This is a genomic window from Prevotella sp. AM42-24 (genome assembly GCF_003461825.1).
Lineage (GTDB): Bacteria > Bacteroidota > Bacteroidia > Bacteroidales > Bacteroidaceae > Prevotella > Prevotella hominis.
Genome location: NZ_QTXV01000009.1, coordinates 1 through 57,671, shown reverse-complemented (window position 1 = coordinate 57,671; position 57,671 = coordinate 1). Strand labels below are relative to the sequence as shown.

Annotated in this window: 52 protein-coding genes and 6 tRNA genes; 28 read left to right on the top strand and 30 right to left on the bottom strand. The window is 45.2% G+C overall.

Annotated features, from left to right (window positions below):
- The first annotated feature begins 34 nt into the window (after positions 1–34).
- From DW917_RS05060 to DW917_RS05050, 3 genes are all read left to right on the top strand, one after another.
- On the top strand, positions 35–1,096 hold the full coding sequence (locus DW917_RS05060) for an OadG family protein (protein ID WP_118116967.1): 1,062 nt from the start codon (positions 35–37) through the stop codon (positions 1,094–1,096).
- A gap of 73 nt (positions 1,097–1,169) precedes the next feature.
- Positions 1,170–1,646 (top strand): acetyl-CoA carboxylase biotin carboxyl carrier protein subunit, encoded by a 477-nt coding sequence (locus DW917_RS05055; protein WP_118116966.1) that lies wholly within the window; start codon positions 1,170–1,172, stop codon positions 1,644–1,646.
- Positions 1,647–1,653: 7 nt separating this feature from the next.
- Positions 1,654–2,802, top strand: a complete 1,149-nt coding sequence (locus tag DW917_RS05050) for a sodium ion-translocating decarboxylase subunit beta (RefSeq protein ID WP_118116965.1) — start codon at positions 1,654–1,656, stop codon at positions 2,800–2,802.
- Between the two features lie 154 nt (positions 2,803–2,956).
- On the opposite strand, the gene DW917_RS05045 is transcribed toward DW917_RS05050, so the two are convergent.
- Positions 2,957–3,796 carry a DUF4738 domain-containing protein gene (locus DW917_RS05045; RefSeq protein WP_199545492.1) on the bottom strand — a complete coding sequence of 280 codons (840 nt, stop codon included), beginning with the start codon at positions 3,794–3,796 and terminating at the stop codon, positions 2,957–2,959.
- Positions 3,797–3,937: 141 nt separating this feature from the next.
- On the opposite strand from DW917_RS05045, the gene DW917_RS05040 reads away from it, so the two are divergent.
- The 11 genes from DW917_RS05040 (at position 3,938) to DW917_RS04990 (ending at position 14,652) form a co-directional block, all read left to right on the top strand.
- Positions 3,938–5,065, top strand: coding sequence for an SPOR domain-containing protein (locus DW917_RS05040; RefSeq protein WP_158570070.1), 1,128 nt, complete (start codon positions 3,938–3,940; stop codon positions 5,063–5,065).
- Positions 5,066–5,113: 48 nt separating this feature from the next.
- Complete coding sequence (locus tag DW917_RS05035) at positions 5,114–5,647, top strand: FHA domain-containing protein (RefSeq protein ID WP_118116964.1); 534 nt, start codon at positions 5,114–5,116, stop codon at positions 5,645–5,647.
- A gap of 332 nt (positions 5,648–5,979) precedes the next feature.
- Positions 5,980–6,588 (top strand): imidazole glycerol phosphate synthase subunit HisH, encoded by a 609-nt coding sequence (gene hisH / locus DW917_RS05030; protein ID WP_118116963.1) that lies wholly within the window; start codon positions 5,980–5,982, stop codon positions 6,586–6,588.
- 7 nt (positions 6,589–6,595) lie between these two features.
- A complete protein-coding gene (gene hisA / locus DW917_RS05025; RefSeq protein WP_118116962.1) occupies positions 6,596–7,309 on the top strand; it encodes a 1-(5-phosphoribosyl)-5-[(5-phosphoribosylamino)methylideneamino]imidazole-4-carboxamide isomerase in 714 nt (237 codons plus the stop codon).
- 31 nt (positions 7,310–7,340) lie between these two features.
- The gene (gene hisF / locus DW917_RS05020; RefSeq protein ID WP_167639534.1) at positions 7,341–8,120 is read left to right on the top strand and encodes an imidazole glycerol phosphate synthase subunit HisF; all 780 of its coding nucleotides are present in this window, start codon (positions 7,341–7,343) and stop codon (positions 8,118–8,120) included.
- Positions 8,121–8,279: 159 nt separating this feature from the next.
- Positions 8,280–8,927, top strand: coding sequence for a bifunctional phosphoribosyl-AMP cyclohydrolase/phosphoribosyl-ATP diphosphatase HisIE (gene hisIE, locus DW917_RS05015; RefSeq protein ID WP_118116961.1), 648 nt, complete (start codon positions 8,280–8,282; stop codon positions 8,925–8,927).
- A 51-nt stretch (positions 8,928–8,978) separates the two neighbouring features.
- A complete protein-coding gene (locus DW917_RS05010) occupies positions 8,979–9,695 on the top strand; it encodes a cell division ATP-binding protein FtsE (protein ID WP_118116960.1) in 717 nt (238 codons plus the stop codon).
- A gap of 94 nt (positions 9,696–9,789) precedes the next feature.
- Positions 9,790–11,109, top strand: a complete 1,320-nt coding sequence (locus DW917_RS05005; RefSeq protein ID WP_118116959.1) for an aspartate kinase — start codon at positions 9,790–9,792, stop codon at positions 11,107–11,109.
- Positions 11,110–11,248: 139 nt separating this feature from the next.
- Positions 11,249–12,406 carry a diaminopimelate decarboxylase gene (gene lysA, locus DW917_RS05000; RefSeq protein ID WP_118116958.1) on the top strand — a complete coding sequence of 386 codons (1,158 nt, stop codon included), beginning with the start codon at positions 11,249–11,251 and terminating at the stop codon, positions 12,404–12,406.
- Positions 12,407–12,444: 38 nt separating this feature from the next.
- Complete coding sequence (locus DW917_RS04995) at positions 12,445–13,653, top strand: glycosyltransferase (RefSeq protein WP_118116957.1); 1,209 nt, start codon at positions 12,445–12,447, stop codon at positions 13,651–13,653.
- 225 nt (positions 13,654–13,878) lie between these two features.
- A complete protein-coding gene (locus DW917_RS04990; protein ID WP_118116956.1) occupies positions 13,879–14,652 on the top strand; it encodes a hypothetical protein in 774 nt (257 codons plus the stop codon).
- A 270-nt stretch (positions 14,653–14,922) separates the two neighbouring features.
- Here the strand turns inward: DW917_RS04990 and DW917_RS04985 are convergent, their stop codons facing one another.
- The 3 genes from DW917_RS04985 to DW917_RS04975 form a co-directional block, all read right to left on the bottom strand.
- On the bottom strand, positions 14,923–16,311 hold the full coding sequence (locus DW917_RS04985) for a right-handed parallel beta-helix repeat-containing protein (protein ID WP_118116955.1): 1,389 nt from the start codon (positions 16,309–16,311) through the stop codon (positions 14,923–14,925).
- Positions 16,312–16,373: 62 nt separating this feature from the next.
- A complete protein-coding gene (locus DW917_RS04980; RefSeq protein WP_118116954.1) occupies positions 16,374–19,205 on the bottom strand; it encodes a TonB-dependent receptor in 2,832 nt (943 codons plus the stop codon).
- Positions 19,206–19,297: 92 nt separating this feature from the next.
- Entirely contained in the window at positions 19,298–20,371 is a 1,074-nt protein-coding gene (locus DW917_RS04975) for a metallophosphoesterase (RefSeq protein ID WP_118116953.1), read from the bottom strand.
- Positions 20,372–20,799: 428 nt separating this feature from the next.
- Here DW917_RS04975 and DW917_RS04970 point away from each other — a divergent pair, with 428 nt between their 5' ends.
- Positions 20,800–21,381: a hypothetical protein gene (locus DW917_RS04970; protein ID WP_118116952.1), complete on the top strand. Its 582-nt coding sequence runs from the start codon at positions 20,800–20,802 to the stop codon at positions 21,379–21,381.
- Between the two features lie 155 nt (positions 21,382–21,536).
- On the opposite strand, the gene DW917_RS04965 is transcribed toward DW917_RS04970, so the two are convergent.
- Entirely contained in the window at positions 21,537–23,327 is a 1,791-nt protein-coding gene (locus DW917_RS04965; protein WP_118116951.1) for a 1-deoxy-D-xylulose-5-phosphate synthase, read from the bottom strand.
- Between the two features lie 183 nt (positions 23,328–23,510).
- Positions 23,511–23,879 carry a helix-turn-helix domain-containing protein gene (locus DW917_RS04960; RefSeq protein WP_118116950.1) on the bottom strand — a complete coding sequence of 123 codons (369 nt, stop codon included), beginning with the start codon at positions 23,877–23,879 and terminating at the stop codon, positions 23,511–23,513.
- Between the two features lie 431 nt (positions 23,880–24,310).
- On the opposite strand from DW917_RS04960, the gene DW917_RS04955 reads away from it, so the two are divergent.
- Entirely contained in the window at positions 24,311–24,760 is a 450-nt protein-coding gene (locus tag DW917_RS04955) for a cupin domain-containing protein (RefSeq protein WP_118116949.1), read from the top strand.
- 3 nt (positions 24,761–24,763) lie between these two features.
- Here DW917_RS04955 and DW917_RS04950 read toward each other — a convergent pair whose 3' ends face one another.
- Positions 24,764–25,132 (bottom strand): MmcQ/YjbR family DNA-binding protein, encoded by a 369-nt coding sequence (locus tag DW917_RS04950; protein ID WP_118116948.1) that lies wholly within the window; start codon positions 25,130–25,132, stop codon positions 24,764–24,766.
- A 277-nt stretch (positions 25,133–25,409) separates the two neighbouring features.
- Here DW917_RS04950 and DW917_RS04945 point away from each other — a divergent pair, with 277 nt between their 5' ends.
- The 3 genes from DW917_RS04945 (at position 25,410) to cydB (ending at position 28,506) form a co-directional block, all read left to right on the top strand.
- Positions 25,410–25,667, top strand: coding sequence for a DUF4492 domain-containing protein (locus DW917_RS04945; RefSeq protein WP_118116947.1), 258 nt, complete (start codon positions 25,410–25,412; stop codon positions 25,665–25,667).
- Between the two features lie 80 nt (positions 25,668–25,747).
- Complete coding sequence (locus DW917_RS04940) at positions 25,748–27,283, top strand: cytochrome ubiquinol oxidase subunit I (protein WP_118116987.1); 1,536 nt, start codon at positions 25,748–25,750, stop codon at positions 27,281–27,283.
- A gap of 86 nt (positions 27,284–27,369) precedes the next feature.
- Positions 27,370–28,506, top strand: a complete 1,137-nt coding sequence (gene cydB / locus DW917_RS04935; RefSeq protein WP_118116946.1) for a cytochrome d ubiquinol oxidase subunit II — start codon at positions 27,370–27,372, stop codon at positions 28,504–28,506.
- A gap of 296 nt (positions 28,507–28,802) precedes the next feature.
- Here cydB and DW917_RS04925 read toward each other — a convergent pair whose 3' ends face one another.
- Both DW917_RS04925 and DW917_RS04920 read right to left on the bottom strand, forming a co-directional pair.
- Positions 28,803–29,639 (bottom strand): MBL fold metallo-hydrolase, encoded by an 837-nt coding sequence (locus DW917_RS04925; RefSeq protein ID WP_118116945.1) that lies wholly within the window; start codon positions 29,637–29,639, stop codon positions 28,803–28,805.
- Between the two features lie 29 nt (positions 29,640–29,668).
- Entirely contained in the window at positions 29,669–31,528 is a 1,860-nt protein-coding gene (locus DW917_RS04920; protein WP_118116944.1) for an SLC13 family permease, read from the bottom strand.
- Between the two features lie 164 nt (positions 31,529–31,692).
- On the opposite strand from DW917_RS04920, the gene DW917_RS04915 reads away from it, so the two are divergent.
- Positions 31,693–32,175, top strand: coding sequence for a low molecular weight protein-tyrosine-phosphatase (locus tag DW917_RS04915; RefSeq protein ID WP_118116943.1), 483 nt, complete (start codon positions 31,693–31,695; stop codon positions 32,173–32,175).
- A gap of 632 nt (positions 32,176–32,807) precedes the next feature.
- Here DW917_RS04915 and DW917_RS17055 read toward each other — a convergent pair.
- On the bottom strand, positions 32,808–33,014 hold the full coding sequence (locus tag DW917_RS17055) for a hypothetical protein (protein ID WP_147344117.1): 207 nt from the start codon (positions 33,012–33,014) through the stop codon (positions 32,808–32,810).
- An 892-nt stretch (positions 33,015–33,906) separates the two neighbouring features.
- Here DW917_RS17055 and DW917_RS04905 point away from each other — a divergent pair.
- The 6 genes from DW917_RS04905 to DW917_RS04880 all read left to right on the top strand — a co-directional run bounded on the left by DW917_RS04905 (position 33,907) and on the right by DW917_RS04880 (position 39,386).
- Positions 33,907–34,341 (top strand): Fur family transcriptional regulator, encoded by a 435-nt coding sequence (locus tag DW917_RS04905; protein WP_118116941.1) that lies wholly within the window; start codon positions 33,907–33,909, stop codon positions 34,339–34,341.
- Between the two features lie 490 nt (positions 34,342–34,831).
- Complete coding sequence (locus DW917_RS04900; protein WP_118116940.1) at positions 34,832–36,295, top strand: trypsin-like peptidase domain-containing protein; 1,464 nt, start codon at positions 34,832–34,834, stop codon at positions 36,293–36,295.
- Positions 36,296–36,510: 215 nt separating this feature from the next.
- On the top strand, positions 36,511–37,374 hold the full coding sequence (locus DW917_RS04895) for an RNA polymerase sigma factor RpoD/SigA (RefSeq protein WP_118116939.1): 864 nt from the start codon (positions 36,511–36,513) through the stop codon (positions 37,372–37,374).
- 72 nt (positions 37,375–37,446) lie between these two features.
- Positions 37,447–37,968 carry a hypothetical protein gene (locus DW917_RS04890; RefSeq protein WP_118116938.1) on the top strand — a complete coding sequence of 174 codons (522 nt, stop codon included), beginning with the start codon at positions 37,447–37,449 and terminating at the stop codon, positions 37,966–37,968.
- Positions 37,965–38,876 carry a hypothetical protein gene (locus DW917_RS04885; protein ID WP_370453515.1) on the top strand — a complete coding sequence of 304 codons (912 nt, stop codon included), beginning with the start codon at positions 37,965–37,967 and terminating at the stop codon, positions 38,874–38,876. Before DW917_RS04890 ends, DW917_RS04885 begins: the two co-directional genes overlap by 4 nt.
- 21 nt (positions 38,877–38,897) lie before the next feature.
- Complete coding sequence (locus DW917_RS04880; protein WP_118116937.1) at positions 38,898–39,386, top strand: S24/S26 family peptidase; 489 nt, start codon at positions 38,898–38,900, stop codon at positions 39,384–39,386.
- Between the two features lie 267 nt (positions 39,387–39,653).
- On the opposite strand, the gene DW917_RS04875 is transcribed toward DW917_RS04880, so the two are convergent.
- The 20 genes from DW917_RS04875 to nspC all read right to left on the bottom strand — a co-directional run bounded on the left by DW917_RS04875 (position 39,654) and on the right by nspC (position 55,887).
- The gene (locus DW917_RS04875; RefSeq protein ID WP_118116936.1) at positions 39,654–39,923 is read right to left on the bottom strand and encodes a PqqD family protein; all 270 of its coding nucleotides are present in this window, start codon (positions 39,921–39,923) and stop codon (positions 39,654–39,656) included.
- Positions 39,924–40,114: 191 nt separating this feature from the next.
- Complete coding sequence (locus tag DW917_RS04870) at positions 40,115–42,304, bottom strand: S9 family peptidase (RefSeq protein WP_118116935.1); 2,190 nt, start codon at positions 42,302–42,304, stop codon at positions 40,115–40,117.
- A gap of 230 nt (positions 42,305–42,534) precedes the next feature.
- Positions 42,535–43,353 carry a gliding motility protein GldB gene (locus tag DW917_RS04865; RefSeq protein WP_118116934.1) on the bottom strand — a complete coding sequence of 273 codons (819 nt, stop codon included), beginning with the start codon at positions 43,351–43,353 and terminating at the stop codon, positions 42,535–42,537.
- A 341-nt stretch (positions 43,354–43,694) separates the two neighbouring features.
- A complete protein-coding gene (locus DW917_RS04860; RefSeq protein ID WP_118116933.1) occupies positions 43,695–44,918 on the bottom strand; it encodes a DUF4861 domain-containing protein in 1,224 nt (407 codons plus the stop codon).
- A 144-nt stretch (positions 44,919–45,062) separates the two neighbouring features.
- Positions 45,063–46,088, bottom strand: coding sequence for a glycosyltransferase family 2 protein (locus DW917_RS04855; RefSeq protein WP_118116932.1), 1,026 nt, complete (start codon positions 46,086–46,088; stop codon positions 45,063–45,065).
- A 104-nt stretch (positions 46,089–46,192) separates the two neighbouring features.
- Positions 46,193–47,080: a TIGR01212 family radical SAM protein gene (locus DW917_RS04850; RefSeq protein WP_118116931.1), complete on the bottom strand. Its 888-nt coding sequence runs from the start codon at positions 47,078–47,080 to the stop codon at positions 46,193–46,195.
- A gap of 86 nt (positions 47,081–47,166) precedes the next feature.
- Positions 47,167–48,504 carry a tRNA (N(6)-L-threonylcarbamoyladenosine(37)-C(2))-methylthiotransferase MtaB gene (mtaB, locus tag DW917_RS04845; RefSeq protein ID WP_118116930.1) on the bottom strand — a complete coding sequence of 446 codons (1,338 nt, stop codon included), beginning with the start codon at positions 48,502–48,504 and terminating at the stop codon, positions 47,167–47,169.
- Positions 48,505–48,926: 422 nt separating this feature from the next.
- Positions 48,927–49,097, bottom strand: a complete 171-nt coding sequence (locus DW917_RS17510; protein WP_167639522.1) for a hypothetical protein — start codon at positions 49,095–49,097, stop codon at positions 48,927–48,929.
- Positions 49,098–49,521: 424 nt separating this feature from the next.
- The gene (locus tag DW917_RS04830; protein WP_118116928.1) at positions 49,522–50,742 is read right to left on the bottom strand and encodes an esterase-like activity of phytase family protein; all 1,221 of its coding nucleotides are present in this window, start codon (positions 50,740–50,742) and stop codon (positions 49,522–49,524) included.
- Positions 50,743–50,745: 3 nt separating this feature from the next.
- Positions 50,746–51,378, bottom strand: a complete 633-nt coding sequence (locus tag DW917_RS04825; protein ID WP_118116927.1) for a 4'-phosphopantetheinyl transferase family protein — start codon at positions 51,376–51,378, stop codon at positions 50,746–50,748.
- A 123-nt stretch (positions 51,379–51,501) separates the two neighbouring features.
- Complete coding sequence (gene gldE, locus DW917_RS04820) at positions 51,502–52,824, bottom strand: gliding motility-associated protein GldE (RefSeq protein WP_118116926.1); 1,323 nt, start codon at positions 52,822–52,824, stop codon at positions 51,502–51,504.
- Positions 52,825–52,837: 13 nt separating this feature from the next.
- On the bottom strand, positions 52,838–53,269 hold the full coding sequence (locus tag DW917_RS04815; protein WP_118116925.1) for a single-stranded DNA-binding protein: 432 nt from the start codon (positions 53,267–53,269) through the stop codon (positions 52,838–52,840).
- 21 nt (positions 53,270–53,290) lie between these two features.
- Positions 53,291–53,830, bottom strand: coding sequence for a hypothetical protein (locus tag DW917_RS04810; protein ID WP_118116924.1), 540 nt, complete (start codon positions 53,828–53,830; stop codon positions 53,291–53,293).
- 41 nt (positions 53,831–53,871) lie between these two features.
- Positions 53,872–53,944: transfer RNA gene (locus DW917_RS04805), tRNA-Gly, on the bottom strand.
- Positions 53,945–53,970: 26 nt separating this feature from the next.
- Positions 53,971–54,054, bottom strand: a tRNA-Leu gene (locus DW917_RS04800).
- A 20-nt stretch (positions 54,055–54,074) separates the two neighbouring features.
- A tRNA-Leu gene (locus DW917_RS04795) sits at positions 54,075–54,156 on the bottom strand.
- A 34-nt stretch (positions 54,157–54,190) separates the two neighbouring features.
- A tRNA-Gly gene (locus DW917_RS04790) sits at positions 54,191–54,266 on the bottom strand.
- Between the two features lie 26 nt (positions 54,267–54,292).
- Positions 54,293–54,376: transfer RNA gene (locus tag DW917_RS04785), tRNA-Leu, on the bottom strand.
- Between the two features lie 71 nt (positions 54,377–54,447).
- Positions 54,448–54,520 (bottom strand) — tRNA-Gly (locus tag DW917_RS04780).
- Between the two features lie 191 nt (positions 54,521–54,711).
- Positions 54,712–55,887 carry a carboxynorspermidine decarboxylase gene (gene nspC / locus DW917_RS04775; protein WP_118116923.1) on the bottom strand — a complete coding sequence of 392 codons (1,176 nt, stop codon included), beginning with the start codon at positions 55,885–55,887 and terminating at the stop codon, positions 54,712–54,714.
- A 108-nt stretch (positions 55,888–55,995) separates the two neighbouring features.
- Here nspC and DW917_RS04770 point away from each other — a divergent pair, with 108 nt between their 5' ends.
- Both DW917_RS04770 and DW917_RS04765 read left to right on the top strand, forming a co-directional pair.
- Positions 55,996–56,604 (top strand): thiamine-phosphate pyrophosphorylase, encoded by a 609-nt coding sequence (locus DW917_RS04770; RefSeq protein ID WP_022110724.1) that lies wholly within the window; start codon positions 55,996–55,998, stop codon positions 56,602–56,604.
- Between the two features lie 61 nt (positions 56,605–56,665).
- On the top strand, positions 56,666–57,604 hold the full coding sequence (locus tag DW917_RS04765) for a ribose-phosphate pyrophosphokinase (protein WP_118116922.1): 939 nt from the start codon (positions 56,666–56,668) through the stop codon (positions 57,602–57,604).
- Positions 57,605–57,671: the final 67 nt, after the last annotated feature.

Below are 57,671 nucleotides of genomic sequence, written 5' to 3'. Positions count from 1 at the left end.
AAACCTAAGAATAACCCTTTAACGTTAGAAGCGTATGAAAAAATTGGGACTTATATTAAGCATAGGGTTCATCACATCCTTGCCCACTTGGAGCCAAGGAGCCAAAAGCATCCGGATAACGGAGGTGATGACCAACAACCGTACAAGCATTGTGGATGAGTACGGTGCACATAAATCATGGGTGGAGCTATCCAATTCCTCGTTTACAACCTACAACATTCGCGGTATGTTCCTGACTACCGACCGGAGAGTTCTCGACAAAAAGATGTCGCCCGAAGAACGGCGAAAGCTGATGTGTCCTCTGCCGAACAACGAGCCTCGCACAACCTTGGCTGGCAAGAAAAGTGTGATCATCTACGACCGCTATATCTGGTATGAAGATTCGGAAGAAACATGCCCAGACTGTTTTCCTAAGGGAAAAGGACACTTCAGATGGTTGAGTGAAGGTACAGGACCTTTCCAACTAAAACTCGGATTAGTCCCTCTCAAGGAAATAGCAGATGCATTCCATGAAAAAAACAACTGGATCGCTCTCTACGATGGTAATGCTGTAGATCTGATAGACTCTATCAGCATTCCGTGGTTGGCAGCAGATCAATCCTATGCTCTGACCAGCGATTTCAAGACTTGGAAAATCTGCAATTTGGAAGAAACAACACCAGGTTACCTACCACAGCCAAATGGTCTGAGCAAACCCCAGATACTCAAGAAAACAGATCCATACGGCGTTGGCATCGCCGTACTTTCCATGGGCATCGTCTTCTCCTGCCTTGCCCTCCTCTTCATCTTCTTCTGGGCTTTCGGCGCTTACATGAAGCACAAACAGCGTATTGCTCGTGCTACGGAGAAACACGCCAACCTATTATATAAGACAGGAAAGAAGACTATAGAAGTGACATCAGAAATCAGTCACAAGACCAACGTGATGCTCAAGGATGGTTTGACAACCAAGGGTATTGACAAGGAAATCTATATGGCTGTCATTTCATTGGCGCTGAAAGAATACCTGGAGGATGTACATGATATTGAATCCGGTATCATCACCATCAAACCAAAACAGACAAGATGGAATGCCCCGAATTTTAATAATAAGTGAAGAGTGAAGAACGAAGAGTGAAGAACTCAATAGCTTTACTGATTCAAAATATAAATATTAAAGATTTAAAACTATGGCAAAGTATCAATATACTGTCAAGGGTGTCGATTACGAGGTCGAAATCCAAGACATCGAAGGCAATATCGCCAACGTGACCGTGAATGGAATCCCATTCGAAGTGGAAATGAAGCAACCTGTGAAAGCCGGTAAGCAGAAAGTAAAACTGAGTGAAGAACGAAGAGCAGAAGGAAGTGAAGAACGAAGAGTGAAGAGTGAAGAACCCAATAGCTCTTCTGTCTCTGCAGCAAGTACAAGTTCGGCACCAACGGCAGGAGCCGGTAAGCCTGTGGTAGCCCCTCTGCCTGGTACGATTAACGAAATCAAGGTAAAGGTAGGCGACAAGGTGAATGCTGGAGATACGGTTGTCATCCTTGAAGCCATGAAGATGCAGAACAATATCGAGGCTGAAACTTCCGGAACCATCACAAGTATCAACGTGAACAAGGGCGATGCCGTGATGGAAGGCGATACGTTAGTAACCATTAAATAGATAGCTTATGGATTTCATCATACAAAACTTTCATGAGTTCCTGACCTATACGGGCTTTGCCAACGCCACGGCAGGAAATCTCATCATGATCTTAGTGGGAACCATCTTCATCTGGCTCGCCATCAAGAAGGATTTCGAACCTTTGCTTCTCGTGCCTATCGGACTGGGCATCATCCTTGGCAACATCCCATTCCGTGCTGACGCAGGACTCGAAATCGGACTTTACGAGGACAACTCCGTACTCAATATTTTCTATCAGGGAGTAAAACAGGGATGGTATCCGCCACTCGTCTTTCTGGGTATTGGAGCTATGACAGACTTCTCGGCACTCATCAGCAATCCGAAACTGATTCTTATCGGAGCCGCCGCCCAGTTTGGTATTTTCGGAGCATACATGATAGCCTTAGCTTTAGGTTTCGAGCCTAATCAGGCTGCAGGTATTGCCATCATTGGTGGAGCCGACGGACCTACCGCCATCTTCCTCTCCAGCAAGTTGAGTCCAAACCTGATGGGAGCCATTGCGGTTTGTGCCTACTCCTACATGGCGTTAGTGCCTGTGATTCAGCCACCTTTGATGCGACTTCTTACCACCAAGAAAGAGCGTGTCATCAAGATGAAACCAGCTCGCCAAGTAAGTCAGACCGAGAAGATACTCTTCCCTATCATCGGTTTATTGCTTACCACTTTTATCGTGCCAAGCGGTTTACCACTACTCGGTATGCTTTTCTTCGGAAATCTCCTGAAAGAGAGTGGAAAGACAACAAGACTCGCCAAGACAGCTGGCAGCAGCCTGAACGACATCGTGGTGATGCTCCTCGGTCTGACAGTAGGATGTTCCACCCAGGCATCAGAATTTCTGACCCTCAACACCATCAAGATTTTCGCCCTTGGTGCCTTGGCATTCATTATAGCCTCAGCAAGCGGCATTCTCTTTGTGAAACTGATGAACCTGTTCTTGCCGAAAGACAAGAAACTGAATCCGCTGATTGGTAATGCAGGCGTGAGTGCAGTACCGATGAGCGCCCGCATCTCCAACAATCTCGGTTTGGAATACGACCGCCACAACTTCCTGCTCATGCACGCTATGGGACCAAATGTGGCAGGTGTTATCGGTTCGGCAGTAGCAGCCGGCGCCTTGCTCGGCTTCCTGAATTAAAATTCTCTTCAATAGTAATCCCTCGTCTGCCTCAAGTAGAAAGCAAACGAGGGATTACCATATTGTTTTCATAAAAGAAATCTGGCAAGATCCGATATTCAAAATTTGTATCGAATCTTGCCAGAAGCTATATCTGATAAAGAACTATTTCAGATTAAACAGAAAGAATTTCCAGTTTTCCCTGATAAGAAACCACGATTTTAACCTGATAACTCAGCGAACTGTCAGGCATGGCCAAGACAGCCAGGTAATGAATCCCCTTTTCGTCTATCCTCTCAAAGAGCAGGTCACTCAACACAGCCTGTTCCAAGAAAGATTCAGGCACCTTGTTCTCAAAATCTTTCTTTCTGAAATCATGAGAGAAAAGTTTGTTGGCACCATGGAACACGTTGAGATTGATAATATTGTCGAAATAGACATTATCCACCTGCACTCCATCATCGTTCATCGAACTCTTAAACACCTTGTAAGTAGTAGGATTCACCTGAACATACAGATGGTATCTGTTATCCCCATGCGAAACAATCGTATCACGCTTGATAAGCTGATTCTGATTGAGCGCTATTGGTTTCTCCTGCTGGAAAGACTTCAGGTAAGTTTTATCAGAAGTCTTGGTCAACTTGATCACATCACCACTTGGACTCTTGAACTCAAATAAGTGAGCCGCCTGTTTCAGGATAGGATATTTCACATCTCGGGCACCTTTCATGATCAAAGTATCGCCATAAATGCAGAAATATACGGGTTGGCTCGTCGAATCAGGATAATAAATCGTATCTCCCTTTACTCTGAAAGCCACGTCTTCATCGTCCTCATTCAGCCAGATGCCCTGCAGCAACTTCTTAGCGCGAGTATCTTCTTTGGGTGTAGAATCCGGACTGGCCTTCTTGCCACAACTGGCGACAAAAGAGAGTCCACATAGCAATGCCATCATCAAAGAATGCCTTTTGATCAGATAGAGCACCCCTTGAATATCTGTAATTTTGCAATTCATATCATCACACATTAATTATTTAGGGACAAAGATAATACTTTTCTACGATATGACAAAACATTTTCAACTATTTATATCTTCAAGTATTTTTTTTCCTTAAAATTATTGGTCAGTTTCATTTTTTTCACTAACTTTGCAGTCGTGAATGAACTAGAAAGACATATCGAAATCCTACTTCTGAGCAACGATTGCGTGATTGTCCCTGATTTTGGGGGCTTCATGGCTCACCACGTAGATGCACGTTATGATGGCAGAGACAACATGTTTTTGCCACCATTGAGAACCGTTGGCTTCAATCCACAGTTGAAGATGAACGATTCCCTTTTGGCGCAATCTTACGTAGAAGCATACGACATCAGTTACCCAGAAGCTATCGACCGCCTTGCCAACGAGGTGGCCGAAATCCGTCAGCGCCTGGAAAATGAAGGCAAGTATGAAATCAACAATATCGGTACTATATATCTCAACGAAGACGGCAATTATACTTTTGAGCCTTGCGAGGCTGGCATTCTGACCCCTAACTATTATGGTTTGGGCGGATTCGACATGCTTCCTCTCAGCGCTCAGGAAAATGAGCCTACAGTTACGCTTGAGAAGACTAACAGCACCAATATTGTAGAAAATATAGAGATAAATCAAGAAGAAAAACAGGCAGAACCTGTTGTGGCATTACAGAATGCAACAGCAAATTCTGTATTTGACGTAAATGACGATGACGAAAAGCCATCTGCAGAGTTCATTCTTATCAAGAAGAGTTGGCTCCGCAATCTGGCTGCAGCCTGCATCGCCATCATAGCTTTCTTCGCCATCTCTACTCCATTGAGAACTCCTAATGTGCAGACCAGCAAGATTGATACAGGCATGCTTACCCGTATCATGCCAAAGGAGTTAGTTACACAAAATACCCACCAAACGGAACTTGCTTCCAAGACAGAAAACAGCGAGAAGGTATTGAAAATCAACTCAGAAACGAATAAGGACGCTAACGATGAGGCCAACGAGAAGAAAATTGACCAGGCTGAGCTCAAGAGCGCCAAACCATATTATGGAATCGTTTTGGCAAGCCGCGTAACCAAGCGTAATGCTGCCAACTATGTAGAGACGCTGCAAGCCAAGGGTTTCAAGGCTGCCAAGGTGGTTATTACCGCTACGAATGTGAAGGTAGTTTATGGCTCATACGAGACTGAAGGTCAGGCCTATAAGGCTCTCCATGATCTCCGTAATAATGAAGTTTTTGCGGATGGCTGGATTACCAAAGTTACCGAGTAACAGAGAATGAGCAAAAAACAAAAGTGAGTAAAAACAAAGAAAATATACATGAAAAGAGTTCGCTGTCCTAAGTGTGACAACTACATTACTTTTGATGAGAAGAAATACGAGGCTGGTCAGAGTCTCGTATTTGTGTGTCCTAACTGCAATAAGCAATTTGGCATTCGCATGGGTGTTTCCAAACTTCGCGAGACCCGCAAGGAGGAAGTTCTTGACGAGAATGCCAACGAAAAGGGATTCGGCTCCATCGTTGTCATAGAGAATGTATTTGCCTACAAGCAGGTGATTCCTCTCCAGATGGGCGATAACATCATCGGACGCTATATGAAGAACAGCGGAATCAACTGCCCTATCGAGACGGTTGACCCAAGTGTTGACATGAACCATTGTGTCATCAATGTGAGTCGCGACAAGAAGGGACGCCTCAAGTATGTGCTCCGTGACGGTCCGAGCTACACAGGTACCTTTGTAGATAATGAAATCTTGGGAGACAAGGAACGTCGTGTTATCGAAGACGGTACATTATTTACTATTGGTGCAACTTCCATCATTCTTCGTACCGCAGATTCACAAGAAGACTAACTAAAAGAAAAAGGGAATTTGCCTGAAATCAATCCAAGCATGATTATAATTCGTATGAGATTGATTCGCATGAAATAAATTCATCAGAAACGAATCCGTCAGAATTATTTCATTTAGAATTCTTTCGTATGAAATTTAAGCGCTTGAAATGAAAAAAGGGCGCTTAAAGATAATAAAGTCGAATAAATATACCATTTTCGCTTACTATATGAAAGAAATACAGCATATTTGGCAATCTTTTTGCTAATATTTTCTTTTGATTGAAAGAAAATATGTATCTTTGCATCTGTAAATTACAAAACGTATTAAAATAACATGAATTACGTTAGGTTATGGATGTAGCAATCGTAAAATATAATGCCGGAAATATCTATTCCGTAGTCAACGCCATGAAGCGTTTGGGCATCAATCCTATTCTTACAGATGATGCTGAAATGCTTCAGAAGGCAGACCGTGTTCTTTTCCCTGGACAAGGCCAGGCTAAAGAAGCTATGGAATACCTCAAGGCACACCACCTCGACCAAGTTATCAGAGATTTAAAGCAACCAGTTCTGGGCATTTGCGTAGGACAGCAATTGTTGTGTCGCCATTCAGAAGAGGGCGATGTAGATTGCATCGGCATCTTTGATGTAGATGTTAAGAGATTCCAGCCTCAAAGACATGAAGATAAAGTGCCTGCGATGGGATGGAACGAGATTTACGACCTGAAGACGGATCTTTATAAAGGATTCGGGAAATCATCAGAGGCTTTACTCCATCCCTACTCCTATTTCGTACACAGTTATTATGTTCCGCTCTGCGAGGATACAATTGCTACAGCCGATTATATCCTCCCCTATAGTGCATCCTTACACAAGGACAACTTCTATACTTGCCAGTTCCACCCTGAGAAGAGCGGCAAGGTTGGCGAACAGATTTTGAAGAACTTCTTAGAAATATAAAAGAAATATGATAGAATTAATTCCTGCCATCGACTTGATCAACGGGCAATGCGTACGTCTTACGAAAGGCGATTACGACCAGAAGAAGGTCTATAATGATAATCCTGCTGAAGTAGCCAAACACTTCGAGAGTCTGGGCTTCAATCGACTGCATGTGGTTGACCTTGATGGTGCCAAGTCTAAGCATATCGTTAATGATGCCGTACTCAAGGCTATTACGACGAGTACTTCCCTCGTGGTTGATTTCGGTGGTGGAATCAAAACCGAGGAGGATATTGAGAAGGCATTTGCTGCTGGTGCTTCGATGGTTACCGTGGGCAGCATCGCCGTAACCAATCCGGAGCTTTTCATGCAATGGATGGAGAAATATGGTGCTGAGAAACTGATTCTGGGTGCAGACGTGAGAAACGGCAAGATTTCTATCAATGGTTGGAAGGAGGATTCCTCAGAAGACCTCCTGCCTTTCCTGAAACAATATATTGATAAGGGTGTAAAGAATGTGCTCTGCACAGAAATCAGTAAGGATGGAACGTTGCAGGGGCCTGCCATAGAACTATATAAAGAGGTAATGGCAGCCTACCCTAACCTTCATCTGATTGCTTCGGGCGGCGTAAGTTGCAACGAAGATATCAAGGCTTTGGAAGCCGCAGGAATTCCTGCCGTCGTTTTCGGCAAGGCTTTCTATGAGGGCAAAATCAAAGTTGAAGAATTGGGACTATAGAATCCTGCGGGAAAAAGCTAAAAAGAAGAATATGGTAGAACAAAGAATAAATAAAGGTTTGGCAAAGCGAATCGTCCCTTGCCTCGACGTAAAAAACGGCGAGACTGTGAAGGGCACCAATTTCGTGAACCTCCGCAGCGCTGGCGACCCGGTAGAACTGGGCAAAGCCTATAGTGATGCAGGAGCCGACGAACTGGTCTTCCTCGACATAACAGCAAGTTTCGAGGAGCGCAAAACCTTCACAGATATGGTGACTCGCGTAGCTGCCGAAATCAACATTCCATTTACCGTAGGTGGAGGAATCAACGAACTCAAAGACGTGGATCGCCTGCTTAATGCCGGCGCAGACAAGGTCAGCATCAATAGTGCTGCCATCCGCCGTCCGGAGCTCATCAACGAGATTACAAGTCACTATGGCTCACAGGTTTGCGTTTGCGCTATCGACGCCCGTCTCGATGAAGATGGTTGGCATTGCTATGTTAAAGGAGGCAGAGAACGTGTAGAATTGGGCTTGTTTGACTGGGCAAAGGAAGTTGCCGACAGAGGAGCAGGTGAAATTCTGTTTACGAGCATGGATCATGACGGAGTGAAACAGGGATTTGCCAATGAAGCGCTTGCCAGACTGGCTGATGAGGTAAGCATTCCTATCATCGCCTCGGGAGGTGCCGGCAATATGGAGCATTTCCGTGATGCCTTCACTTTGGGAAAAGCTGATGCCGCTCTCGCCGCAAGCGTATTCCACTTTGGCGAGATTGCCATTCCTGATCTCAAGAAATACCTCAGAGAAGAAGGAATTAATGTCAGAATCTAATAAGGAATTGAATCGAGAATGTCCCTGAAACGCAAGAAGGACGAATCGAGGAAGTCTCTGAATCTAACTGACGATGCTTTTCCTCTCAAAGAGAATGAAAGCAACAATACAACCATAAAAGATAAAACAACTATAATACGATAAAAATATTAAGATTATATGGAAATAGATTTCGAAAAAATGGACGGACTTGTTCCTGCCATCATTCAAGACGCAATCACCAAGAACGTTTTGATGTTGGGATTCATGAACAAGGAAGCATACGATAAAACAATAGAAACCAAAAAGGTTACTTTCTGGAGCCGTTCACGCAACTGTCTTTGGACAAAGGGTGAAACATCAGGCAACTTCCTCAACCTTGTCAGCATTCAGAACGACTGCGACAACGATACCTTATTAATTAAGGTACACCCAGACGGACCTACCTGCCACAAGGGCACAGATACCTGCTGGGCTGAGGAGAACGAGCTGAACCCTATCCTCTTCCTCTCAGAACTTCAGGACTTCATCAACAAGCGCCACGAAGAAATGCCAGAAGGAAGTTACACGACCAGTCTCTTCAACAAAGGCGTCAATAAAATGGCGCAAAAGGTTGGAGAAGAGGCAGTTGAAACCATCATCGAAGCTACAAACGGAAATGATGAGAAACTTGTATATGAGTCTTCCGACCTACTCTACCACCTCATCGTATTGCTCACCAGCAAGGGCTTACGCATAGAGGATGTAGCCAAGGAACTCCAGATGCGCCACGACCCAAACTGGGACAAGAAGCGCCGAGTAGCCAAGAGCAAGGGAGAAATGAAATAATTTCTGCCGGGGAATCATCAAACATTATGTAAATCAGAAATAGAAAAAGAGATGTTGATAGACTATCAGAAAGTGAGCATTTACCAGGCTGATAAGTGCGTGCTCAAGGAAATAAACTTCCATGTGGATGAAGGCGAGTTTACCTACCTCATCGGTAAAGTGGGTTCAGGAAAGAGTTCTCTCCTGAAAACCCTCTACTGCGAACTCGACCTCGTGGAAGGCGAAACAGAAAAGGCAGAGATTTTGGGCAGAGACCTCAAGACCATCAAGCGAAAGGAAATACCAGCCCTGCGCAAGGAACTGGGTATTATCTTCCAGGATTTCCAGTTGCTCCACGACCGTACCGTACGCAAGAACTTCGAGTTTGTACTGAAGGCTACCGGATGGAAAGACAAGAAGGCAAGAAACAAGCGAATCGAAGAAGTGCTCAACGAAGTGGGCATGATCGAGAAGATAGACAAGTTGCCACATGAACTTTCGGGTGGAGAACAGCAGCGTATCGCCATCGCAAGAGCCCTGCTCAACAATCCGAAGATCATCATCGCAGATGAGCCTACGGGTAATCTCGACCCAGAAACAGCCAGCAACATCGTGAGCCTGCTGAAGGAAATCACCCAGCAAGGCACGGCTGTAGTCATGACCACCCACAACATCCCGATGCTCGACAAATTCCCGGGAATCGTTTACCGCTGCAAGGATGGTGAACTGCGCGATGTGACAAAGGAATACAATCGCATCGACCTCACGGAAGACGGAGAGGAAAATTAAGTGAAGAACGAAAAGTGAAGAGTGAAGTATTCTACACCCTCATTAAACTTTAAACAATAAAATAAAAATTTAAACATTCAAATAATTTACGACTATGAAGGTAATGAAATTCGGAGGTACTTCCGTAGGCTCACCAGAGCGCATGAAGGGAGTAGCCTCATTGGTTACAGAATCAGGTGAACCAACTTTCATCGTATTGTCTGCGATGAGTGGTACAACAAACTCTCTCGTTGAGATCTCTGACTATCTCTACAAGAAGAACCCAGAGGGCGCCAACGAGGTAATCAACAACTTGGAGAAGAAATACATGCAGCACGTGGAAGATCTCTACTCTACCGAAGAGATGAAGAAAACTACACGCGAATTCCTGCAGGGCGAGTTCAATTATCTCCGCTCTTTCACTAAGGATCTCTTTACTTCTTTCGAGGAGAAAAGCATCGTGGCTCAGGGTGAAATCATGAGCACAAACATGGTTGTAAACTACTTGAAGGAACAGGGCGTAAAGGCTGTATTGCTCAGCGCATTAGATTTTATGCGTACTGATAAGAATGCAGAGCCAGACCCACAATATATCAAGGAGAAGTTGAATGCCATCATGGAGCAGAATGAGGGTTATCAGATTTATATCACCCAAGGCTTTATCTGCCGCAACGCATACGGCGAGGTTGATAATCTCCAGCGTGGTGGTAGCGACTACACAGCTTCTCTCATTGGTGCCGCTCTCCCAGCAGAGGAGATTCAGATCTGGACAGATATCGATGGTATGCACAACAACGACCCTCGTGTCGTAGAGCACACAGAGGCTGTACGCCAGTTGAACTTCGAGGAGGCAGCTGAGTTGGCTTACTTCGGAGCCAAGATTCTCCACCCTACCTGTGTTCAGCCAGCCAAGTATGCAGGTATTCCAGTTCGCCTGAAGAACACCATGGATCCTAAGGCAGACGGTACCATCATCGACAACGTAATCGTACGTGGCAAGATCAAGGCTGTGGCAGCAAAGGACAATATTACAGCCATCAAGATTAAGAGTAGCCGCATGCTCCTCGCTACAGGTTTCCTGCGCAAGGTATTCGAGATTTTCGAGAGCTACCAGACTCCAATCGACATGATTGCTACTTCTGAGGTAGGTGTAAGCATGAGTATTGACAACGACGCTCACATCAACGACATCGTCAACGAGTTGAAGAAGTATGGTACAGTAACCGTAGATTCAGACATGTGCATCATCTGCGTAGTAGGCGACCTCGACTGGAGCAACGTAGGCTTCGAGACCCTCGCTACCGATGCGATGAAGAACATCCCTGTACGCATGATTTCTTACGGCGGCAGCAACTACAACATCTCATTCCTCATCAGAGAGAAGGATAAGAAGCAGGCTTTGCAGAACTTGAGTAATGTTCTGTTTGAGAAATAATAAGTGAAGAATGAAGAGTGAAGAGTGAAGAATTCTCATGTAATGCTTCCTGTCCACTCTTCGTTGGATATTCTGACTTAACCATCAGTTGGATTTTCTAATTTGACTATAATAAGATATTAATTTAAGACAAAGCGAAATGAAAGGTACATTTCCGATAGATAAGTTTCAGGAGATACAGACTCCGTTCTACTATTACGACACAGACCTGTTGCGCCGTACCCTCAAGACTATCAACGAGGAGGCAGGCAAGCACCCAGGTTTCGAAGTACATTATGCTGTGAAAGCTAATGCCAACCCTAAGGTGCTCAACGTCATCTGCCAGGCTGGATTAGGTGCCGACTGTGTGAGCGGAGGAGAGATTCAGGCAGCCATCAACGCAGGCTTCCCTGCCAACAAGATTGTTTATGCTGGCGTAGGTAAGAGTGATTGGGAAATCAACCTCGGACTGGAGAAAGGAATTTTCTGCTTTAATGTAGAAAGCATTCCGGAACTTGAGGTAATCAACGAACTTGCCGAGAAGCAGAATAAGATTGCACAGGTTTGCTTCCGCATCAATCCTGACGTTGGCGCCCATACACATGCCAACATTACCACGGGCTTGGCTGAAAACAAATTTGGTATTGCCATGCGCGATATGGAAGGAGTCATCGAAGAGGCTGCAAAGTTGAAGAACATCCAGTTCTTAGGATTGCACTTCCATATTGGTAGTCAGATACTTGACATGGGTGACTTCGAGGCGCTCTGCAACCGTATCAACGAATTGCAGAACCAGTTGGAAGCTCATCATATTGTAGTAAAGAACATCAATGTGGGTGGTGGTCTTGGTATAGACTACAATCATCCAAACCGCATGCCAATCCCAGATTTCAAGGATTATTTCGATACTTATGCCAAGAAATTGAAGTTGCGTGATGGTCAGAAGGTTCACTTCGAGTTGGGCCGTGCCGTAGTTGGCCAGATGGGTTCACTTATCACCAAGACCCTCTACATCAAGCAGGGAACCGCCAAGCAGTTTGCCATCGTCGATGCAGGAATGACCGATCTCATCCGCCCTGCCCTCTACCAGGCATTCCACAAGATAGAAAATATCTCAAGCGATGAGCCAGTAGAAACTTACGATGTAGTAGGACCTATCTGCGAATCGAGCGATGTCTTCGCCAAGGCAATCGACCTGAACAAGACCCATCGTGGCGATTTGATAGCCCTTCGTTCCGCAGGAGCCTATGGTGAAATCATGGCAAGTCAGTACAACTGCCGCCAGTTGCCAAAGGGCTACATTACAGAAGATCTTTAAAAATAAAAAGGAATGATTTCCTTATTACGAGAAAAGAAATGATAACAATTAGTATAACTACTATCATAGCAGGCGCAGTAGTGGTTTTATTGGCTATCCTCGGATCGCTGGTAAATCCATTCCTGCGCTCGTTGCGCTTTCCAGAGACGGAAGGAAATGAGACGGAAGGAAATGTGACAGAAGGAAATGAGGAATCAGGAAATAAGGCAGAATTTTCTCAAAAAGAAAATGCTGAACCAGTTACAATTCTCATTACAGCTCATGACAACCTGTCGGAGCTGGAGCGAAATCTGCCGATGTTTCTCAACCAGCAGTATGCAGCCGACTACCAGGTTATCGTAGTAAGCCAAAGTACCGACGTAGATACCATCGACTTCCTGAAGCGTACGGCTGCGCAGAATCCTCACCTCTACTATACGTATATTCCTGAGAGTTCACGCTACATGAGCCGTAAGAAGTTGCAGATTACCTTGGGTGTGAAAGCAGCCAAATACGAGTGGATTATTCTGACAGAACCAACTTGCAGACCGGAAAGCAACCAATGGCTTGCCGCTATGGCCCAGCAATTCAGCACCTCCACCCATCTGGTTTTGGGCTATGTGGCTTTTGATGATGAAACCAAGCGCATCCGCCGTTTCGAGAGCATTCACAGGGCATTCTATCTGCTCCGCCGTGCCCAGCATTCCTATGCCTACCGCACCCACATGCCTAACGTGGCCTTCCGCAAGAGCGATTTTATGGAAGGACAGGGCTATCAGGGCAACCTGGAGTATATCAGGGGCGAATACGACTTCCTGGTCAACAAGTATGCTGAATGTGGCGATACGGCTGTAGAATTGGGCCGCCAAGCCTGGCTCATCCATGATGAACCTTCCAACAAGTCTTGGCACAATATCCACCTCTATCTGCAGGCTTCACTCAAGTCGCTCAACAGAGTCAAGTCTATGCGCACCCTCCTCTTCTTCGACCACCTGATGCCTCATCTGAGTCTTCTCGCATCTATAGCAGCTTTGGCATGGAGCATTTATGCTCAAGACTGGATACTTACAGGTTGCGCTGGATTCTCGCTTATCCTCCTCTTCGTCATCCGCATGATCATCGCCCACAAGGCCATCAAGCATTTTGATGAAGACTTGGCTATGATCAAGTTGCCATTCTACGAATATGGAATCATCTGGAGAAATTTTGCCAACAAAATCAGATACTGGCGAGCTGACAAAAACGATTTCACCAGCCATAAACTGTAAAGGCAGAAGGCTTTTAAATTGAAAGGTTGGAAAGATTTGAAATCAGAAAGGATTTGAAATTGAAAAACTGGAAGATTTGGAATTTGGAAGACTGGAAGATTTGGAGCTGGAAGGCTAGAACAGGAAGTAAAAGACGGAAGGCTGGAAGTAGAGACCTGAAGACAAGACAAAATAATCGAAATACTTAAAATACAAATACTTATAGTTATAAAATTAGAGTAAACGATGAAAGTATATTTGTTCATTTCCAAAGAGAAGAAATTGCTGAAGATGTATGAGCCATACACAGAAGCAATGAGCCAGAAGCTCGACATCACAGACAAGTTGACTGATGCCGATGTAGTATTGATTTTAGGAGCATGGACAATGCAGGGTGCCCAACTGGCGAGGAAATCGCGCAAGATGGGCATTCCATACATCGTTTGTCCGCTGGGCGATGTTTCTGAGCGCAACTGCAAAAATCCTTGGTTGAAGCGCAGCCTGCAGACAGCATGCTATCAGAAAAGCATGTACAACAAGGCCGACCTTCTCATCGCCACTACCCCATTAGAAAAAAACTACCTGGAAAAGTTGGCGTGGAACCAGCACGTTTCCCTTATCCGTTACTTCGGTTACAGTCATCTTACTTCTGTAGCTTCGATGATGGAAGACTGGGGCGAGGCCGACACGCTTACCTTTGATGAGTTTGAGCGCCGCAAGGCAGAGGCTATTGCCCAACTGACCCAGGATGCCATCATCTCACAAGTGCTGCAAATCAAGAGCCGAATGCCTCACAAGAACATTCCACAGAAGTATCTGGATGACCTTCACACGCTTTTGTATGCCGACGATTATGATGAGGATGCCATCAAGGAAGAACTGGGTAAGTTGAAACTCTCCAACTATGCCGCATCCGTATTTCAGGCGATGACCGAGAAAACAGGACTCACGGAAGGCTTCATGCCGATTCCTGCCAAGGAGGGAAGAAAGAGCCGGGAGATTCTGAAATATGTAAAGTAAAGGAATACTGAAATATAAAAAGGGAAATCTCGAAAAGAAAGGATTAGAATTGCTCGAAAAGAAAAGCTTAGAATTAATAGAAATGTAAGGATTAGAATTGCTTCGAAAAGAAAGGTTTAAATTAATCGAAAGCAAAGGTTTTAGGAGTCCTAATAAAATAAAAAAGTCCTTTAGCAGCAAGTTCTTACTTGTTTCGCTAAAGGACTTTTTCTATCTGTTCACTTTTCTATTATACCATACATTCCGCCATGATAAATATCATTTCATGTTTTATCTCCACGCTCCGAATCTTGCACGTGGCAAAGGAGCGGAGAAGTAATAGTTCTGGTCGTTATTCTTATCCAGGAAATTCACCTGCTTCATGCCGAAGAATGGCAGACCTTGCGGGAAGAGGCGGGCGAAATCGGTTACACCACCTGAGAGTGCAGGACTATTATCTTGATATTCGAAATTCCAAGTCTTATCGAAAGCAAGAGGAGCACCCTTTTCCTGAAGATCTATTTCACAATTGATGTTCATCTTATCACTCTGCTTAAAGTTCTTGAAGAGAGGATTGAGCTGACCTGCCACGCTACTCTTGATATCTGTATCATACCAGATACTGAGGCTTGCACCCTTCGCCATCTGCTCTACTCCCTTGTCGGTAGAGGCAAAGTAGTAGTTTGGAGTCAGACGACTATGCTCCATATCTGCCCCATCCTGCTTTGGCTGCTTCAGTCCATAACGGGAATCGTAGATGAGATTGTTCACGAAGATAGGTTTGGCAGCCTTCTCTACCCATACAGAACCACCCTTCTTGTTTTTGGCACGACGCCATCCGCAATCAACTATAGTATTATTGTAAACGGTCATCTCTGTAAGCGGAATGGTCTCACTATTGCCTGCATTAGAGAGTTTGAAGGCGTTGGTGCAGGCGTTGTAGATGATATTGTTGGCAACATCGAGTTTGCAACCAGCCTTCACGTTGATAGCCTCACCACCATCAGCAGCATTTCCGCTATCGGCGAAGATATTGTTGATAATCACACCATTACCGCCAGTAAAGTAAGTCTGGTCGTTATAGTTGTCGTGGAAGAAACAGTTAGCCATCACAAACTTACCATTCACATTACAGAAATGGAAAGCAGGCACACCACCATCGATAGTAGTCTTGAAAAGATGGTTCTGGAAAGAAGCAGAACTCTCGGTAGGAGTAGCACCGGCATAGGCCACTTCCACATGGTTGAGCACCACCTCCTCAGAATTGTATCCGCAGATGATGCCACCCCAATCAGCCGGCTTCTTGGTATCAGAAGTAAAGACTACCGGTTTTTCGGCAGTACCCATGCAATAGAGATTACCCAACACCACGATTTCCACCGGCACCTGAACCTCAGATTTGCAGGTAACGGTTACACCCGGCTCGATATAGAGCGAAGTACCCACAGGAATCTCCACGCTCTCGCTGAGGGTAGTATCTTTGCTCCAAACCAGAGAACCTACAGGATATTCAGCCACGTCAGTTTTCAGGACTTCATTAGAACCCTGGTTTTCGTTGCTTCCATTACCACCATGATTAGTATAATCGTATGGATTGATATTATCGTTCTCACAAGAAGTAGAGAACATAGCCGCTGCTGCCATCATCAGCATGCAAGCGAAAGTATTTATCTTTTTCATTTTTTACCTTTTTACTTTTTTACCTTTTTACCTTTAAAAGCCTTTTTACCTTTAAAAGCCTTTTATAACTTGTATCTTACTCCCAGCAGGAAGGTTCTACCGTACTTATAAGTACCCACGATAGTCTTATCGCTCTTCTGCCCCTCATACTCTAAGTTGCTCTTGTTCACGGTCTTCAAGTATCTCTCGCGCTTGGCATCGAGCAAATTGTTAGCCTTGAAGAAGACGGAGAAGCCGTTCTTGAATTGCTTTTCTGCACTCAGGTCGAGACCGAACATCGCCTTATCCCATTGGTCAGCATCCTTGAAAGGAGAAACCAGGGCAAGCTTGGTACCTGTGAAGGAAGAGGCCAACTGCGCATTCCAGCCATTCTCCGTATCCTTATATAATAAGGAGATATTGGCGGTATGAGGAGCCTGATTGACCAGCGGACGGGTCTGGGTTACGCCTGTCTTATACTCGGCACTTCCCTCCTGATACTCACGCTTGGAGGTGGTGATTTCAGAATGGGTGTAGGTATAGTTCGCCTTCACTCCGAAGTGGCGGATGTACTTGATCACGTCAATCTCAAATCCCATATTCTTGGCATTACCAAGGTTATCCGGCGTATAGTAGGCATCGGTTCCGGCACCAATCTTTCCATCCGATGTTACGAACACCTGCTCGATAGGGTCCTTCAGATACTTATAGAACACGCCTGCCAAGATCTGCTCGGTCTTGCTTGGGAACCACTCCCAGCGCAGGTCGATATTGTCGATGCGGGCACGCTTCAGGTTTGGATTACCCTTCTCCTGATACTCCTCGCCCATTAACTGATAAGGCACAATCTCGTAGAAGCCCGGACGGTTGATGGAGCGATAGTAAGAGAGACGCACGTTCATCTTCTTGGTTGGCGTCCACTTGATGGATGCCGATGGCAGATAATCCCAGTAGCTCTGCTCGCCCACCTGTCCCATATTGCGGAAGTGCTGGAGCATGGTGTAAATCTGGTTGGTGTGCTCTGCACGGAAACCGGCATTCAGTTCGCCCAGTTCACTCTTCAGGGTTACCATAGCGTAAGCGCCGCCGATGTGCTCCTTGGAATCATAGTTGAGCTGCGAAGCCTGAGAATAAGGAGTCTTGCAAACCCAATCGATGTTATCATACTGGTCTAATCCGTTGCCGTCCAAAGTCTGCGAGATGTCGGCTGGATTGAAGATGTAGGAATAATATCTGTTGCTACGCTCTTTTCTGCGATACTGCGCACCCGCCTTCCAGAGCGCCTCCACAGAGTTGGAGAAATGGGTATCGTAAGAGAGGTTGATGTAAGCCGCCCTGTCGGTATCCTTGTTGTGCTGGAATCGGCGCTCGGCACTCTTAGGCAGGGTCTTGGTAATGTTCTTGTTATCGTCCCAGATAGAACCCGCAACGGCATCGCCGCCATTCTCGGCAGTCCTGCTCACGGTATTCGTCAGAGAGACATAGGTTCTGTCCGGATCTTCTTCCTTTGCCTGAGAGAACACGCCCGACCAATCGAGGGTAAAATCCTTGGTAAGATGATGCGTACCCTTCAGGTTGGAGGCGAATATACTCTGAGTAGTTGAGAGAGAGCGCACCTCATCATCCTGGGTATAGCTGTCGGCTCCGATGTATTCGGTATTGATGCCGCTATTGTATCTGATGCCCTTGGAATTGGTGCGCACATACATATTATACCATTCCAACTTATGTCCAGGCAGAGTCAAGTCGAACTTGGCATGAACACCCGTGGTAAGGTCGTGGATGCTGTAGAAGCGATGATGCAGATTGGAGATATACATCGCCTGCTCACCCGAAGCCATCTTCACGGAATTATAGGTGCGCTCGGTACCACGGAAAGTATTCTGAACGCTTCCGGCAAGCATCACACCCAGGCGATCGCCCCAGAATCGGTTGCCGATGCTCAAACCTCCGATGAAGTTGGGAGCAGGAGCGGAATGGCGCTTCAACTGTACAGGACCATTTTTGAAATCGCTCATCTGTGCCTTATAGTCTTTTCCGAAAGCCTCGTAAGGCGCCTTCTTGGTATAGTCGGAACGGTTGCTGGTAAGATAATCTCTACCCTCTTTCCAGAAATAATCACTCGCTCCGATGGCAGCATTTGCCTGAATCTGGAAACGGGAAGGAGCATCCTTCATCACCATGTCCACCACGCCGCCGGCTGCATCGCCTTCCATATCAGCAGTCAGAGACTTGGATACCACGAGGCGGTCCATCAGGTCGCTTGGGAAGATATTTAATGGGATATAACGGTTCTTGTCGTCCGGACTTGGAATCTTCACGCCGTTGACCAGGGTGTAGTTGTATCGCTTATCCATACCACGGAGGATGGCGTAAGAAGCCTCTCCGGAAGCATCACGCTCCATGGTGACGCCAGAAACACGCTGGAGCACGCTCGCCACATTGACGTCAGGAGAGAGTTGGATGCTCTGCTGGCTCATCACGTTGAGCACGTTACCCGCATTTTTCACGGTCTCCACGGCACTACGGTCGCTTCTGTATTCGCGATGACCGGTAACCACCACTTCGCCCAACTGCTTCAGGTCTTCATCCATGGCGATGGTCAGGTGTCCATCCTTTCCCACTTTTCCATCCTTGGAAAAGTCTTTAGCCACATCTACCACCATTTCACGGGTCTTGTAGGCCATGTATGAAACGATGAGGGTCACCTTGCCCTTATCAGGCAGTTCATGCAGGGTGAAAGTACCATCAAGTCCGGTGGTGGTACTCACGTTGGGCAACTCCTTCACTCGGATTACGGTTCCGATGAGGGGTTCGCCCGTCTTGTTATCCTTGACAATACCATCCAGCGTATGTGCTTGAATGGCGGAAGTCGCAGCGGCAAGAAGCGCCGCACTCATTAAAAATCTTTTCATCTATATCGCTATTGATTCTTCATTCGTTTCTTTTCGCAAAAAAGCTTCTTTTACTTTTTTACCTTTAAAAGCCTTTTTACCTTTTTACTTTTTTACCTTTTTACTTTTAAAACCGTGTGTATGATTTTTCCATCCTTGTCAATCATCGCCATTCTGAGCTGCTTCTTATCTACGGTAAATACAGAGAATCCGTCGGCTGGACTGCAGAACACGGTGCCATCGATAGGCTTCACAGGGCGAGCCAGAGAAGAAGAGGAATTGACTACGTAGTCGATGTTATCGCCCTTCTTCTGGATGTGCTGGAAGTTGTGGATGTGACCGCAGGCATAAATCGCCACATTATTATATTTATGGAGGATAGGCAGAAGGCACTTCTGCATGTCGAGACGCTCGCTCTCCTTCTTCGTGGTGTAGGCATAGATAGGATGATGGCCTACCACGATGACCCAGTCTTCCTTGGCATTCTTCAGGGTTTCGTCGAGCCAGGAGAACTGAGCCTCAGCATCCTGCTTGCAGGCATCAGGATAGATTTCCGCATTCTTGCGGTAAGAATCAATAAGGGGTGTTGTATCGAGGAAGATGACGCGCACGGTGGTTCCTTTGTGGTCGAACACCTTGGTGTAATATTTGGCTGGCATCATCCAGCGGCGGCTTACCTTGCCGTAGTCCATAAAAGCCTGGGTATTACCACGATACTCATGGTTGCCACAAACCGGGAACCAGTTGAGCATCAGGTCGGGATGAGAATAAACCCATTCGTAATTGGTAAGCCACAAAGGGTCCTGGGTAGAAGTCACGCCATTGAAATGGTGGATGTCGCCCACGGCAAGTACGCATTCCGGATCTACCGTGCCCGCCATTTCGCCCATCAGTTCTGCGATAGGCTTCTGGTCGTAGTAGCCGTTGCGCCCCATATCATTGGTCATGTAGAGGGTGATTTCGCCCTTCAGTTTCTGCCATTCGGCAGCATTCGCCTTCCAGTTAGGATTCTGCGGAATTGCGGTTGCTGCACTCTGAGAACAAGTGGTTAATGCTGCGTTTTGCGCCTGAGCAGTCAAGCCACCGCCCAACAATAAAGCCGAAGCCAAAACTACAGTAGCCATTCTACCTTTCATCATAGCAAAGCCTTTGCTATTGCCATGCTTACCCGAAACTTTCTTTTCCATTTTTTCTTTATCTGACTATAATTATTAATATTCTAATAAACTTGAATATTCTAATCCGTATTTCCCCATATAGAGACAATACCATTCAGAATTCGGGTGCAAAGGTAGGGGTATTATGTGTCAAAAGGGTTACAAGGATTTTAATTAGCAGATAAAAGATACTACAATCTTATTACGGGGAATCTCCCCGATGCTTTTAGGGAAAATCATACATCAGATTATGGTTTTCCCTTTGTTGTTTTCAGCTATTCTCTCTATCTTTGCACCACATAAAAGAAAGGTTGCATCAGACATCTTGAAAACAAGCCTCATGATGAACGTTTGCACTTTCTTTGCACCATCAAAAAGTTGATAGCGGCACCAAGTAGCCTCTTCAATCAAGAGAACAAAAAGAAATGCAGTAATAACCCTTTAAAGAGAAGATCGTTATGAAAAGAATGATTATGACATTGGTTGCAGCATGGATGATGATTGCATCTATGAATGCTCAGAGACTGACAAATATTCAGGCTGAAGCCCGTTTTATCACAGATAAGATGGTGGTGGAACTGGGATTGAGCAACGCCCAGCGCAACAATCTCCTGAACATCAACTTCACCTATCTGGACGGCATCCGAAGCTATCGCGACATCGATGCCTACGGCTGGCATTATCGCAACAAGCAGCTCAAGCGCATGATGACCGCCAGACAATGGAAGAGATTCAAGAACTCATACTATTTCTATCGTCCTATCGGCTGGCAGAATCATGTGTATGTTCACCATATTTACACCAAGTATCCTAAGCATAACTGGGGACACGACAAGCGCCGCCCTCGCCCTGAGTGCAACTACGGAAGACCGGGATGGCCAGGCGGAACCCATGAAACTTATGGACCAGGAAAGCCGTGCAAGCATCACAAGCACGACAAGAAGTGGAAGCATGACAAGAAAAAGTGGAAGCACGACAAGAAGAAGTGGAAGCACGATAGAGATTGGGATGATGATGATGACGATGATGATGATGATTGAGATAATGACTGGGATGATGACAAACATTCGATGATAAAACAGAAGAAATCCAAGCTGAAGATGATTCTCCGGCTTGGATTTCTCGTTAAATAAAAACTAACTATGCCGACTAACTAATAACTAATCATTAATAATTAATTACCAATCATTAATTACTAAACATTAATTACTGACAAAACGTCTTCCACAATCTGCTCATCGAGCAGGCGATTATCCGAAAGCAACTTCTTCACATCGTATCTGTCATAGAGTCCCTTCCTGATGCCGCCCACCATCACCTTCATTTCTGAAGTGCCATAGTAAGAGGCGATGCGCTCTCCGAATCCGCCATCCTTCGAGCCATCCTCTAAGGTTACCACCAACTGATGGTTTGCCTTCAGGCTATCCAGCGTCTCGGCATCCACCTCATTCAGATAACGGGGATTGATGAGCGTAGCATCGATACCCTTATCAGCCAACAGGCGGACTACATTCTCGCCCTTCTGATAGAACGAACCGGCGGCGATGACTGCCACCTTCTCGCCCTGGTGCATCACCTTGTACTTTGCCTCATAACCATACTCAGCATCAACGGTTTCAGAAGTATGAACCACACCATTGCTTGGCACGCGGATGGCAATAGGTTTCTTATCCTGCAGAATGCTCCAGCGGAGCATGGCGAAATACTCCTCGCAGGTGGTTGGAGCCAGATAGATGAGCCCCGGAATGCTGCTGAGCATCGGAATATCGAAAAGGCAGATGTGGGTGATGTCGTTCATCGAGTTCACTCCGCCTCCTACCACGTTGATTACGGCTGGGTTGGAATTGATGCAGAGGTCTTGCGCTATCTGGTCGTAGGTACGCTGGATAAAGGTGCTGTAAACGGTCCATACCGGATGCAGTCCACCCTTCGCCATTCCCGAAATCATGGCTACTGCCTGCTCTTCGGCGATTCCCATATCGATGTGCAGCTTGCCAGCCAGTTGGCGCTTATCGGCAGTAAAGCCGCCTGCGGTAGGAGTACCGGCGGTTACGGCGATGAGGGTCTTATCCTGCTTCATCTCGCTGAGCATCCAGTCAGAGAATAATGTACCGTAATCCTCTGTTGGAGCAACCTCCGGAAGGGTTCCATCGGCATTCCTTCTTGGTCGCGAACCGTCTTCCAGGTTGAAAGGCAATCCCCAATGCCAAGCCTCCTTATTGGCTACGGCTGGCGCAAATCCATGCCCTTTTTCTGTGTGAATGTGAACCACGGTAGGCTTATCCGTATCCTTCACGCTCTCGAAAACCTGGATGAGTTTTTCGATGTCGTTACCCTCTTCCAGGTACTTGTATTCAAAGCCCCATGCCTTGAACCAGTTGTGCTCGCAGGTACCGTTGCTCTGGCGCAAGGCACGCAGATTCTTATAGATTCCGCCATGATTTTCGGCGATAGACATTTCGTTGTCGTTCACCACGATGATAATGCCCGTACCGAGTTCCGAAGCCTCATCCAGTCCCTCGAAAGCCTCGCCGCCAGAAAGGGAGCCGTCGCCAATAATGGCGATGATGTTCTCATCGGTACCCTTGATGTCGCGCGCCTTCTGCAAACCGGTGGCAAGACTCACGGAAGTAGAAGTATGCCCCACCTCAAAGTTATCATACTCCGGACATTCGGCAGGAGAAGAATAACCCGAAATGGCATTCATGTCATCCACATCGCCGAGGAATCCCGCAGCTCGTCCGGTGAGCACCTTATGCGGATAACATTGGTGGCTTACGTCAAACACGAGCTTATCCTTTGGCGCATTAAAAACGTAGTGAAGCGCCACGGTAGCCTCCACGAATCCCAGGTTCGGCCCCACATGACCGCCATGCTTGCTTACACGGTTCAGCACAGCCTGTCTGGTTTCATCAGCCACCACCTGCAGCTCCTTCAAATCCAGCTTCTTCAAGTCAGCTGGCGACTTTATTTTCTCAATATACATATTTTTTATACTTATAGTTATGATTATATGATGATTATAATCATGATTATATGATGATCATGATTTCCGGGTGCAAAGATACGAAGATTCCCACAAACACGCATTACCCCAACTACAGAAAAAATGAATGATTTTCCGGAAATCTCATCTTGGAATATTCTTCAGGAAAACTCATCTTGGAAATCAGCCTGCTGCCTTATCCCTATCCTTCAGAATCACAGCCATATTATCCAGCGCCCATTCTATCAGATGATCCATAATAGGAATAAGGGTTACAGCACGGGGTGTGAGAGAATACTCCACTCTTGGCGGCACTTCGGCATAAGCCTTGCGGGTAACGTAGCCATCAGCCTCCAACGATTTTAACGTGCTGGTAAGCATTTTCTGCGAAATATCCGGAATCAGCTTACGCAGGGCATTAAACCGGAGGGGACCATCCTGATGATTTTTCAGGGTGTAGATTACCAGTAGCGACCACTTGTCGCAAACGCGCGCCAGAACGTTACGGATGGGACAGTCCTGCACTACCATTTCTTTTATCATTCTTGCCATAATCAATCTCCTTATATTCTACTATAATATTCTGCAATAATCTATAATAATCTGCAATAGGCTACAAAAGTAACTAATATCCGGAAAGACACCAAACATACCAAGTTAATCTAAGTTAACGCTTCATTTTTCTTTCTCCCATTCCCACGCAATAGTTACCTCCCGGTAACCATCTTACCCCCAAGTGCCCTCTTGCAGGAACCAGTTTTTCGCAGTATCTTTGCAGCGCAATTCAGAAATGAAAGCTGAAAGCAGAAGTATTCACAAAAAGAAATAACTGAACTTTTGCATGTGGTTCAAGTACGGGCTTCTGCCCTTTTCGGGCGTGTGGGGCGAAACTTGCGAAAGTTCAGGAAATAACATAAAGTGAAAGAAAAAAGAGAAATAAAGAAAGAAAAAGAGAAATATAAACATTAAAAATAACAGACAAGATGAAAGAAACAAAGACTATTGCAAAGGCTGCTAACTTTACAGCCACAGATTTTGGTAAGATGAGTGAAATCAAGGATTACACCTTAGAGCTGGGTCCTGAGATTAAGATTCCCGGAAAGGTATTTGGAGGTCAGAGCGTGAACGCTACTGGTGGCGAGTTTTCATTCCAGAGCTTTGCTCCTGGCACAGAGACAGGCTTCCTCCATACTCACAAGAACCACGAGGAATTGTATTTCTTCCTCAGCGGCAAGGGCGAGTTCCAGGTGGATGGCAAGGTATTCCCTGTTCAGGAGGGAAGCGCGGTAAGAGTAGCACCAGCCGGCAAGCGCTCTGTTCGCAACAATGGTACAGAACCACTCGTGATGCTCTGCGTGCAGTATAAGGGCGCAACCTTTACTGCCGAAGATGCAACCGACGGCGTGATTCTGAATGATAAGGTGGAGTGGTAGAAACTACTCCACCACTTCCATGATTTCCGGATGCTCCATCCGCACCTGTTTCTTGAGCTTCTTCACCACTTCGGAATAGCTGTGGCGAAGCAGGGACAGGATGAAATCATCTTCCAGCCCACCGTAGAGATTCACCTGGTTCCAGTACTTCTTGTTCCAATGCCATGCGCCTTCTATTTCGGGATGCTCTTCCCGGAGTTCGAGGGCATAATCGGCATTACATTTCATCGTAACCCATTCCGGGCGCTCCAAATCTACACAAGCAAAGATCTTGCCCAAAATGCGAAACACCAAGGTCCGCTCATCAAAAGGAAAAGCCTCGGTTACGAGGGGAAGCGAGAGGCAATACTCTCTAATTGATTCTATGTTCATAATATCTTCTGATTCATTCAGATTAAGATGATTCTATTTTTCAGATGCATTTTCTAAAGCATCATTTTCTGCAATTTCTTATGCTTAGATCATGCTTTTCTTATGCTTAGATAATGCAAAGATAATAAATTCTGATGCAAAGATACAGTTTTCTCTTTAAAACACCCCTTTATGAGACACCAAAAAATAACCTTTTTGTAACTTTTTCAAGAAAATATTTGGTAGTTACATCATTTTATTGTAGATTTACTGCAGATTTTTAAAAGAAGGAGTAAGTATGAAGAAGGAAAAGAATGAAAATCTGATGACAACAGATGTAAAGCCGATGAAGCAAGGACTTCTATCCCAAATATTCCATCTCTATTATGATGGCTTCAGGACGATGACCCTGGGCAAGACGCTCTGGACCATCATCCTCATCAAGCTTGCCATCATCTTCCTGGTGCTCAAGCTCTTCTTTCCGAATTATATTAACAGTAATGCAAAAAACGGAGACAAGGCTGGCTTCGTATCCAAGGAAATTCTGAACAGATAAGACTCTGAATTTCAATCCTATATTATCAGAAGAAATACAAAAACATGATATAATAACAATTTTAAAACCGTTCAACTATGATGACAAATCTATTATTAGACATTACATCAGCCACCATCGACTGGTCGAGGGCGCAATTCGCACTCACAGCCATCTACCATTGGCTGTTCGTGCCGCTCACCCTGGGACTGGCAGTAATCATGGGCATTGCCGAAACATGTTACTACCGCACCAACAAGCCATTCTGGAAGCACGTAACCCGTTTCTGGCAAAAACTCTTTGGCGTGAACTTCGCCATGGGTGTTGCCACAGGCATCATCCTGGAATTTGAATTCGGCACCAACTGGAGCAACTACTCCTGGTTCGTGGGCGACGTGTTCGGCGCTCCCCTTGCCATCGAAGGCATCCTGGCATTCTTCATGGAGAGCACCTTCGTAGCCGTAATGTTCTTCGGCTGGGATAAGGTGAGCCGGGGCTTCCACCTTGCCTCCACCTGGCTCACGGGACTTGGAGCCACCATTTCTGCCTGGTGGATTCTCGTAGCCAACGCCTGGATGCAATATCCGGTGGGACAGGAATTCAATCCCGACACCATGCGCTTCGAGATGACCTCGTTCCTGGATGTGGCACTCTCGCCATTCGCCATCAACAAGTTCACCCATACCGTCACCTCATCCTGGATCATCGGAGCCACCTTCGTGGTAGCCGTAAGCTGCTGGTATCTCCTGAAAAAGAGAGAAACCCAACTTGCCAAGGCGAGCATCAAGATGGGTGCCGGAGTAGGACTCATCGCCACCCTGCTGGCTGCGATGACCGGCGACAATTCCGCCTATCGGGTGGCACAGGTGCAGCCAATGAAACTGGCTGCGATGGAAGCATTATATAATGGTGGCAAGGGCGAGAGCCTTACGGCGATAGCAGCCGTTCACCCATTCCAGCAGCCCGATTACGAAAACGAGCAGGAGCCAGCCATGCGCATCGCCATCCCCAACATGCTCTCGTTCTTAGCCACCCGCACAGCCGATGGCTACGTGCCAGGCGTAAACGATATTCTCAAGGGTTACACCCACGAGGATGGTACCCGGGAACCATCCGTGCAGGAAAAGATAGCCCGGGGCAAGAAGGCGATTGTTGCCCTGAAAACCTATCGCGAAACCAAGGCGCAAGACCAGCTTCCTATCTTAAAGGAAAATATGAAATACTTCGGATATGGTTACATCAAGGATGCCAAGGAACTGGTGCCGAGCATCCCAATCTGCTTCTACGCCTTCCGCCTGATGGTGGGAGTAGGCTGCCTGCTCATCCTCTTCTTCGCCCTCAGCCTATTCTTGGTCTATAAGAAGGAAATCGCCCAATACCGATGGTTCCTCATTTCCGCCATCATCATGATTCCACTGGCTTACATCGCCTCAGAATCGGGCTGGATAGTAGCAGAAATCGGTCGCCAGCCTTGGACCATCCAAGACCTGCTGCCAGTAAGCGCCGCCATCTCCGACATCGAGGCAGGCAGCGTGGTCACTACTTTCTTCATCTTCCTGGCACTCTTCACCACCATGCTCGCCGTAGAAATCAGCATCCTGGTGAAGCAGATCAAGAAAGGACCGGAATATGAATAATCTCTCTGATAATCAATGTTTTTCAGAAAGATTTCGAAAAGAATCATAGGATAGTTTTTCAGTAAACAACAAAACCCGAAAGTATTATGACATACGAATTTTTGCAATCATACTGGTGGTTCCTCGTATCATTATTAGGAGCCCTGCTGGTGTTTCTCATGTTTGTACAGGGAGCCAACACCTTGATTTTCTGTTTAGGAAAAACAGAAGAAGAGCGTCGCCTCATCATCAACTCTACGGGGCGAAAGTGGGAGTTCACCTTCACCACGCTCGTCACCTTCGGCGGAGCCTTCTTTGCCTCGTTCCCATTGTTCTACAGCACCAGTTTCGGCGGAGCCTACTGGCTGTGGATGATCATCCTGTTCTCGTTTGTGATTCAAGCCGTGAGCTATGAATTCCAGAACAAGATAGGTAATTTTCTTGGACCAAAGACCTTTCAAATCTGCCTCATCATCAACGGCATCGTGGGGCCTCTGCTTCTTGGCGGAGCCGTAGCCACCTTCTTCAACGGCAGCAATTTTCTGATAGATAAGGGTAATATTACCAACAGTCTGCAACCCGTTATCAGCCGTTGGGCAAACGCCAGTCATGGTCTTGATGCCCTGCTCGACCCATGGAATGTGGTGCTGGGACTTGCCGTACTGATATTAGCCCGCATCCTGGGCATACTCTACATCAAGAACAACATCGAGCACCAGCAGATTCAGGAGCGCTGCACCCGCCAGTTGCCATGGAATGCCCTGCTCTTCCTATTGTTCTTCCTGCCATTCCTCATCAGATTGCTGGTAAAGGACGGATTCAGCACTTCTTCTTCCGGCATTACGATTGAGAGCATGAAGTATCTTCACAATCTTCTGGAGATGCCAATCTTGCTTGTAATATTATTAATAGGTGTAGTACTCGTTCTTTTCGGCATTTTCAAGTCATCGAGGAGCGTGCAGTATAGAAAGGGAATCTGGTTTACGGGCATCGGAACCGTGCTCACCGTGCTGGTTCTGCTGCTGATAGCCGGCTGGAACAATACCGCCTACTATCCATCCAACATCGACCTTCAGAGTTCGCTCACCCTCGCCAACAGCTGCAGCAGCGAGTTCACGCTCCGCACCATGGCGATAGTTTCCCTCCTCATCCCGTTCGTGCTCGCCTACATCGTCTTTGCCTGGCGCACCATCGACCGCAAGCGCATTACGCAGGAAGAAATAGAGCAGGGAGAAGCGTATTAAAAAAGGCAGAAAAAGTGAGTCTCTTCAACGCCATGATAGATTTCGGAGAGTGGGAAGTAACCGAGATTTTCCTACCGGATTCTGTTGAATAACCCCATTAATTCAAAAGTCCCACAGATTCCACAGATTTACACAGATTCATTCTTGCCATAATCGAAAGGAAAATTCCCCAAATATCCAAACAAAAAAACTGCGTCATCTGCGAAATCGCGTGCTTTTTTCCAAAGGCCGAACAAGTCCAGAATCTGTGTAAATCTGTGAAATCTGTGGGACAAAACCCTCACACAAAGAAAAATCTATAACTCGATTACCTCCAAGTCATCAGGCACCACAATCCTGCCCTTGAAAAACTCAGCAGCCTCCAGGGAATATTTCTCCTTGCGAGAGGCAAGCGTCTTCTCCTCCGTATGATAAAGAATGAGATTCTTCACGCCCAACTCAGCCGCCAACTTGCCCGCATCCAGCGCCGTACTATGACACTTTTCGTAAGGCTTGAACGTATCCCGGTCGGCATACAGACAGAAAGCCTCACACATCATCCAGTCTACCCCCTCGATATAACTGCGGTTGAGCGGATTGTAAGGCTCATCACCCAGACAAGCCAATACCATAGGTTTGCTTTCCACCTCCCGAGAGCCATCAGAACCCACACCTTCCACCGGCAATTCCGCCCGGAAACCAAACTGCTTTTCCTTGGTAGAATGAATGTCAAAGCAGGTCAACTTCATATCCCCCACTTCGAACGCATCGCCATCCTCAAGCAGATGAAACACCACACGTTCCTCCACCTTCTGCAACTGCTTCTTAGCCAATATCATGTCGATGATCGTGCGTATCACCCTCATCACCTTGTCATGACCATAGACGTGCAACTGTCCCTCATATCCCTTGCATTGGGCCACCATGCGAATCACCCAGATGACACCTAACACATGGTCGGTATGGGCATGAGTGACGAAGAGATGATGCACCTCGGAAATCGGGAAATCCACCTTCTTCAGTTGCGAGAGAATGCCATTTCCACCACCCGCATCCACCAGCAGACGGGTGGTATCAGTAGCCAGCACAAAACAGGTATTATAAATCTGGGTAACCGTAGCGTTGCCCGTTCCCAACATCGTAATCTTATTCATATTCCAGTTCTATTTCAAAGTATATCCAGTTAATAAGGAAACAGCAGCGGCAGGACGAAAGTCATCACCAAGCCGATGATAATCTGCAGAGGCAGACCCACCTTCACATAGTCCATAAACGAGTAGCCACCCGCCTTCATCACCAGCGCATTAGGCGGCGTGGAGAATGGAGAGGCGAAGCACATGCTGGCTCCCAAGGTGACCGCAAAGAGGAAGGAATAAGGACTCACACCCACCTGCTGGGCTGCCACTAAGGCGATAGGAGCCATCAGCACGGCCGTGGCGGTATTGCTGATAAACATCGTCATCAGAGAGGTGGTGAAATAGATGCCTGCCAAGAGAGCCGTAGGTCCCAGCGCCCCTAAACTGGCCACTAATGTCTGCGAAACCAGCGCCGAGGCTCCCGTCTTCTCCAGCGCCGTGGACATCGGCATCATCGCCGCTATCAGCACGATACTCTCCCAGTTGATGGTTTTGTAAGCCGCCTCCACATTACGGAAACAGCCTGCAAAGACCGTGAGCAGACCGGCTATGATGACCGCCGTAACCGGAGCCACAGGGATGAAATCAAACACCATCATCGCCACCATGAGCAGCATGATGGCTGCAGCCACAGGAGCCTTATAGTCGAGCAGCACCTTGTCGGCAGTCTTCTCAGGCTGGTCGAGCACCACCCAGTTGGAAGTATCCGAAGTGAGATGAGCCAGATTGGTCCACTCGCCCTGCACCAGGAGCATATCGCCCACATGCAGTTTGGCAGCTATCAGATTATCCGTGATATATTCCTCTCCCCGCTTCACACCCAACACGTTGATACCGAAGCGCTTACGCAGATTGGCTTCTCCGATGCGCAGGCCTGCAAAATTGGAGGTAGGCATCACGACTATCTCCGTGAGTCCGAGGTCATAGAAGTCGATTTTCACGTCCTTCATCTTTCTCAATCCATAGTCGTAGGCAAACTTTTCTATCTTCTCCTCATCGCCCAGAATATAGAGGATATCGTGTACGGAAATCGTGCTGCTGCTCTTCGCCATGTTCTGGTTGACATCCTTCACGAGTCCGAGTTTCGACTTCTTCTCGTTTCTGATTTCGATGATGCTCACCCCGTATTTCTTCTGTATGCTGAGGTCCTTGAGCGTCTTGCCCACGATGTCCATCACCCCGCCATTTTCATCTGCCGCCCCATAGCGCTTGCTGGGCACGATGTAGCGATGCAGATTGTCGAGCAGCTGGTATTCGTCCACCAGGTCGTCGAGCGATTTCGCCTTGTCCTTCTTCTTTCCGTTCTGCTTCTTGCTGAGGAAAATCTTGCTGAGGGGCATGAGCACGATGATGCCGATGGCGATGACGATGAGACCCACGGGGAAGAAGGAGAAGAAAGCGAGCGGCTGATAACCGGCTTCCGTGAGCACCTCGTCGATGACCAGGTTGGGCGGCGTTCCGATGAGGGTGAGCATTCCTCCGAGACTGCCCGCAAAGGCAAGGGGCATGAGGAAACGGCTCGACTGCATGCCCGATGCTGCCGCTAAGCTCACGATGATAGGCATCATGAGCGCCACGGTTCCGGTATTGCTCACGAAGGCTCCGATGAAGGAGGTGACGAGCATCACGAGCAGGAAGGTAATGGTTTCGTTGCCGCGCGAAAGGGCCATGAGCTTATTGCCCGTGAGCTTGGCAAGTCCCGTCTGCATGATGGCTCCACCCACCACGAAAAGACCTATCATCATGACGACGATGGGCGACGAGAAACCTGCCAGGGCTTCTGAAGGAGTAAGAATTCCAAATACGAGTAGTGCTGCCAGAGCGGTAAGAGCTACGATGTCGGCCCTCACTCTGCCCCAAATAAACATGGCAACCGTAATGATTAAAATGCTAAGCGTTATTGTCATGCTATAAAATTTGAATTAAAATCATGTTTTCGAAACAAAATCATGTTTCAATTGCAAAGATAAGCACTTTTTCAGAAAAAACAAAGAAATTGGTAAAAAAACTTTGCTCATATCAAAGTATTATACTAACTTTGCAGACGGAAAAGAAACATTAAAACTCCAAAATGATAAAGAAAGGTAAACATACAGTATTATTTATTTGCCTCGGCAATATCTGCCGCTCCCCTGCGGGTGAAGGCATCATGAAGAGTCTCGTAGAGAAAGCGGGACTGAGCGACGAGTTTGAAATCGATTCTGCCGGTATCGGCAACTGGCACGTAGGACAATTGCCCGACAGCCGTATGAGAAAATGTGGCGCGGAGCACGGTTATGATTTCAACAGTCACGCCCGCCAGTTTAAGAAATCAGACTTCGACCGCTTCGACACCATCGTGGTGATGGACAACGACAATTACCGTGCCATCACGTCCATGGCTTCCTGTCAGGCGGATAAGGACAAGGTGGTTTGCATGGCTGATTTTCTGACCCATCATCGCCAATATACGACCGTTCCCGATCCATACTATGGCGACTATAGCGACTTTGAACTGGTCATCACTCTCCTGGAGGATGCCTGTCAGGGATTGCTGCAGTCTCTCATGGAATAGGTGCTAAAGAGTTATAGGATTTCTAATTTCTCATTTCTCATTTTCTGTTGACCTACATCAAGCCGAAAAATGATTTGGTTGACATGAGTCAAAAAAAGTCCTCGTATCATCATTTTGTCATGCCATTGTGACAGATTTTCAAAAAATAGGCATTACCTTTGCACTCGAAAAAGGTGAGATTATAAAAGGATAATGTTAAACTGGAGCCTCAAATGGAGACTCCGCAAAATGAAAATGATTATGATGACAACAGTAATGATTCTCGCAGTAGTAGCAGTCATGATTGCTAAAGCTGTAAATGTAAACGACAAAATGGAAATGGGTAAGTAATTACCTGTTCCATGAGTGGTAAAAAGATTCAGGCTGAAAGAAGCCTGCAGTATTAATTAATTAAAGGATAACAAGTATGAAGACAATTTTCGAAAACATCAAGAAGGCTTTCAAAGCTTTCCTTGAGAACTACATGAACGCCATGGAAATGTATGGCGAGGCATTGAGTAAAGGTCGTGGTTGCTCTTGCGCTTAAGGGGGGGTACCTCTGGTGCATCAGAACCTACGGAAAGGATGCTTCTTTAAGCAAGCGTCCTGAATGAAAAGAATGCTGCTTCTATAAGCTAACTTCAGAAATGAAGTTACTTCTTCAAGCGGGCATTCATTTGATAAAGAAAGTAATTACGTTTGTAATATATGGAAGAAGCGTGCAAGTCTTTAAAGCTTGTACGCTTTTTTATTTTTTCTCCGCTGAGTTTTTCTTCTCGCAGATTTTTCTTCGTGGGAGGATTTTGTCCCACAGATTTCACAGATATACACAGATTTTCTTCATCATGATTTTTCTTCATCGGATTTCACGGATGAATCGGAAGGCATTCTTGCTTGCCGGATTACTCACGGATTTTCGCAGAACTTTGGCCGCTGGCCAATGGCTCGCGCCCGATATATGCTCCTGTTGTTTTGGTCACGCAGATTTCGCTGATGACGCAGATTTTTCTTCGTGGGAGGGTTTTGGCCCACAGATTTCACAGATATACACAGATTTTCTATGGAATCTCTGGTGAATCGCTTTGTCCAACCTCAGGGGGTATCTGCAACGACCAGACAGGTCGCCTCTGCGAAAATCCGTGAGTAATCGCCGCAGCAAGAAACCTCCGAATAAATTCCGTGTCGTCCGATGAATAAAAAAATCCCATGAGAAAAAATCTGCGTCATCTGCGAAATCTGCGTGACTTAAAAAACGTCCCAATAAATATCTGTGTATATCTGTGAAATCTGTGGGACTTTTTCCAACCTCAGGGGGTATCTGCAACGACCGGACAGGTCGCATCTGCGAAAATCCGTGAGTAATCGCCGCAGCAAGAAACCTCCGAATAAATTCCGTGTCGTCCGATGAATAAAAAAATCCCATGAGAAAAAATCTGCGTCATCTGCGAAATCTGCGTGACTTAAAAAACGTCCCAATAAATATCTGTGTATATCTGTGAAATCTGTGGGACAAAAAACTCCGATGAAAAAATCTGTGTAAATCTGTGAAATCTGTGGGACTTTTTCCAGTCTCAGGGGGTATCTGCAACGACCGGACAGGTCGCATCTGCGAAATCTGCGTGACTAAAAAAACAGATCTACACAGATGATTCTCCCCGATTTTATACTTTTTATTTGGTCATTTCATTATTTAATCATACCTTTGCAAGCAACTTTAAAGTGGTACACTTTTAAATTAGAATATAAAAGAAAATGGAGCAGCAAGATATTATCAGCAAGTTAGAAGCTAAGGGAATCAAACCTACAGCCAACCGCATCCTCGTTCTCAAGACTTTAGCGAGCGAGCAACACCCCCAGAGCCTCAGCAGTCTGGAACACAAGATGCTGACCATGGACAAATCCAGCATCTTCAGAGTGCTCACCCTCTTCCTCGAACACGACGTGGTGCACGCCTTCGAAGACGGACGAGGTATTCTCAACTACGAACTCTGCGAGGAAGAAGGAAAATGCGACCATCATGACGGTCATATCCACTTCTACTGCGAGGCTTGCCAACGCTCCTTCTGCATGGAAGACATCCACATCCCAAGCTTCGAATTACCAGCAGGATTCTATCCCCACTCCGTTTCCTTTGTCATCAAGGGAGAATGCCCGGAATGTAGAAAAAAGCACAAGTACTTGCCATAATAACGGCATTAACCTGCCTGACAACGGCACAAATGTGCCATATAATCAGCAAAAAATTGCCTTAAAATCAACAAAAGAAGCATCCTTAGCTTAACATACATTTAACTATTTATCTTTTTTAGTTGCATATTTACAACTAACTTTTTCTTACAAAGTATATAAGATTTGTAAATTTAGGGCTTTTCAAATTTAAGAGCCGTTAAAGTGTTAAATTCAAATGTTAAAACGGGATAAAAAACAAGACGGAATGATTGCTTTCTCATTTTTTGCTCCTATATTTGCAACCGGTTAGACGAAGCAACCGTTTTTCCAAGACAGTCAAATCTGCCTGAAATCAAGAATCCCCTCACAAGGAGTTCCGGGAACAAGAAAACCAAAGCAGAGGTTCTGAAATCAAGAATCCCCTCGCAAGGACTTCTGAAAAAAAACGAGGCTGCCGCAAACCAATTAGAGTAATAAAAAAGAAAAGTAATAATTAAAAGCAATAGACATGAAAAAGGTAACAAATTACGTGATGGCTCTGTTGTGCGTAGGTTCACTCGCATTCTCAGCCGGTGCATTCATGAAAGTAAACGCAGCTCCAGCTACAACTTCAGCTCCAGCTGGACAACCAGTAGATCTCACTTATGCAGCAGAAAAAGCTCTGCCAGCTGTAGTTCACATCAAATACGTACAGAACTCCAAGACGACAACGGTTGACGTGCAGGACGATCCATTCGGAGGATTCTTCGACCCATTCGGCTTCTTCGGAAACCCTGGCAACGGCGGCACACGCAAGCAGAGAGTGCAGACCCCTAAGAAAGAAGCTACAGGTTCGGGAGTCATCATCAGTAGCGACGGATATATCGTGACCAACAACCACGTGGTGGAAGGTGCTGACGAACTGACCGTCACACTCAACGACAACCGCGAATACTCAGCCCGCATCATCGGTACCGACAAGACTACCGACCTCGCACTCATCAAGGTGGACGGCAAGAACCTGCCTACCCTCCCTATCGCAGATAGCGACAAGGTAAGAGTCGGAGAATGGGTCATCGCAGTAGGCAACCCATTCGGTCTCAACAATACCGTGACTGCCGGTATCATCTCTGCCAAGGCACGTACACTCGGAGCCAACGGCGTAGAGAGCTTCATCCAGACTGATGCTGCCATCAACGCAGGCAACTCTGGTGGCGCACTCGTCAACACCCAGGGCGAACTCGTAGGTATCAACGCCATGCTCTACTCACAGACCGGTTCTTACGCAGGATATGGTTTCGCCATCCCTACATCCATCATGAACAAGGTGGTAGATGACATCAAGAAATATGGAAGCGTACAGCGCGTAATGCTCAGCATACAGGGTTCTGACGTGCTCAACTATATCAACAACCAGAAGGAGAACGGCAAGGAAGTGAACCTCGGAACCAACGAGGGTGTTTACATCGCCAAGGTGGATGAAGACGGAAATGGTGCTGCTGCCGACCTGAAGGAAGGTGACGTAATCACCAAGGTGGACGGCAAGAAGGTGACCAAGATGGCTGAACTCCAGGAATTGCTCAACGGCAAGCGCCCTGGCGACAAGATGACCATCACCTATCTGCGCAACAAGAAGGCTATCACCAAGACCATCACGCTGAAGAATGCTCAGGGCACAACCTCTGTCATCAAGTCAGCCGACCTCGATGTGCTGGGTGGCAACTTCCGCCAGATTACCACTTCACAGAAGGAGCAGCTCAACATCAAGTATGGTGTAGAGGTGATGAAGGTGAACAGCGGAGCCTTGAAGGAAGCCGGAATCTCTCGCGGATTCATCATCCAGAAGATCAACGACAGCAATATCACTTCTCTCGACGACCTGCAGAAAGCCGTCAAGAGCGCTTCTACCAGCAAGGACCCTGTGCTCTACATCCAGGGTATGTGGCCTACAGGCAAGAAGGCTTACTTCGCAGTTCCTCTGCAGAAAGACTAAACCAGTCGCCCCGAAAGGAGAATTAGTTAACTTAAGCTCCAACAAGCATTTAGTCAGAAAAATTCTCCAATTAGGCGTCAGAATAAGGTTTTGAAAATATAAAAAACGACAAAATAGCAGGTATTTTTTTAAATATCTGCTATTTTTTTTGCTATTTTTTTTGTCAATTCGAACAAAAAGTGTATTTTTGCAGAACTTTAAAAAATAAGGCTACCATGAGACAACTAAAAATTTCAAAATCAATCACTAATCGTGAAAGTGCGTCACTCGACAAATATCTGCAGGAGATAGGACATGAAGAACTACTCTCGGTAGATGAAGAAGTGGAATTGGCACAGAAAATCAAGAAAGGTGATCGCCGAGCCTTAGAGAGATTAACAAGAGCAAACTTACGCTTCGTTGTCTCCGTGGCAAAGCAATATCAGAATCAGGGACTCAGCCTCCCCGACCTCATTAATGAGGGAAATGTTGGACTCATCAAAGCAGCAGAGAAATTCGATGAAACACGTGGATTCAAATTCATCTCATACGCTGTTTGGTGGATTCGCCAGAGCATTCTGCAAGCCATCGCTGAGCAGAGTAGAATCGTGCGCCTGCCACTCAATCAGGTGGGAAGCGTCAACAAGATAAACCGTGAGTTCAACAAGTTTGAGCAGGAACACGAGCGCCGTCCAAGCGTAAATGAGATTGCCGACCGCATAGACTTACCTGAAGACAAAATCGAGGAAGCCATGAAGGCCAACAACCGACACGTGAGCATGGATGCTCCTTTCGTGGATGGAGAGGACAACAGTCTGCTGGACGTACTTGCCGACAACGATATGCCGATGGCTGACAAGGCACTCGTACAGGAATCGCTACGCAAAGAAATCGACAGAGCTATCGAACTGCTCAACGATAGAGAGCAAAAGGTGGTAAGGGCCTTCTTCGGCATCGGGTCACCTGAAATGACGCTCGAGGAAATAGGCGAAAAATACAATCTCACCCGTGAGAGAGTGCGCCAGATCAAGGAGAAAGCCATACGCAGACTCCGACACAACACGAAGAATAAACTGCTGAAGACCTATCTGGGGCAGTAGGCTATCAGAAAGATAGTCTGTAGGCTATCCAGAAAGAAGGTCAGTAGGCTATCAAATAACTTAAGAATAGAAATGAAATTATCAAAAATCGGACTCACAGCTATTGCAGCTACACTCCTCATCTCGCTTGCAGCACAGGCTAAAAACGAGATGAGAAAAGCATACGTCTTTGGATTTGCTTCTTCTTTCAACGACTCCACAGTCTATATCACAGACATTCAGGAGTTAGACTCTGTATGGTTTACCAGCAAGCATCATTTCCTGGTAAGCCGAGAGAACTACTCATACCAGTTGCGCGACTATCTGGCAAACATCGGAGAGCAGCACCGCACATGCATGGTGGAATATAATACCGACCCGAAGAAACTGGAGAAAGCGTGGAACAAGCTCTACTCACGCTATGCGCACAACCAGAAGAAGAAAAACAACCAGAAGCAGAAGAGCGAACTGCCTCCTTTCCAGATCAAAAAACTGACCAGGGAGCAATTCCAGTTCCAGTCTGTAGCTCCTATGGATGAAGCTATGGAAATAGAGGAACCTGTAAAGAAAGTGAAGGCTAAGAAAGCCCTGAAAAAGCAACGCAAGAACAAATGATAGAATCACATGATTTTAATATCGCAGAGTTGAACGTGAGAATCTGTTTTGCAGAGTCTCCATTCAACAGCATGCGACTCCTGACCTCATTCGAACCCTTCAGAGTCAACACTTTGGAGGGTCATCTTTTTTTTAGTCTGCTTGTAGATGATTCCCTCAAACCCTACCCCAAGGATAAGCGCAAGAGAATCAGGGCTTTCGACACGGGAAACGGAGATACCATCGTGGATAGACTCGACAACGGAGGCTACCAGTATATCATCAAGGACATCAACGGGGCCAGCTGCTGCCTGCTGCAAACCAACAAGGACTTCAGCGACTGCCGATGCGCCCTGAACGGCAACTACAACATGCGTTGCTTCGGACTGAACAACGCCCTGATGCTCATCTTCGCCTTTGCCGGCAGCAGACTGCAGACTCTCCTCATCCACGCATCTCTGGTAAGACAGAACGGATACGGATACGCATTCATCGCCAAAAGCGGAACCGGAAAGAGTACACAGGTAAGCATGTGGCTGAGATATCTGAAGGGATGCGACCTCATGAACGACGACAATCCTATCATAAGATTCATCGACGGAGAGCCTTACATCTACGGCAGTCCGTGGAGCGGCAAAACCCCTTGCTATCGCAACGTGAAAGCCAAGTTGGGAGCCATCACACGCATCGACCGCGCCAGTTCCAACTGGGTGGAGCGCCTTTCGCCTATCGAAGCCTTCGCCTCTCTCCTGCCCTCCTGTTCGAGCATGAAATGGGATCAGGATATTTTCAACGACCTCTGCAATACGATTACCCGACTGGTGGAGACCTCCAACATCTACACTCTCCATTGCCTGCCCAACCGGGAGGCTGCCGAAGTTTGTAATCAGGCGATTGCCATCAAAGAAGGTGAAGGAAAATCCGCGTGACAAAAAAATAATAAAAAAACGATGCAAGAGAATCATTCCATAAAGACTGTAGAAATACAGTTTGCCAACGCCCAACTTCTCCCAGAAATCGTAAAACTGCTGGAAGAAGGTCATACCGTAACCCTGCTGCTGCGCGGTTACTCCATGCGTCCGTTCCTGGAAGACAATAGAGACAAGGCCTTGCTGACCAAGGCTAAAGACATCAAAGTGGGCGATGCGGTACTGGCAGAAATCGACTACAGGCATTACGTGCTTCATCGCATCATCAAGATTCAGAACCAGGAAGTAATACTGCGAGGAGACGGAAACTTAGGCATAGAAAAATGCAGAATAGAAGACGTGAAAGCATCCGTGATTGGATTTTACCGCAAGGGCAGAAAGAAGCTGGACAGAACAGACAGCAAAAAGTGGAAAATTTATTCGGCTCTCTGGATGCACCTCTTCCCTATCCGCAGATATCTTCTTGCCGCTTACAGAAGAATCTGGATTCCGATTCTTGGACCGATGTAGGATATAGAGAATACGAAGAATATAGAGAATAGGGAGAATATGAGATATATGCAGAATCTATTATTGAATATGAGATACATATAGAAATATGTGGATACGCAGAATATGTTAGAATAAAAAGCGGGGTTATCTTCAGTTTCCAAAAGATAATCCCGCTTTTTTATTATTTATAATTCTAAGCCTTTATGCTTCAAAACCTGAACTTCTATCAAAGCACAAACGCTCGATTTACAATCCCAAAACTAAACCGAAGCAGAAGCGCTTGATTTATGCTTCAATAATTCCAGCCTGCAACCATAATTCGGTAAGAGCCTTCACGTCTTTCAACGCCGTAGCCTCATCCACCTCATACTCCTGAGTCAGCAGACCGACCAAGTCTTCATGAGTAAACTCCTTGCCCTGGATATTCTGCCATAAATAAGCAGAACTCTCATTCATACTAATGATATTGCTGAAATCAATATTCTCCTCTCCCTCTGCCACGATGATGTTCTCACCACAAACCACACGGAGATTGAAACCTGGTTTTGCTTTCATCTTTCCTTATTTTTTAATTCTTATTCTTTTATATTCTATTCTTCCCCCGAAAGGAGCCTATTTCTTTCCGAAGAATTTCCCCCTCGAAAGGAACCAATTTTTTTCCGAAGAATTTCCCCCTCGAAAGGAACCAATTTTTTTCCGAAGAATTTCCCCCGGAGAAACCGATTTTCCCGAGGGAAATTTCCTTTTTATTTCATGTGACTCTTAAACCAATCTGCAATCTGTCTCAACAGATGATTGCGCGTATTGCCACCATAAATACCATGGTTTCTGTTAGTATAAAACAGCTCCTTGAAATCCTTGTCTGCCTGAACCAGCGCCTCTGAATATTCGAAGGTATTCTGAGGATGCACATTATCATCAGCCACACCATGGCAAATCAGCAGGGCACCATGCAAGCGGTCTGCACGCTCGATAGGATTCACCTTGTAACCATCCTCATTCTCCTGAGGAGTACGCATATAGCGCTCGGTATAAACCGTATCATAGAAACGGTAGCAGGTAGGAGGTGCCACAGCCACACCAGCCTTGAACACAGGACGGCCTTCGCTCATACTCATCAACGTATTGAAGCCACCATAACTCCAGCCCCAGATGCCGATATTATCCTTATCAACATATGGCAGACTACTCATGTAGAGAGCCGTCTCCACCTGGTCCTTAGACTCCAGATCGCCCAGTCTGAGATAAGTAGATTTCTCAAATTCTGCACCACGGCCACCCGTTCCGCGACCATCTACACAAACCACGATGAAACCCTCCTGAGCCAGATAATAGTCGAAAGCACCACCCTGGCCCATACTGCCCGTATTCCAGGCATTCAGAACCTGCTGGTTGCCCGGACCGGAATACTGGAACAGGATGACAGGATACTTCTTGTTGGCATCAAAGTCAACAGGCTTCACCATCCAACCGTCGAGTTTCACGCCCTCGGAAGTAGTAAACGAGAATGTCTCACGCTTGCCCCAGTTGTATTTCTGAGTCTTCTCCAAAAGTTCCTTGTTGTCCTCCAGCATCTTGATAACCTTACCCTTGTTGCTGCGCACGGTAAACACCTGTGGATGGCTGTAAGAGCTCCAGGTATTGACGAAATATCTGAAATCGCCTGAGAAATTGGCAGCATTAGAACCCTCCGCATCGGTGAGTCGCTCCACCTTACCATTCTTGTGAGCCACATATACCTGTCGGTCGTGCGGATTGATCATCGCAGCCTGGAAGTACACGTCCCCGGCCTTCTCGTCCATTCCGTAAATCTCGGTCACATCATATTTTCCCTTCTCTACCTGGCGAATCAGCTTGCCGTTCATATCGTAGAGATAAAGATGCATATAGCCGTCGCGGTCGCTTGGCATGAGGATATATTTCTTGCCCACGATGCTGTTCTCCATCACCTCCTCTTTCACAAACTTAGGCACGCTCTCCTTGATGAGCATCTTGCTGGCACCCGTGAATGGATTGACCGAATAGAGTCGCATATCGTCCTGATGGCGGTTCATCGTATAGACAATCAGACTGTTGCGGTCTGGCGAAGTCTTGATGCGAGGATAATAGCCGTCTGTATCTACCGGAACATCAAGGCGGATAGTCTTGCCAGCCTTCAGATCATAACTCCAGAGACTCACCTTGGAATTGTCCTGACCCGCCTTCGGATACTTGTAGGAATACTCGCCCGGATAATTGTGGAACTCAGGATGTGCAGGCTTGGCACCCTCGAAAAGCTGGAGAGAATAAGTCTTCACATGCGACTCATCGAAGCGGATCCAGCCGATGGAAGTACCGTCAGCATTCCATGCAAACGCCCTATTGAAAGCAAATTCCTCCTCGTAAACCCAGTCAGGAATTCCGTTGATGATTTCATTAAACTTGCCATCGGAAGTAATCTGCGTTTCCTTTTCGCCATCAAAGACAAAGAGATTATTATCCTTTACGAAAGCGATGTGCTTGGAATCAGGCGACCATGTAGCCACCTGCTGGTTTTCGCCTTCAGAAAGTTTGCGGAGCTTCTTGCTGGCGATATTGTAGATGAAATACTCAGCCTTGAAAGATCTGCGGTACACAGCCTTGCTCTTGGTGATTATCAGGAGTTGCTTGCCGTCAGGGCTCATCACATATCCATCAATAGACTCGAAAGGAGCCTGAGCCTCATGAATATCAAAGAGGACAGCCACCTGCTTGCCCGACTTGAAGGAATAGCTGACAATCTGCTTGCCGTCATTACTGATAGAAGCATACAAATCAGTACCTTCGATAGGATTGATTCCCGTCACATAACTGGCAGAGAATTCGCCCGAAGTAATGCTCTTCAGATCCAGTTTCTCTGCAGCTTCCATTGCCGTCACCATCATGATAGTTGCAATAAAAATAGAAAATTTCTTCATAGTTTTCTTTATATAAAAAGCTTCAATATTATCTGTTTATTTTTCCTGTTTGAAATCTGCCACCCTTTTTCTTTAGCAGACTTCTCTTTTGTCATTTCTAATTTCTCCCTTCTCATTTGTCATTTCTCATTTGTCATTTCTCATTTGTCATTTCTCATTTAAAACAAATGAAGGACGAATTCATCCCCTATACATCAAGGATAAATTCATCCCAACTCAGAATGTTCCTGCTAATCTTTGTGCAAAGCCTTGATAGCAGAATAGTCTTCATCTTCCAGTAATTGCTTGACCGTAATTCTCGGATTTCGCTTTACGAAATCGTTGATAGTCTTTACATATCGGGTATTGAAGACTTCCCTGTTCATCGCCCTATTGACCGTCCACATGATTTTTCCCATGTGCAGGTCGCGGTCCAACTGCGGTCTGTTGTCAAAATCATCCATCGGATAGATACTCAGCAGATAGAAAGTGAGACAGTCTGGCACGATGTTGTTTCGGTTCATGGTGCTACGCTGCTGGGCATTATAATATTTCTTGTAGAGCGGATATTTAGACCCCATGTACTTATCGAGTGAAATGCCGACCGAAGACTCGCCTATCACGATACTCTGGTCCAAGGCTCCTATCTGCGCATAGAAAACAGGCTGCTTGATTTCCGGCAGCCAATCCTGCAATCGACCAAACGATTTCTTCAACTCCTTATTGATATCGTCCATATTGGCATATTCAGCCTCAGCATCTGCGATGAGAGCCTGGAGCGTAGAGTCCTGGAAGAACATCAGAAAGCGATTGCTGATGTTGGCATCGGTAATCGTACCCAGCTGGAGCATTTTCTCTATCAGAGTACGGGTTTCAATAGGATAATCGGTATTCATCTGCTGCAGGGCAGAAAAATCTCCGGTAGTAAGATAGCGGCTTTCCAAACGATCATAACGCTGTACGCAAAGAGGTTCAGCAACAAACTCCTCATTCGGCTTGAATTTAAATTCACAAGCCGAAGAAAGCAAGACAAGTGCCGCAATTATGATAATATGATATAAATTCTTCACGTAATTATAATTTTGTATTAATACGAGTGCAAAAATACTAAAAAATATTTTAAATTCCAAGTTTTTAAGCTAAAAAAGCACAAATTATGTGCAAAAAAGATGAATTTATTCTATAAATATTCACATTTGCAGAGATTTGAGCAACAAAATGAGAAAGACGGGAGAAATTGACAAATGACAAATGACAAATGAGAAAGGAGAAATGGAGATGGGAGAAGGAAAAAGAAAAAAAAAGAAAAGACTTCCCGCCAGGAATACCACAGCAGAAAGTCTCTCTTCTATTATTTCGTTTTTGAAAAACTCGCAAACAATTTCTTGCAGCAAACAAACTTGAGTCTTGCTTAAAATACTTTGACCTGTAATGGCTGAGTCTGAAGTTTCTTCCATTCCGCCAACCACTTATACCACTCCTTTTCTCCGGAAAAGCCATAGGTTTCATTGGCGCTCGTATAAGCCAATTTGTAGGTCAGCTTCTTTCCTACAGGGCGCACCAGCATCGTATATACATCCTTGTTGGCCTCCTCCTGGCTTACGAAATGAGATTGAGGCACATAAATACCTAAACCAACTGTCTCCAACTTATGTTTGCCATCATCCTTGCCCGTAGGCCAGTCGCTACCATAACAGCCTCTCAATCCCTTGCCGTCAGACATTTCTGTAGAACCCTTCACGTTGATAAGTCCTGTAGAGAACACGTAATCATCCGCATTCTTATTGAAGAATACCTCCACATCAAAATCCCTATGACCCGCATAAATCGTATAGCGGATGGTGGCATTTACTGGCTTTAATCCCGGAGCCGGAACCCAACCGTTGTCCACCACTTCTACCACGGCACGCAAAGGACCTTCGGAAATAACACGCTGCTCCTGATATTTCACATCTGTAAGCAACAGGGATTTCGTGCCGTCCCAACCGCGCAGGGCCCCCAAACCATAGGTATTGCCTACCCAGAGACAGTCGTCGCCAGAACCAGCTGCCAACTGTTCTTCGGAAGGATAAAACTGAGTATCCTCTACCACCAGTCCCTTATTGATTTTACCATAAAGGTCGATGGTCTGCCGATTGTCGAAATAAACACGCATCGCCACGAGGTCGCTCTCGAAACAGACGCCATGAGAATGCACAAAATGATAGACATCCTTGGTCTTCTTGTCGAAGGCAATACTGCGCAAGTAAATATCCTGCTTGTTCTTGGCCAACTTCTTGTTCTTGCTTGGCACAACCAGTTCTGCAAATGTACGGGCAGGATAAGCTGACTGCTCACCCTCGGAGAACAACTGAATCTGATAAGTCTTCGATTCCCTCTTGCCAAGATCGGCCAGAAAACAAAGTTCATCATTTACGCAGTCACGATTCAGATCATCCAACTGGGATGGAATTTCCTTGCCATCTACCGTAACGACAGCCTTGGAAACCTCGCCATACTTGCTCAAATCCAAGACAACCGGTTCGTCGTTTCTCTCTACTTTGGAAGGATTCGTCACCTGCACCTTCACCATCGTTTGCGCTTCCATTCCTAATGCCAGGAAGAAAGCAAAAAATGATAAATAAATACGTCTCATTTTATAGTCAGTTTCTAAGTTATTTCTATTTTTTTAAGCCTACTCGTTTTCAAAGGAAGCCATCTGGCTTTATCGAAAGCTTCCATCAGATTTCATTCGAGAAGGATTATCACGCTTCATTCAAGAAGAATCATCAGACTTCATTCAAGTCGTTTTCAAATCTTTGAAATTCTTCACTCCCTTGGCGTAATATTGCCACAATATGGAAGTCTGGAAAATCTGCGGAATCTCCTCCTCCACTCTTTGTGCCTGAATACGCTTTCTCTCCTCATCAAAAGAGGAACGCCATTCCTTGAATGCCTTGCGAGCTTTGAACACAGCCTTGAAATCACCCCAATTCCGCTGAAGCAGCAACATCTCAAAAGCAGCCAGATAATCGAGGAACCATCTCACTCTCATCACATGCGATAACTCCTTATCAGACAGATTCTTATAAAGCATCGTTAGATTATTTCTGAAATTCAGGAAAGTCTTCATCGGATTGCTCTTAGGCAAAGTTCCTCCACCCACATGATATACTTCACTCTCAGGGATGCAATAGATTTTCCGCCCCATCAGGCGCAAACGCCAGCAAAGGTCTATCTCCTCATTATGAGCGAAAAAGCGGCCGTCAAGTCCACCTGCCTTCCAATAATCCGCAGAACGGATCATCATGCACGCACCCGTAGCCCACAATATCTCCTGCTGGTAATCATACTGGCCATTATCACGTTCTACCGTACCGAAAATCCTGCCACGACAGAACGGATAACCATATTTATCCAGAAAACCTCCACAGGCGCCGGCATACTCAAAACAGTCCTTGTCATATTCTGCCAACAATTTCGGCTGACAGGCTGCCACCTGAGGATGGGAATCCATAAACTCGATAAGCGGAGTAAGCCAATGATGACTCACCTCTACATCACTATTCAAAAGCACATAGTAGTCAGCCTCTATCTGGCGTAACGCCCGATTATACCCTTCGGCAAAGCCAAAATTCTGCTCCAGTACGATAGTCTTAACCTGAGGAAATTGAGTTTCCAGAAGGTGCATGGAACCATCTGACGAACTGTTGTCCGCCACCCAGATTTCAGCATCCTGTCGGGAATACTCTATCACATTCGGAAGAAACTTGGCCAGCATCTTCTGACCATTCCAATTTAGTATTACAATTGCTACTTTTGCCATCTTGTATTGCTACTTTTGCATATTGACTGCAAAAATACAAAGAATAATTCAATTATGCCCCGATTTGAGGCATAATTAAGAATTTATAATGATAAAAAAATGCTTTAACGGCTCTTAAGCCTATTGTTCAGCAAATTAGTAAACTCATAATTCTTCAATCCCCATTTCGGAGCCACGAGCAATTCCTTAGGCGATTGACTTACAAACCTTTCGAGCACCAGATCCGGGCGCAGCAAACGAATAAACCTGACGATGACGTCAATATACTCCTCTACCGAATAGACATGAAAAGGATGTTCAGCATATTCCTGCGCCAAACGGGTTCCCTTGATAATCTGCATCTGATGAATCTTCAGAATATCAAGAGGAAGCGAAGAAATGATAGGAGCCTGACGGAGACTCTCCTCCGCATCTTCTCCTGGCAGCCCGATGATAATATGACCGCCAGTCAGGATGCCGCGAGCATGCGTACGCTCTACCGCATCACGGCTGCAGGCAAAATCATGTCCGCGATTGATGCGACGCAAAGTATCATCATTCGCACTTTCTATTCCATACTCCACCAATAAGAACGTGCGCTTGTTGAGTTTTTCCAGATAATCCAGCAATTCATCGCTCATACAGTCCGGGCGAGTACCAATCACAATGCCCACCACATCTTCCACACGAAGGGCTTCCTCATACATCTCCCGGAGCTGTTCTACCTTAGCATAAGTATTGGTATAAGCCTGGAAATAAGCAAGATACTTCATGTCCGGATACTTACGGGAAAAGAATGCCTTTCCCTCTTCCAACTGTTCGGAGATAGACTTCTTGCGGTCGCAATAGCTGGGATTGAACGTGCGGTTGTCACAATAAGTACAGCCGCCGCTGGAAATTTTCCCATCCCGGTTGGGACAGGAAAATCCTGCATCTATAGAAATCTTCTGAACCCGGAAATCAGGAAACTGTTTCCGGATCCAAGTACCAAAATCATTATAATACATCATAATACATCACCATAAAATAAACACATCACCCGAACCTTACGAGACTTTATTCGAACGATATGATTCGAGCGATATCATCATCACAACGCTTAGAGTAGTTCTGCCTTCAAAGCCGTTTTGTCGTGATTGAAATCGCCCAGGCGAACACGGAGCAACTGATTGTCATATTCTTCCTTGGCAAGCGCAGGAGAAAGTTCTACTCTCACATAGTTCTTGGTAAAACCATGCATGGCCTTGCCGCGAGGCGCCTTCTCAAACAGCACCTCTGCTTCCGTACCAATATACTGGGCATAAAACTCTTGCGTTTTCTGGTCGCTCAACTCCAGGAGTCGCTTGGAGCGCAACTTCTTCTCCTTGTCACTCACCACATAAGGAATCTTAAGCGCAGCCGTACCCGGGCGTTCAGAATAAGGGAAAACATGAAGTTGGGTAACAGGCAAGGACTTCAGAAACTCATAACATTCCTCAAAGCACTCAGGCGTTTCACCACGACAGCCTACCATCACGTCAACTCCGATGAAAGCATCCGGCATCTTCTCCTTGATCAGTTGAACCTTATGAGCAAACAGAGCCTTATCATAACGACGATGCATCAACTTGAGCACCTCGTCGCTACCGCTTTGCAGAGGTATGTGGAAATGAGGCATGAAAGCCCGGCTCTGGGCACAATATTCTATGAGATCATCATCACAGAGGTCTGGCTCCAGACTGGAAATTCTATATCGCTTGATGCCCTCTACTCCGTCAAGAGCCTTCACCAGATCCAAAAAGCGCTCATGAGTTGTCTGACCGAAATCTCCGATATTCACGCCAGTAATAACGATTTCCTTACCTCCCTCACGGGCTGCCTGCTCAGACTGTGCTACAAGAGAGGCAATACTTGGATTGCGGGAATTGCCACGGGCAAAAGGTATTGTACAATAGGTACAATAATAATTGCAACCATCCTGTACCTTCAGGAAATAACGGGTGCGGTTGCCACGGGAACAAGACGGCTGGAAAGTCTTGATTTCCTTGGTCTTCACACTATGATGCAGATGAAGCGCTTCTGAATACTTCTGCGCCCAAGCATCACTCAGATATTGTATCAGATGAGCTTTCTCATTGGCACCAAGCACCAGGTCAACACCCTCTATCTTGCTCACATTCTCTGATTCCAACTGAGCATAGCAACCAGTAACAATCACAAAGGCTCCAGGATTCTGGCGTACCATACGATGAATGGCCTGACGACATTTGTGATCAGCCACTTCTGTTACAGAACATGTATTTATCAAACAAATATCTGCTTGTTCACCCTTTTGAGCTGTAACAACCCCCATGTCTTCCAGCATCTTTCCGAAAGTGGAAGTTTCTGAGAAATTGAGTTTACAACCCAGAGTATAATAAGCAGCTTTCTTGCCTTGAAAGGCACTTGTATCTATCATAATTATCCTATTTACATTATTAAATTTCAATCGGCCAAAACCGAAAAGGTTCTCCTTTCTGCGTTCAAGAGAAAGCCCCTAAATCTCCAGTTTCAGGAGAAAGGAAGACAAATCTTGATTTTCAAGAAAAAAGTCCCCATCCCTCCAGCATCAGGAGAAAGGAACACAAATCTTGTTTTTTAGCCTTCTGAGCAAAAGCTCGGCAAAGATAAACAATTATTCTGAAATTAGCAAATTACCAAGGCGCTTTTCTAATATAGGCAGTATGAAAAAACTGATTCTATAAAGCATCGGGACTGAAAGAATCAAACCAATCAGACAACCAGACAGGAAAAGCACCAGAGCCTATAAAACAAAAAAAGCCGCCAGACCGAAGTCCAGCGGTTGTTTCTCTCATTTTTCGTTCGTAAAGTAATCCTAGATTACTTAGCAGAATCAGCAGCAGCTGTATCAGCAGCAGCTGTATCAGCAGCAGCTGTATCAACCATTGCAGTATCAGAATCAGCAGAAGCTGTGTTCTGAGCTGTTTTGTTACCACAAGATGCGAAAGAGATAGCTGCGATAGCTACGAACATTAAAACTAATTTCTTCATTTTCTTTGCTTTTTAAATCTGTAAAACAATCATTCGTTTATTAAAACGATGCAAAGGTAAGTATTTTTTCGATAGGTTGTTCTTTTTTTTAGGACTTTTTTTGGGGTACTTTTGTAACATTTTTACAAGTGCCTAATAATCAGACGCTTACAAACTGCTAACAAAAGTTAAAGTTTTTGCCGTGCGCGAAGACAGCCGAAAATTAACACTTTTACGTGTTTTTTACTATCAAAGCCATCTACTCCAAAACTATCCTTTTTCGAAACTCCAATCCCTTTTTTCTCATCTCAAACTCCGTTTTTTCATCTCACCCCCCCAGTTTTTCTCATCTCAAAGCTCAGTTTTTCTCATCATAATCATCATTTTTCTCCTTTCTCATTCCTCATTTCACATTCTTCATTTCTAATTTCTCATTTCTCATTTCTCATTTTATCGTCTTTCTAATTTCTCTTACCACAACCGTTTTAAACCAGTCTTTAAGAACGCCTGCATATTGGTCTTGGGAATCAGAAAGTAGAATCACCACCTGATCACCATTCTTTAACTTCGGTCCCAGACACATTCCTTCATAATTTGCAAACGAGCGGTCAAAAACCGACAAACCGGTCTTCCATTCTAAAAGCAAATGCTTATTAATATAAGGTGTAGCTTCGCAGAAAGGTTGCTCAATAGGATACGGATTCTCCTGCAACGGATTAATCAAATACAACTTGCACTTACAAAATGCTCCCAATTTCATCTTTGGAATAAAAGCTTCACGCTCCAAGACCAACAACTGACCATCCGGCAAGACACACAATTCGCTAACACCCATCACATACGTTTCAGCCTTCTTGTTCGTAGTAGGCTTATCCATCCGGTAGGCATAAGCTTCCATAAAGTGTTTTCCCCCAACATTTACAGAATCTGAATCATCACTATTCTGCCTCAGAACACCTATCCCCTCCAAATGTTGAGCATCTATTCCCTTCTGATCTCCAATATCAATCCTCATCAGGCGTAGTTTATTTGCGCCTCCATTCTGTGGCGTTGCAGGTTCCCCATCCTTCTGGAGCGTACTTTCAGAAATCGTCCAAAGGTAATGACGGACAGAATCGAAAGCCAAAGATTCAAACGCATAGTTAGGAGCAAATGCAGTAGATGGGCATTCTATCTTTCTGAGTCGGGAATTCCATTCCGCATTCCGGGGTGAAGGATTGATAAAAAACTCCCTGATACTGAAAAATCCCTCACTTGCCACCATCAGGGTAGAATCGGAAACTTTTGCAATCGCCTCATAATCAAAGCCCCTATCCTTGCCTATCCAAGATTTCCCATCATAGCGGCTTCCATCCACCATCACATCATATCCCAGATTCTCCACATGCCGAAGTTCTCCCGTAAGTTCATCCACCTGGATGCGAAACTTGAAGAACAAGACACTATCAGACTTATCGCTTACCACCGCATAAACATCATCATGCAAATGAGTAATACCACTATAGTTTCCTGCTGGTACGAAACGGGGAAAGGATTTCTGAGGAAACTCTCGAACGACTGTCCATTGACCTTCCTCAACATCACCCCGCACCACCTGTAAAGTATCAGACCAAAGCACCTGATACCCGAAACACAAGAAACAAGTTAGCAAAATATTCCGAAGCATAGTTTACATAGCTGCATAAGTAAGAACAAACTCCATCGTCAACTCAAAGTCCACATTTACCGATTTATGCGACTTCAGGTTTTCCACTTCGCAATTCCAATCCATCATAGGGTCGAACGGTTTCAGCCGCATCTCTCCATATTGCAAATTCTCTGCCGAAAACAGTTTATAGACAGTTTCTTTAGCGCACCAATGAACCAGCAAAGCATCCAGACCTTCAGCCTTTTCATCCCTTCTCAAAAACTTGGAAGCAATACGCTCCACCCTATCATTATAATATTCTATATCCACAGCTACAGAACGGCTTTTAGAAATAATGACGGAAGCAAAGCCCCGGGTATGAGAAATACTGATATTAAACTTGTTGAGCAAAGGTTTGCCGCACTCATCATGTGTGATTTCTCCGATTTTGCCTATCTGCTCCTCAGAATATCCAGCTATCAGAAGCATCTCTCTGAGTAAAGCCCTGACTGCAAGAAACTCCAACTTTCGCCCTTCACTTTTATAGAGTTCCAAATCTTTAATATAAACTTTCATCCAAGGATAGCTCTCCAGAAAGTCGCTTACAGACTCTCCGATTTGCCACAATCCCAAATGTACTCCAGGATAAACTTCTCTTACGTTTATTAATGCCATAACCAATTGATTTTATAGGGGACAAAATTACGAAAAAAAATCGAGAAAAACAAAAGAGAGTCAAGATTATAGCAATCTCGACCCTCTTTCTTATTATAATCAATCTTAAAAAGCCTCAACAAATTATTTACCGGGAAGAACCACCACTTTGATCCTACTGATACGGCGTTCCTCAACCCCCAAAACCTCAAAAGAATAATTCTTATATTCGATTTTCTCATGGATACTTGGAAAATCACCCTTGATTTCAAGCAGCAATCCGGCCAAAGTATCGGCATCGCCTTCCACTTCCTCAAATTCCTCATCATCAACATTCAGAATCTTGCAGAAATCTGTCAGCAAAGTCTTACCCTCAAAAATAAATGTATTATAATTCAACTTGGAGTAGAACTTTTCCTCCTCATCATACTCATCATTAATTTCGCCTACGATTTCCTCCAGAATATCCTCAAGAGTTACGATGCCGCTCGTGCCGCCAAATTCATCTACCACGATGGCGATATGCACCTTATTCTCTTGGAACTCTCTCAGCAAATCATCAATCTTCTTGGTCTCCGGCACAAAATAAGGCGGACGAATCAGACTCTGCCATCTGAAAGAGGCCGGCTTTCCTAAATGAGGAAGCAAATCCTTGATATACAGAATGCCGCGAATGTTGTCGGTATTGTCCTGATAAACAGGAATACGACTGTAGTTATTTTCCACGATACATTTCAGAACCTCAGGATAAGTACTGTGAATATCCAGATCTACTACATTCTGACGGCTCGTCATTACCTCCTTGGCAGTCTCGTCACCAAAGCGGATAATACCCTTCAGCATACTCTGTTCGTCCTTGATATCATCCTTGTCTGTTAGTTCCAAAGCCTGTTCCAAATCATCAACACTCAAGATGTGATTTTCCTTCTTCACTACCTTTTCGGCAAGCATTCCACTTTTCAGGAGCACATTTTCCAAAGGCCAGAAAATCTTACGGGCAATCAAAATGCCTCCTACAAAACGCCTGCAGAAAAGTAACGGATCCTTACGACTATACACTTTTGGCATGATTTCACCAAAAAGTAAAAGAAGAAACGTAAGCAGAACTGTAATAATCAGAAATTGCAGCCAATACGCTTTTGCTCCAAAATGAACCACACCAGCAAAAACATAGTTTAAAAGCATAATGATGGTGACGTTCACAAAATTATTGGCGATGAGAATGGTAGCAAGAGTACGCTCAGAATCCTCACGTAACATCAGAATCTTACGGTCTGTTTCTGTTTTCTCATCTTCCAGTTCATCAACATCTGTAGGTGAAAGACTGAAAAAAGCGATTTCAGAACCACTTGCAAACGCAGACACCAACAGTAATACTGCCGCTAAGACGGCAGCAAAAACAACCCCCAATGAAGGCGATGAAAAAGCAACATCATCAAAGGCCTCAGTTATAGTTGAAATATCCAATTTTATATATTAATTAAAATGGTAAACTATCTTGTTCCTTCTCTTCCTGAGAAGTCTGAGCCTCAGCTTTGGCAGCAGTTTGGGCATTACTTGCTTCATTCGTACGTGAAGCAGCAAACTTGGATACAAGCATTTCCATATTATCCACGTAAATCTCAGTTACATATCTACGTTTCCCCTGCTTGTCATCATAGGTACGGTAACGCACCTTACCCTCGACATAAAGTTTGTCACCCTTACGCACATACTTTTCTACATATTTAGCCAAGGCACGAAAAAAGACAAGGTTATGCCAATCTGTATGATCAGGCACCTGCATACCATTTTCCAATGTATATCCACGTTCTGTTGTCGCAAGAGAAACCTGCGCTACAGCCTGATCAGCATCATAATAATGAACATCAGGATCCTTCCCGACATTACCAATTAACATAACCTTATTCATATCAAAACATTTTTAATGAAATTATTTCCACATTCCCAAATAACGGAACTGGAAATTCTTACCCTTTGCAGAAGGGAACTGACTTCTGGAATCTACCCTACCACGGAGATGCTCTACGATTCTCTCATAGCAATCTATTCCAGACATAGCTTTAACGTCTGCCACAAAATGAGTGTCACGATACTCAAATTTACCTGTAGCAGGCACCATTACAACTCGCTTGAAATCCAGCGAACCTTCATACCAGCCCGGACGCTCTTCAGTCAAACGGTTTACTGGACTTGCAGGATTATCATGACGCTCAGAAGGCACAGTACGCAAAGCCTTCTTATCCTTAAAATCCTGCATACATGCAGCAGCTGTCTTAATGATAATAAAATAAACTCTTGGGCGTACTTTATATCTTTTAGGATAGCATACATCACTTGCAGCATAATCACGGATATCTGCTTCCAAATCAGGATTCATTCCTATTTCTGGAATTTGACTTAAAAAATCTATCGCTTGGTCGACAGAAGAAACAAAGGTTTCCTTATCGAAATATCTAATATATAAATTCATAGTGGGTATGTTTCTCTCTTTTTAAATATTAAAGAAAAAAGAGCGGAAAACGGGACTCGGACCCGCGACCCCAACCTTGGCAAGGTTGTGCTCTACCAACTGAGCTATTTCCGCAAATCAACAAAGCAACCTTTCTTTTGTGAAGAGGAGGAGACTCGAACTCCCACGACACAATTGTCACTACCCCCTCAAAGTAGCGCGTCTACCAATTCCGCCACCTCTCCAACATCAAATTTAAAAATAGTGCCCAAGACAGGACTCGAACCTGCACGTTGTGAAACACACGCACCTGAAACGTGCGCGTCTACCAATTCCGCCACTTGGGCTCAAGTCTATAAAACAATAATCTTATAGCACTCTTGGAGCGGAAAACGGGACTCGGACCCGCGACCCCAACCTTGGCAAGGTTGTGCTCTACCAACTGAGCTATTTCCGCAAATCAACAAAGCAACCTTTCTTTTGTGAAGAGGAGGAGACTCGAACTCCCACGACACAATTGTCACTACCCCCTCAAAGTAGCGCGTCTACCAATTCCGCCACCTCTCCATTATAATAATGTTGCTTACATCAATTTCAATACATAAGATAAAAACTTGATGCTGTTTCAAAAAAAATCGAGCGGAAAACGGGACTCGGACCCGCGACCCCAACCTTGGCAAGGTTGTGCTCTACCAACTGAGCTATTTCCGCAGCTATTCCTCTTAGCAAGGAGCATTCCTCTGAATGCGGGTGCAAAGGTACTACTTTTTTCTGAATTACCAAATTTTTCAAAGACTTTTTTTAAAGAAAATGCGCATTTTGTCTGTTTTTAAAGGCAAAATACGCATTTTTCATCGTTTTATCTGCAAAAACTGAACTTTTATGGTCCTTTTCCTACCAGTCTAATCCATTCGGTTCAGATAATCTTCGTACCCATATTCTCGCAGGATTTCCAAATTCCCATCCAAATGCACGATTCCTATAGATGGATGCGTAATGCCATTAAAAGTATTTGTCTTAACGGTCGTATAATGCAGCATATCTTCAAAAATCACTTTTTCGCCTACTTCCAGTTCATGGTCAAATTTCCAATATCCCATAAAATCACCACTCAAACAACTGTTTCCTCCCAAACGGTAAACGTGATCTCCTTCCGGCTTCTCCATCATATCTTCCATTTCGATGGTTTCGGCATTGCGTACTGCCGGATGATATGGCATCTCCAAACAATCAGGCATGTGGCAAGTAAAGCTGACATCCAGAATGGCGGTTTTGTAACCATGGTCTTCCACCACATCCACAACCTGAGAAACGAGAGGTCCCGTCTGCCATCCGAAGGCACTACCCGGCTCCATGATGACATGAAGATGAGGATAACGCAGATGAAACTCCTTTATTATATTAATAAGGTGTAATACATCATAATCCTTACGAGTCATCAGGTGACCTCCACCAAAATTAATCCATTTCAACTGAGAAAACCATTTGCCGAACTTCTCCTCAATATGTACTAACGTCCTTTCAAACACATCTGCCCCACTCTCACAATGGCAATGACAATGGAAGCCCTCAATATCCGAAGGCAAAATCTCAGGCAATTTATCTGCAGTTACACCAAATCGGGAACCAGGCGCACAGGGATTATACAGCAACGTTTCCACCTCAGAATATTCCGGATTTACTCTCAGTCCCAATTTGATGCTTGGGTTAACAGTAGCTACACGCTCATGAAAACGCTCATATTGAGAAAGAGAATTAAACGTCAGATGACTTGAGCAACGGGCAATTTCATCAATCTCATCATCAGTATAAGCTGGAGAAAAAGTATGGGCAGGACTTCCAAATTTCTCAAAAGCCAGCTTTGCTTCGCTCAAAGAGCTTGCTGTTGTCGAAGAAATATATTCTCTGAAAATCGGGAAAGTCTTCCAAAGCGCATAAGCCTTAAATGCCAGAATAATCTCCATGTCAGCCCTATCAGCCACGCTCTTTATCAGCGATAGATTTTGTCTCAGTCTACTTTCTTCCAATACGTAAATTGGAGTGCGAATCTCCTTAAAATTCTCTAAATTTACTTGCATGTCTTGATAAATATTAATTTTATGGTGCAAAGATAGCTTTTTATCTCCAATATAATTGCAAGTTTGCGTTTTTTTTAATACTTTTGCAACAGAAAAGTTTTTAAGACTATGAAATTAGTAATAATGACGAAGTCCACATTCTTTGTGGAAGAAGATAAAATCCTATCCTCATTGTTTGATGAAGGACTAGACAATTTGCATCTTTTTAAACCGGGGGCATCACCAATGTTCTCTGAGCGACTACTCACACTCTTACCTGAGGACTATTATCGTAAGATCACAGTACACGATCATTATTACCTCAAGCAGGAATATGATTTGGCCGGCATTCATATAGACAATCCAAGCGCTGCCTTGCCAGAAGGATACAAAGGGAAATACAGTCGTACATGCACAGATCTTCTTCAGTTGAAAGAAATGAAGAAAAAATCGCAATATGTTTTTCTGAAAAACATTTTCGACTGCATAGAATTCAAAGATGAAAAATCATCTTTCTCTCTCAACCAATTAGAATTGGCAGCCAAAGAAGGGCTTATCGACAAAAAAGTATATGCTCTTGGAGGCATGAGTCTGGAAAATGTCAAAATAGCTAAAGCGCTCGGCTTTGGAGGAATAGTAATATGTGGTGACCTTTGGAATAGATTTGATATTCACAACGAAAGAGATTACAAAGAAGTAATCAATCATTTCGAGAAATTACGCAAGGCAGTTAACTGACATTGCTATTCATCATAAATATTCGTAATAATAATTTAATTACACATAAACAAAAATTCAAATGAGTGACAAAAACTCTTTTTTGGTATTCTCTGGTACTAACTCGAGATACCTTGCAGAAAAAATCTGCGCTAGTTTAGGTTGCCCGCTGGGTAATTTGGTAGTAACCAAATTCTCTGATGGTGAGTTTGGTGTATCTTTTGAGGAATCTATCCGTGGACGTGATGTTTTCCTTGTACAGAGCACCTTCCCTAATTCAGACAACTTGATGGAATTGCTTCTGATGATTGATGCAGCTAAGCGTGCTTCAGCTCGTCATATTATCGCAGTTGTTCCTTACTTTGGTTGGGCTCGTCAGGATCGCAAGGACAAGCCACGTGTCAGCATCGGTGCCAAGCTTGTTGCTGATTTGTTGAGCGTTGCCGGTATCGACCGCTTGATCACCATGGATCTCCACGCTGATCAGATTCAAGGTTTCTTCGACGTACCTGTTGATCACCTCTATGCTTCTGGCGTCATCCTCCCTTATCTTCAGAGTTTGCAGCTCGAAGATATGGTTATCGCTTCTCCAGACGTAGGTGGTTCTAAACGCGCTAACACTTATGCTAAGTACTTCGGTTGCCCACTCGTACTCTGCAACAAGACTCGTGCCCGTGCAAATGTTGTAGCCAGCATGCAGATTATCGGTGACGTAAAAGACAAGAACGTTGTCATCATCGATGATATGGTTGATACAGCTGGTACTATCACAAAAGCTGCTGATATCATGAAGGAAGCTGGTGCTAAAACCGTACGTGCATGTGCTTCACATTGCGTGATGAGCGGTCCTGCTTCTGAACGCGTTCAGAAATCAGCTCTTGAGGAAATCGTATTTACCGACTCAATTCCTTACACCAAGCGTTGCGAAAAAGTTAAGCAGCTTACAATCGCAGATATGTTTGCAGAAACTATCCGCCGTGTAGAAGATAACGAGAGTATCTCTTCTCAGTATCTCGTATAAAAAAAAGAAATTATTTATCCATATAGAAGGGGGTGTGTCATAAGTCTGTGACGCACCCCTTTTAATT

Excerpts from the sequence above, each read along its gene's own strand:
- DW917_RS05060 (WP_118116967.1), top strand. The coding sequence starts at position 35 with ATGAAAAAATTGGGACTTATATTAAGCATAGGGTTCATCACATCCTTG.
- DW917_RS05055 (WP_118116966.1), top strand. The coding sequence starts at position 1,170 with ATGGCAAAGTATCAATATACTGTCAAGGGTGTCGATTACGAGGTCGAA.
- DW917_RS05050 (WP_118116965.1), top strand. The coding sequence starts at position 1,654 with ATGGATTTCATCATACAAAACTTTCATGAGTTCCTGACCTATACGGGC.
- DW917_RS05045 (WP_199545492.1), bottom strand. The coding sequence starts at position 3,796 with ATGAATTGCAAAATTACAGATATTCAAGGGGTGCTCTATCTGATCAAA.
- DW917_RS05035 (WP_118116964.1), top strand. The coding sequence starts at position 5,114 with ATGAAAAGAGTTCGCTGTCCTAAGTGTGACAACTACATTACTTTTGAT.
- hisH (WP_118116963.1), top strand. The coding sequence starts at position 5,980 with ATGGATGTAGCAATCGTAAAATATAATGCCGGAAATATCTATTCCGTA.
- hisA (WP_118116962.1), top strand. The coding sequence starts at position 6,596 with ATGATAGAATTAATTCCTGCCATCGACTTGATCAACGGGCAATGCGTA.
- hisF (WP_167639534.1), top strand. The coding sequence starts at position 7,341 with ATGGTAGAACAAAGAATAAATAAAGGTTTGGCAAAGCGAATCGTCCCT.
- hisIE (WP_118116961.1), top strand. The coding sequence starts at position 8,280 with ATGGAAATAGATTTCGAAAAAATGGACGGACTTGTTCCTGCCATCATT.
- DW917_RS05010 (WP_118116960.1), top strand. The coding sequence starts at position 8,979 with ATGTTGATAGACTATCAGAAAGTGAGCATTTACCAGGCTGATAAGTGC.
- DW917_RS05005 (WP_118116959.1), top strand. The coding sequence starts at position 9,790 with ATGAAGGTAATGAAATTCGGAGGTACTTCCGTAGGCTCACCAGAGCGC.
- lysA (WP_118116958.1), top strand. The coding sequence starts at position 11,249 with ATGAAAGGTACATTTCCGATAGATAAGTTTCAGGAGATACAGACTCCG.
- DW917_RS04995 (WP_118116957.1), top strand. The coding sequence starts at position 12,445 with ATGATAACAATTAGTATAACTACTATCATAGCAGGCGCAGTAGTGGTT.
- DW917_RS04990 (WP_118116956.1), top strand. The coding sequence starts at position 13,879 with ATGAAAGTATATTTGTTCATTTCCAAAGAGAAGAAATTGCTGAAGATG.
- DW917_RS04985 (WP_118116955.1), bottom strand. The coding sequence starts at position 16,311 with ATGAAAAAGATAAATACTTTCGCTTGCATGCTGATGATGGCAGCAGCG.
- DW917_RS04980 (WP_118116954.1), bottom strand. The coding sequence starts at position 19,205 with ATGAAAAGATTTTTAATGAGTGCGGCGCTTCTTGCCGCTGCGACTTCC.
- DW917_RS04975 (WP_118116953.1), bottom strand. The coding sequence starts at position 20,371 with ATGGAAAAGAAAGTTTCGGGTAAGCATGGCAATAGCAAAGGCTTTGCT.
- DW917_RS04970 (WP_118116952.1), top strand. The coding sequence starts at position 20,800 with ATGAAAAGAATGATTATGACATTGGTTGCAGCATGGATGATGATTGCA.
- DW917_RS04965 (WP_118116951.1), bottom strand. The coding sequence starts at position 23,327 with ATGTATATTGAGAAAATAAAGTCGCCAGCTGACTTGAAGAAGCTGGAT.
- DW917_RS04960 (WP_118116950.1), bottom strand. The coding sequence starts at position 23,879 with ATGGCAAGAATGATAAAAGAAATGGTAGTGCAGGACTGTCCCATCCGT.
- DW917_RS04955 (WP_118116949.1), top strand. The coding sequence starts at position 24,311 with ATGAAAGAAACAAAGACTATTGCAAAGGCTGCTAACTTTACAGCCACA.
- DW917_RS04950 (WP_118116948.1), bottom strand. The coding sequence starts at position 25,132 with ATGAACATAGAATCAATTAGAGAGTATTGCCTCTCGCTTCCCCTCGTA.
- DW917_RS04945 (WP_118116947.1), top strand. The coding sequence starts at position 25,410 with ATGAAGAAGGAAAAGAATGAAAATCTGATGACAACAGATGTAAAGCCG.
- DW917_RS04940 (WP_118116987.1), top strand. The coding sequence starts at position 25,748 with ATGACAAATCTATTATTAGACATTACATCAGCCACCATCGACTGGTCG.
- cydB (WP_118116946.1), top strand. The coding sequence starts at position 27,370 with ATGACATACGAATTTTTGCAATCATACTGGTGGTTCCTCGTATCATTA.
- DW917_RS04925 (WP_118116945.1), bottom strand. The coding sequence starts at position 29,639 with ATGAATAAGATTACGATGTTGGGAACGGGCAACGCTACGGTTACCCAG.
- DW917_RS04920 (WP_118116944.1), bottom strand. The coding sequence starts at position 31,528 with ATGACAATAACGCTTAGCATTTTAATCATTACGGTTGCCATGTTTATT.
- DW917_RS04915 (WP_118116943.1), top strand. The coding sequence starts at position 31,693 with ATGATAAAGAAAGGTAAACATACAGTATTATTTATTTGCCTCGGCAAT.
- DW917_RS17055 (WP_147344117.1), bottom strand. The coding sequence starts at position 33,014 with ATGAAGAAAAATCATGATGAAGAAAATCTGTGTATATCTGTGAAATCT.
- DW917_RS04905 (WP_118116941.1), top strand. The coding sequence starts at position 33,907 with ATGGAGCAGCAAGATATTATCAGCAAGTTAGAAGCTAAGGGAATCAAA.
- DW917_RS04900 (WP_118116940.1), top strand. The coding sequence starts at position 34,832 with ATGAAAAAGGTAACAAATTACGTGATGGCTCTGTTGTGCGTAGGTTCA.
- DW917_RS04895 (WP_118116939.1), top strand. The coding sequence starts at position 36,511 with ATGAGACAACTAAAAATTTCAAAATCAATCACTAATCGTGAAAGTGCG.
- DW917_RS04890 (WP_118116938.1), top strand. The coding sequence starts at position 37,447 with ATGAAATTATCAAAAATCGGACTCACAGCTATTGCAGCTACACTCCTC.
- DW917_RS04885 (WP_370453515.1), top strand. The coding sequence starts at position 37,965 with ATGATAGAATCACATGATTTTAATATCGCAGAGTTGAACGTGAGAATC.
- DW917_RS04880 (WP_118116937.1), top strand. The coding sequence starts at position 38,898 with ATGCAAGAGAATCATTCCATAAAGACTGTAGAAATACAGTTTGCCAAC.
- DW917_RS04875 (WP_118116936.1), bottom strand. The coding sequence starts at position 39,923 with ATGAAAGCAAAACCAGGTTTCAATCTCCGTGTGGTTTGTGGTGAGAAC.
- DW917_RS04870 (WP_118116935.1), bottom strand. The coding sequence starts at position 42,304 with ATGAAGAAATTTTCTATTTTTATTGCAACTATCATGATGGTGACGGCA.
- DW917_RS04860 (WP_118116933.1), bottom strand. The coding sequence starts at position 44,918 with ATGAGACGTATTTATTTATCATTTTTTGCTTTCTTCCTGGCATTAGGA.
- DW917_RS04855 (WP_118116932.1), bottom strand. The coding sequence starts at position 46,088 with ATGGCAAAAGTAGCAATTGTAATACTAAATTGGAATGGTCAGAAGATG.
- mtaB (WP_118116930.1), bottom strand. The coding sequence starts at position 48,504 with ATGATAGATACAAGTGCCTTTCAAGGCAAGAAAGCTGCTTATTATACT.
- DW917_RS17510 (WP_167639522.1), bottom strand. The coding sequence starts at position 49,097 with ATGAAGAAATTAGTTTTAATGTTCGTAGCTATCGCAGCTATCTCTTTC.
- DW917_RS04830 (WP_118116928.1), bottom strand. The coding sequence starts at position 50,742 with ATGCTTCGGAATATTTTGCTAACTTGTTTCTTGTGTTTCGGGTATCAG.
- DW917_RS04825 (WP_118116927.1), bottom strand. The coding sequence starts at position 51,378 with ATGGCATTAATAAACGTAAGAGAAGTTTATCCTGGAGTACATTTGGGA.
- DW917_RS04815 (WP_118116925.1), bottom strand. The coding sequence starts at position 53,269 with ATGAATAAGGTTATGTTAATTGGTAATGTCGGGAAGGATCCTGATGTT.
- DW917_RS04810 (WP_118116924.1), bottom strand. The coding sequence starts at position 53,830 with ATGAATTTATATATTAGATATTTCGATAAGGAAACCTTTGTTTCTTCT.
- nspC (WP_118116923.1), bottom strand. The coding sequence starts at position 55,887 with ATGCAAGTAAATTTAGAGAATTTTAAGGAGATTCGCACTCCAATTTAC.
- DW917_RS04770 (WP_022110724.1), top strand. The coding sequence starts at position 55,996 with ATGAAATTAGTAATAATGACGAAGTCCACATTCTTTGTGGAAGAAGAT.
- DW917_RS04765 (WP_118116922.1), top strand. The coding sequence starts at position 56,666 with ATGAGTGACAAAAACTCTTTTTTGGTATTCTCTGGTACTAACTCGAGA.